Origin of the sequence: Altererythrobacter lutimaris (genome assembly GCF_013371495.1) — a bacterium.
Lineage (GTDB): Bacteria > Pseudomonadota > Alphaproteobacteria > Sphingomonadales > Sphingomonadaceae > Erythrobacter > Erythrobacter lutimaris_A.
Genome location: NZ_JABWTA010000001.1, coordinates 2,412,441 through 2,468,732 on the forward strand (window position 1 = coordinate 2,412,441; position 56,292 = coordinate 2,468,732).

54 protein-coding genes and 1 tRNA gene (2 of these 55 running past the window's edge) are annotated in these 56,292 nt (G+C 58.6%); 26 read left to right on the top strand and 29 right to left on the bottom strand.

Annotation, left to right across the window (positions count from 1 at the left end; translation table 11 throughout):
• Positions 1-494, bottom strand: the 5' portion of a protein-coding gene (locus tag HUO12_RS11745) for a DUF3598 domain-containing protein (protein ID WP_176273776.1). 16 nt of this gene lie to the left of the window's left edge; the window shows 494 of its 510 coding nt (coding positions 1-494); it begins with the start codon at positions 492-494; its stop codon lies off the left edge, out of view.
• A gap of 24 nt (positions 495-518) precedes the next feature.
• Positions 519-1,892 (bottom strand): alpha/beta fold hydrolase, encoded by a 1,374-nt coding sequence (locus tag HUO12_RS11750; protein ID WP_176273777.1) that lies wholly within the window; start codon positions 1,890-1,892, stop codon positions 519-521.
• A 174-nt stretch (positions 1,893-2,066) separates the two neighbouring features.
• Between HUO12_RS11750 and HUO12_RS11755 the strand changes: the two genes are divergently transcribed.
• Genes HUO12_RS11755 through HUO12_RS11795 form a run of 9 tightly spaced genes read left to right on the top strand, consistent with a single transcriptional unit; the run spans position 2,067 to position 9,398 of the window.
• Entirely contained in the window at positions 2,067-2,750 is a 684-nt protein-coding gene (locus HUO12_RS11755; protein ID WP_217905193.1) for an isochorismatase family protein, read from the top strand.
• On the top strand, positions 2,750-3,628 hold the full coding sequence (locus HUO12_RS11760) for a polysaccharide deacetylase family protein (RefSeq protein WP_176273778.1): 879 nt from the start codon (positions 2,750-2,752) through the stop codon (positions 3,626-3,628). The genes HUO12_RS11755 and HUO12_RS11760 overlap by 1 nt, the downstream gene beginning before the upstream one ends.
• Positions 3,625-4,542, top strand: coding sequence for a polysaccharide deacetylase family protein (locus HUO12_RS11765; RefSeq protein WP_176273779.1), 918 nt, complete (start codon positions 3,625-3,627; stop codon positions 4,540-4,542). Before HUO12_RS11760 ends, HUO12_RS11765 begins: the two co-directional genes overlap by 4 nt.
• The gene (locus HUO12_RS11770; protein WP_232367385.1) at positions 4,539-5,966 is read left to right on the top strand and encodes an aldehyde dehydrogenase family protein; all 1,428 of its coding nucleotides are present in this window, start codon (positions 4,539-4,541) and stop codon (positions 5,964-5,966) included. Before HUO12_RS11765 ends, HUO12_RS11770 begins: the two co-directional genes overlap by 4 nt.
• An 8-nt stretch (positions 5,967-5,974) precedes the next feature.
• A complete protein-coding gene (locus HUO12_RS11775; RefSeq protein WP_232367386.1) occupies positions 5,975-6,433 on the top strand; it encodes a hypothetical protein in 459 nt (152 codons plus the stop codon).
• Entirely contained in the window at positions 6,430-6,927 is a 498-nt protein-coding gene (locus HUO12_RS11780) for a DUF1330 domain-containing protein (protein ID WP_176273780.1), read from the top strand. The genes HUO12_RS11775 and HUO12_RS11780 overlap by 4 nt, the downstream gene beginning before the upstream one ends.
• Positions 6,924-8,111, top strand: a complete 1,188-nt coding sequence (locus HUO12_RS11785) for a class I SAM-dependent methyltransferase (RefSeq protein ID WP_176273781.1) — start codon at positions 6,924-6,926, stop codon at positions 8,109-8,111. The genes HUO12_RS11780 and HUO12_RS11785 overlap by 4 nt, the downstream gene beginning before the upstream one ends.
• A 1-nt stretch (position 8,112) precedes the next feature.
• Positions 8,113-8,367 (top strand): hypothetical protein, encoded by a 255-nt coding sequence (locus tag HUO12_RS11790; protein WP_176273782.1) that lies wholly within the window; start codon positions 8,113-8,115, stop codon positions 8,365-8,367.
• Between the two features lie 5 nt (positions 8,368-8,372).
• Positions 8,373-9,398 (top strand): zinc-dependent alcohol dehydrogenase family protein, encoded by a 1,026-nt coding sequence (locus HUO12_RS11795; RefSeq protein WP_176273783.1) that lies wholly within the window; start codon positions 8,373-8,375, stop codon positions 9,396-9,398.
• A gap of 39 nt (positions 9,399-9,437) precedes the next feature.
• Here HUO12_RS11795 and HUO12_RS11800 read toward each other — a convergent pair whose 3' ends face one another.
• Together HUO12_RS11800 and HUO12_RS11805 are read right to left on the bottom strand one after the other, a co-directional pair.
• Positions 9,438-9,908 carry a DM13 domain-containing protein gene (locus tag HUO12_RS11800; RefSeq protein ID WP_176273784.1) on the bottom strand — a complete coding sequence of 157 codons (471 nt, stop codon included), beginning with the start codon at positions 9,906-9,908 and terminating at the stop codon, positions 9,438-9,440.
• Positions 9,909-10,016: 108 nt separating this feature from the next.
• Positions 10,017-11,249 (bottom strand): RsmB/NOP family class I SAM-dependent RNA methyltransferase, encoded by a 1,233-nt coding sequence (locus HUO12_RS11805; RefSeq protein ID WP_176273785.1) that lies wholly within the window; start codon positions 11,247-11,249, stop codon positions 10,017-10,019.
• A gap of 56 nt (positions 11,250-11,305) precedes the next feature.
• Here HUO12_RS11805 and HUO12_RS11810 point away from each other — a divergent pair, with 56 nt between their 5' ends.
• Positions 11,306-11,476 carry a DUF1674 domain-containing protein gene (locus HUO12_RS11810; RefSeq protein WP_176273786.1) on the top strand — a complete coding sequence of 57 codons (171 nt, stop codon included), beginning with the start codon at positions 11,306-11,308 and terminating at the stop codon, positions 11,474-11,476.
• On the opposite strand, the gene HUO12_RS11815 is transcribed toward HUO12_RS11810, so the two are convergent.
• From HUO12_RS11815 to HUO12_RS11830, 4 genes are all read right to left on the bottom strand, one after another.
• Complete coding sequence (locus tag HUO12_RS11815) at positions 11,473-12,876, bottom strand: cytochrome P450 (RefSeq protein ID WP_176273787.1); 1,404 nt, start codon at positions 12,874-12,876, stop codon at positions 11,473-11,475. The genes HUO12_RS11810 and HUO12_RS11815 overlap by 4 nt on opposite strands.
• 63 nt (positions 12,877-12,939) lie before the next feature.
• Positions 12,940-13,962, bottom strand: a complete 1,023-nt coding sequence (hemH, locus tag HUO12_RS11820; protein WP_176273788.1) for a ferrochelatase — start codon at positions 13,960-13,962, stop codon at positions 12,940-12,942.
• Between the two features lie 82 nt (positions 13,963-14,044).
• Complete coding sequence (locus HUO12_RS11825; protein WP_176273789.1) at positions 14,045-16,318, bottom strand: molybdopterin cofactor-binding domain-containing protein; 2,274 nt, start codon at positions 16,316-16,318, stop codon at positions 14,045-14,047.
• Positions 16,315-17,088, bottom strand: a complete 774-nt coding sequence (locus HUO12_RS11830) for an Mrp/NBP35 family ATP-binding protein (protein WP_232367509.1) — start codon at positions 17,086-17,088, stop codon at positions 16,315-16,317. The genes HUO12_RS11825 and HUO12_RS11830 overlap by 4 nt, the downstream gene beginning before the upstream one ends.
• A gap of 269 nt (positions 17,089-17,357) precedes the next feature.
• Between HUO12_RS11830 and hflK the strand changes: the two genes are divergently transcribed.
• The 3 genes from hflK to HUO12_RS11845 all read left to right on the top strand — a co-directional run bounded on the left by hflK (position 17,358) and on the right by HUO12_RS11845 (position 21,062).
• Entirely contained in the window at positions 17,358-18,506 is a 1,149-nt protein-coding gene (hflK, locus tag HUO12_RS11835; protein WP_232367387.1) for a protease modulator HflK, read from the top strand.
• 2 nt (positions 18,507-18,508) lie between these two features.
• Positions 18,509-19,342 (top strand): protease modulator HflC, encoded by an 834-nt coding sequence (gene hflC / locus HUO12_RS11840; protein WP_176273791.1) that lies wholly within the window; start codon positions 18,509-18,511, stop codon positions 19,340-19,342.
• Positions 19,343-19,511: 169 nt separating this feature from the next.
• Positions 19,512-21,062 carry a Do family serine endopeptidase gene (locus HUO12_RS11845; RefSeq protein ID WP_176273792.1) on the top strand — a complete coding sequence of 517 codons (1,551 nt, stop codon included), beginning with the start codon at positions 19,512-19,514 and terminating at the stop codon, positions 21,060-21,062.
• A gap of 99 nt (positions 21,063-21,161) precedes the next feature.
• Here HUO12_RS11845 and HUO12_RS11850 read toward each other — a convergent pair whose 3' ends face one another.
• The 5 genes from HUO12_RS11850 to HUO12_RS11870 all read right to left on the bottom strand — a co-directional run bounded on the left by HUO12_RS11850 (position 21,162) and on the right by HUO12_RS11870 (position 25,807).
• On the bottom strand, positions 21,162-23,276 hold the full coding sequence (locus HUO12_RS11850; protein WP_232367388.1) for a transglycosylase domain-containing protein: 2,115 nt from the start codon (positions 23,274-23,276) through the stop codon (positions 21,162-21,164).
• Positions 23,277-23,543: 267 nt separating this feature from the next.
• Positions 23,544-23,954: a peptide-methionine (R)-S-oxide reductase MsrB gene (msrB, locus tag HUO12_RS11855; RefSeq protein ID WP_176273794.1), complete on the bottom strand. Its 411-nt coding sequence runs from the start codon at positions 23,952-23,954 to the stop codon at positions 23,544-23,546.
• A 162-nt stretch (positions 23,955-24,116) separates the two neighbouring features.
• Positions 24,117-24,788 carry a glutathione S-transferase family protein gene (locus HUO12_RS11860; RefSeq protein WP_176273795.1) on the bottom strand — a complete coding sequence of 224 codons (672 nt, stop codon included), beginning with the start codon at positions 24,786-24,788 and terminating at the stop codon, positions 24,117-24,119.
• 111 nt (positions 24,789-24,899) lie between these two features.
• A complete protein-coding gene (locus HUO12_RS11865) occupies positions 24,900-25,343 on the bottom strand; it encodes a hypothetical protein (RefSeq protein ID WP_176273796.1) in 444 nt (147 codons plus the stop codon).
• A gap of 77 nt (positions 25,344-25,420) precedes the next feature.
• Positions 25,421-25,807, bottom strand: a complete 387-nt coding sequence (locus tag HUO12_RS11870) for a hypothetical protein (RefSeq protein WP_176273797.1) — start codon at positions 25,805-25,807, stop codon at positions 25,421-25,423.
• 105 nt (positions 25,808-25,912) lie between these two features.
• On the opposite strand from HUO12_RS11870, the gene HUO12_RS11875 reads away from it, so the two are divergent.
• Positions 25,913-26,302, top strand: coding sequence for a VOC family protein (locus HUO12_RS11875; RefSeq protein WP_176273798.1), 390 nt, complete (start codon positions 25,913-25,915; stop codon positions 26,300-26,302).
• 133 nt (positions 26,303-26,435) lie between these two features.
• On the opposite strand, the gene metW is transcribed toward HUO12_RS11875, so the two are convergent.
• Together metW and metX are read right to left on the bottom strand one after the other, a co-directional pair.
• Entirely contained in the window at positions 26,436-27,029 is a 594-nt protein-coding gene (metW, locus tag HUO12_RS11880) for a methionine biosynthesis protein MetW (RefSeq protein WP_176273799.1), read from the bottom strand.
• Positions 27,022-28,149 carry a homoserine O-acetyltransferase MetX gene (gene metX, locus HUO12_RS11885; RefSeq protein ID WP_176273800.1) on the bottom strand — a complete coding sequence of 376 codons (1,128 nt, stop codon included), beginning with the start codon at positions 28,147-28,149 and terminating at the stop codon, positions 27,022-27,024. The genes metW and metX overlap by 8 nt, the downstream gene beginning before the upstream one ends.
• Positions 28,150-28,231: 82 nt before the next feature.
• On the opposite strand from metX, the gene hisC reads away from it, so the two are divergent.
• Together hisC and HUO12_RS11895 are read left to right on the top strand one after the other, a co-directional pair.
• Positions 28,232-29,332 carry a histidinol-phosphate transaminase gene (gene hisC, locus HUO12_RS11890; RefSeq protein WP_176273801.1) on the top strand — a complete coding sequence of 367 codons (1,101 nt, stop codon included), beginning with the start codon at positions 28,232-28,234 and terminating at the stop codon, positions 29,330-29,332.
• Positions 29,329-30,231 carry a prephenate/arogenate dehydrogenase family protein gene (locus tag HUO12_RS11895; RefSeq protein WP_176273802.1) on the top strand — a complete coding sequence of 301 codons (903 nt, stop codon included), beginning with the start codon at positions 29,329-29,331 and terminating at the stop codon, positions 30,229-30,231. The genes hisC and HUO12_RS11895 overlap by 4 nt, the downstream gene beginning before the upstream one ends.
• A gap of 146 nt (positions 30,232-30,377) precedes the next feature.
• Here the strand turns inward: HUO12_RS11895 and HUO12_RS11900 are convergent, their stop codons facing one another.
• Genes HUO12_RS11900 through ftsE form a run of 4 tightly spaced genes read right to left on the bottom strand, consistent with a single transcriptional unit; the run spans position 30,378 to position 33,285 of the window.
• A complete protein-coding gene (locus HUO12_RS11900; RefSeq protein ID WP_176274443.1) occupies positions 30,378-31,058 on the bottom strand; it encodes a lysophospholipid acyltransferase family protein in 681 nt (226 codons plus the stop codon).
• A gap of 12 nt (positions 31,059-31,070) precedes the next feature.
• Entirely contained in the window at positions 31,071-31,601 is a 531-nt protein-coding gene (locus HUO12_RS11905; RefSeq protein ID WP_176273803.1) for a YdcF family protein, read from the bottom strand.
• The gene (locus HUO12_RS11910; RefSeq protein ID WP_176273804.1) at positions 31,598-32,533 is read right to left on the bottom strand and encodes a cell division protein FtsX; all 936 of its coding nucleotides are present in this window, start codon (positions 32,531-32,533) and stop codon (positions 31,598-31,600) included. The genes HUO12_RS11905 and HUO12_RS11910 overlap by 4 nt, the downstream gene beginning before the upstream one ends.
• Positions 32,530-33,285: a cell division ATP-binding protein FtsE gene (ftsE, locus tag HUO12_RS11915; RefSeq protein WP_176273805.1), complete on the bottom strand. Its 756-nt coding sequence runs from the start codon at positions 33,283-33,285 to the stop codon at positions 32,530-32,532. The genes HUO12_RS11910 and ftsE overlap by 4 nt, the downstream gene beginning before the upstream one ends.
• A 179-nt stretch (positions 33,286-33,464) precedes the next feature.
• Here ftsE and HUO12_RS14705 point away from each other — a divergent pair, with 179 nt between their 5' ends.
• The 4 genes from HUO12_RS14705 (at position 33,465) to HUO12_RS11940 (ending at position 37,139) form a co-directional block, all read left to right on the top strand.
• Complete coding sequence (locus HUO12_RS14705; RefSeq protein WP_217905194.1) at positions 33,465-34,748, top strand: MJ0042-type zinc finger domain-containing protein; 1,284 nt, start codon at positions 33,465-33,467, stop codon at positions 34,746-34,748.
• Positions 34,749-34,920: 172 nt separating this feature from the next.
• Positions 34,921-35,007 (top strand) — tRNA-Leu (locus HUO12_RS11930).
• 43 nt (positions 35,008-35,050) lie between these two features.
• Complete coding sequence (locus HUO12_RS11935) at positions 35,051-35,725, top strand: nitroreductase family protein (protein WP_176273806.1); 675 nt, start codon at positions 35,051-35,053, stop codon at positions 35,723-35,725.
• 112 nt (positions 35,726-35,837) lie between these two features.
• Positions 35,838-37,139 (top strand): APC family permease, encoded by a 1,302-nt coding sequence (locus HUO12_RS11940; RefSeq protein WP_176273807.1) that lies wholly within the window; start codon positions 35,838-35,840, stop codon positions 37,137-37,139.
• 4 nt (positions 37,140-37,143) lie between these two features.
• Here the strand turns inward: HUO12_RS11940 and HUO12_RS11945 are convergent, their stop codons facing one another.
• Both HUO12_RS11945 and HUO12_RS11950 read right to left on the bottom strand, forming a co-directional pair.
• The gene (locus HUO12_RS11945; protein WP_176273808.1) at positions 37,144-38,430 is read right to left on the bottom strand and encodes an acyl-CoA dehydrogenase family protein; all 1,287 of its coding nucleotides are present in this window, start codon (positions 38,428-38,430) and stop codon (positions 37,144-37,146) included.
• A gap of 3 nt (positions 38,431-38,433) precedes the next feature.
• Positions 38,434-39,771 carry a phosphotransferase family protein gene (locus HUO12_RS11950; protein WP_176273809.1) on the bottom strand — a complete coding sequence of 446 codons (1,338 nt, stop codon included), beginning with the start codon at positions 39,769-39,771 and terminating at the stop codon, positions 38,434-38,436.
• Positions 39,772-39,858: 87 nt separating this feature from the next.
• On the opposite strand from HUO12_RS11950, the gene HUO12_RS11955 reads away from it, so the two are divergent.
• Positions 39,859-41,202: an alpha/beta hydrolase family protein gene (locus HUO12_RS11955; RefSeq protein ID WP_176273810.1), complete on the top strand. Its 1,344-nt coding sequence runs from the start codon at positions 39,859-39,861 to the stop codon at positions 41,200-41,202.
• 158 nt (positions 41,203-41,360) lie between these two features.
• Here the strand turns inward: HUO12_RS11955 and HUO12_RS11960 are convergent, their stop codons facing one another.
• A complete protein-coding gene (locus tag HUO12_RS11960) occupies positions 41,361-42,788 on the bottom strand; it encodes an aldehyde dehydrogenase family protein (RefSeq protein ID WP_176273811.1) in 1,428 nt (475 codons plus the stop codon).
• 246 nt (positions 42,789-43,034) lie between these two features.
• Between HUO12_RS11960 and mtnP the strand changes: the two genes are divergently transcribed.
• A complete protein-coding gene (gene mtnP, locus HUO12_RS11965) occupies positions 43,035-43,907 on the top strand; it encodes an S-methyl-5'-thioadenosine phosphorylase (protein WP_176273812.1) in 873 nt (290 codons plus the stop codon).
• Between the two features lie 10 nt (positions 43,908-43,917).
• On the opposite strand, the gene HUO12_RS11970 is transcribed toward mtnP, so the two are convergent.
• The 5 genes from HUO12_RS11970 to HUO12_RS11990 all read right to left on the bottom strand — a co-directional run bounded on the left by HUO12_RS11970 (position 43,918) and on the right by HUO12_RS11990 (position 48,869).
• Entirely contained in the window at positions 43,918-44,553 is a 636-nt protein-coding gene (locus HUO12_RS11970; RefSeq protein ID WP_176273813.1) for an isochorismatase family protein, read from the bottom strand.
• A 28-nt stretch (positions 44,554-44,581) separates the two neighbouring features.
• On the bottom strand, positions 44,582-47,113 hold the full coding sequence (locus HUO12_RS11975) for a TonB-dependent receptor (RefSeq protein WP_176273814.1): 2,532 nt from the start codon (positions 47,111-47,113) through the stop codon (positions 44,582-44,584).
• 162 nt (positions 47,114-47,275) lie between these two features.
• Complete coding sequence (locus HUO12_RS11980) at positions 47,276-47,686, bottom strand: nuclear transport factor 2 family protein (protein WP_176273815.1); 411 nt, start codon at positions 47,684-47,686, stop codon at positions 47,276-47,278.
• Positions 47,686-48,117, bottom strand: coding sequence for a nuclear transport factor 2 family protein (locus tag HUO12_RS11985; protein ID WP_176273816.1), 432 nt, complete (start codon positions 48,115-48,117; stop codon positions 47,686-47,688). Before HUO12_RS11985 ends, HUO12_RS11980 begins: the two co-directional genes overlap by 1 nt.
• Complete coding sequence (locus HUO12_RS11990; protein ID WP_176273817.1) at positions 48,114-48,869, bottom strand: aspartate/glutamate racemase family protein; 756 nt, start codon at positions 48,867-48,869, stop codon at positions 48,114-48,116. The genes HUO12_RS11985 and HUO12_RS11990 overlap by 4 nt, the downstream gene beginning before the upstream one ends.
• Positions 48,870-49,065: 196 nt before the next feature.
• Between HUO12_RS11990 and HUO12_RS11995 the strand changes: the two genes are divergently transcribed.
• The gene (locus HUO12_RS11995; RefSeq protein WP_176273818.1) at positions 49,066-49,713 is read left to right on the top strand and encodes a GntR family transcriptional regulator; all 648 of its coding nucleotides are present in this window, start codon (positions 49,066-49,068) and stop codon (positions 49,711-49,713) included.
• Between the two features lie 24 nt (positions 49,714-49,737).
• Here HUO12_RS11995 and HUO12_RS12000 read toward each other — a convergent pair whose 3' ends face one another.
• Positions 49,738-50,919 carry a CaiB/BaiF CoA transferase family protein gene (locus HUO12_RS12000; protein ID WP_176273819.1) on the bottom strand — a complete coding sequence of 394 codons (1,182 nt, stop codon included), beginning with the start codon at positions 50,917-50,919 and terminating at the stop codon, positions 49,738-49,740.
• A 222-nt stretch (positions 50,920-51,141) separates the two neighbouring features.
• Between HUO12_RS12000 and HUO12_RS12005 the strand changes: the two genes are divergently transcribed.
• The 3 genes from HUO12_RS12005 (at position 51,142) to HUO12_RS12015 (ending at position 56,093) form a co-directional block, all read left to right on the top strand.
• Positions 51,142-52,062 carry a hydroxymethylglutaryl-CoA lyase gene (locus HUO12_RS12005; RefSeq protein WP_176273820.1) on the top strand — a complete coding sequence of 307 codons (921 nt, stop codon included), beginning with the start codon at positions 51,142-51,144 and terminating at the stop codon, positions 52,060-52,062.
• A 64-nt stretch (positions 52,063-52,126) separates the two neighbouring features.
• Positions 52,127-54,187: a hydantoinase/oxoprolinase family protein gene (locus HUO12_RS12010; protein ID WP_176273821.1), complete on the top strand. Its 2,061-nt coding sequence runs from the start codon at positions 52,127-52,129 to the stop codon at positions 54,185-54,187.
• Positions 54,188-54,191: 4 nt separating this feature from the next.
• A complete protein-coding gene (locus tag HUO12_RS12015) occupies positions 54,192-56,093 on the top strand; it encodes a hydantoinase B/oxoprolinase family protein (RefSeq protein ID WP_176273822.1) in 1,902 nt (633 codons plus the stop codon).
• A 3-nt stretch (positions 56,094-56,096) separates the two neighbouring features.
• On the opposite strand, the gene HUO12_RS12020 is transcribed toward HUO12_RS12015, so the two are convergent.
• On the bottom strand, positions 56,097-56,292 hold the end of the coding sequence (locus tag HUO12_RS12020) for a hypothetical protein (RefSeq protein ID WP_176273823.1). 581 nt of this gene lie beyond the right edge of the window; only the last 196 of its 777 coding nucleotides appear in the window; the start codon falls outside the window, past its right edge; it ends in the stop codon at positions 56,097-56,099.

Consider the following 56,292-nt stretch of genomic DNA (forward strand, 5'->3'; position numbering starts at 1 on the left):
TTCATTTCCTCGTCAATCGCTGCCCAGTCGCGCGTCACCAGAGTCTCCTGGATCGATGTGCGCGTTTCCAGCATGCCGCTCCGAATCCAGTGCCAGGTGCGGCAGCGATTCTGGCCGCAGTCGGAGATTTGGATCATCTCGTAAAGATAGAGTTCTGGATCACCAGTGCGCTGCCAATACAGCATCATTGTGCGGTTATATTCGTCTAGCGGAACCGCAGCAGCCCAGCCCTGGATCAGCTCATTGTCCCACCACAGCCGACCATCGCGGAAAGTTGCCGGAAAGTCGCGGATTTCCTTCTTGCCGTCGGCCCAGGTGTAATGATTTGTCTGGTGGTAGGGATGCGGATCAGGATTGTCCGGAATGCGGCAGATCAGGCGGCTCGCATGCTTGTCCACCATGCGGTTTTCTGCGTTGAAATAGGTGTAGGTGCCGTCCCACACGCCCTCATGGCGGGCAAGCAGCGGCATGTGTTCAGCAATAGGGTTTGTCATTGGGGGCTCCGTCGTGGAAATGATTCAATTGCGGGATTGGTTCATATGGGCGAGCGCTTCGTGCCAACCGATTGCCGCTTCGCGCCCGGCCCGCAAACGTGCGAGCGCGCGGGCATGTATGGCTTCGGCAGTAATCGCAGATGGTTTCACAGGGATGGCATTTTCACCGTTCGCTTCGTTCCATGGGTCGAAGAACGCTTCAGCGCGCGCTATGCTCCATGCCTTACTCAAATGCGTGCCGAAGCGGTCTGGCGAAAGGTCAGGATAGAGCGCGCCGGGATCGCCTTTGGGTGTGGCCGGGTAGATAACCACTGAGCAACCCAGCGCTTCGCGCGCTGTTTCGATTGCCGCGCTGATGTCAGAGTGATCGTCGGACTGCCCGTGTCCGGGCAAATCAATCGCCACCTGGTCTTCGCTCGGCTCCGTCAGCTCGTGGGCTGGCGGATGCAAGACGAGCTTGGCTGCGCCTTTTTGCCCGCGCCAATGGATCAGGCTGCTATCGACCCTAAGCCAGCCTTCGTCGGCATCTTCCGGCACGTCTTTGCACTGCTCGCCGCTCGAGTGAGCGAGCAGAAAGGCAAGGCTTGCGGCCTGGTGATCCTCAGGTGTTTTGACTTTATACGCATCCCATCCCTCAGGTAGTGCGCCAAGCCGGTCGATATGTGGCTGCAGAGGATCGCCATCATAGGCTGTGATGAGGCAGGGTGGAGCGCCTGATCCACCTTCCGGAATATCGCGCGGTGCGCGCAGAACGGCGCCATAGCCGGCGCGGTAGGCATCACCCGCATCGAGCAGGTCTTCGACCCAGCCCTGTGCTTTTTCGGGATCGTCATGCGCGTTGGGGAGCCGCGCTTCATCACATGTGTGGAACCACGGGAAGAACCAGCTTTGCTCCATGATGCGGTGCCACAGCCAGGTCATGTGCTCGCCATATTCTGATGGGCGAAATGGTGGGAGATAGCGCTCGCCGAAGATGCGCATCTCCTCTTCGTTCCACACCGCATAGCCGCCCAGCGCCATCGCGCCGAACATCTGCGGATGGCGCTTGATTGCTGTCATCAGGATCACAGCGCCGGAGTGAAACCCGTATGCAAGCGGCGGCGCACAAAAATCGAGCGCTGCAACGAAATCTGCCAGCGCGTCGGCAAAGACATTGATGTCAGGCAGCTTGCCATTCTCTTCAGGCAGCGCATCAGACTGACCAAAACCCGGCGTATCAGGCGCAATACATGTGAAGTGCTCGCCCCATTGCAGCATCAGCGCTTCATATTCCTTCGAGGAACGCGGGCTTTGATGGATCATAAGCAGCGCAGGACCGTTACCACAGCGGCGGTAGTGCACTTTGCGTGGGAGGCTTCCATTCGCCTTGCGAACAGTCAGGACATGGCGCGTGATCATTGGCGTGTGCCTCCTGAAAGACAAAGGGGTCCTTGAACGAAACAATTTGCACCAGAACAATCTGCATAGACAAGTTGTCCGGACAAATTTATGTCACAAGCCTCTAAGCGGCTTTCCGGTTCCCGTCAAAGCGGAATCGCAGCCGAAACGAAGAGGCGCTGTTGGGGAAGAAATATGAGTGAGATCATTGGCACCAGGATGGTCGAAAGTGACAAGACCGCACGCCAGATCTTTGAAGAAGTCATGGCCAATCCGGCCCGCAAGAAGTTCGGCTTTGGCGAAAGACTAGCGATTGTAAATGTCGATCCGCAGCAAGCCTACACGCGGCTCGACATGTTCAAGACCTCTTACGAGACCGACCCGCGCCAGATCGAATATATCAATACGATCAGCAACTTGGCGCGCAGCAAAGGCATGCCGGTTATATGGAGCCGCGTTGCCTACAAGGATGCTGCGAGCGATGCGGGGGTGTGGGGTACGCGTACTGATACCGAAGACAGCCTTCAAAACATCAAATACGGATCGGCCCGGCACGAGTTTGATCCGCGCTGCGAGATTCATCCCGATGATCTGCAATATACAAAGCGCATGCCGAGCGCGTTCTTTGAAACGCAGCTCGCCAGCTACCTCACTTTTCACAAGGTCGACACAGTGGTTGTGACGGGTGGCTCCACCAGCGGCTGCGTGCGCGCAACCGCGGTCGATTCGCTCAGCCATGGGTACCGTACGATCGTCCCGATCGAGACCTGCGCAGACAAGCATGAGAGCTATCACTTCGCAAACCTGACGGACCTGCAGCTCAAATATGCCGATGTTGAGCCTGTCCAGACAGTGATCGACTGGCTGGAGGCGCGTTGATGCAGGAAGGCTCGGCCGATCCCGGTCTCTATGACTATCACCCATATAATGACCGCAAGAAAATCGTCTGGCCGGAAGGCAAGACCTGCGCGGTCTGGGTTGCGCCCAATCTCGAATATTACGAGATCGATCCACCGGTAAATCCGCAGCGCAAGCCTTGGCCCAAGCCGCATCCTGATGTGGTTGGCTATTCCTATCGCGACCATTCTAATCGTGTGAGCCACTGGCGCATGGCCGATGTAATGGACCGCCACGGCTTTCCCGGAAGCGTCAGCCTCTCGGTCGCTTTGTGCGATCACCACCCTGAAGTTGTCGCCGATGGCGTTGCGCGCGGGTGGGAGTTCTTTAGCCACGGGATCTACAACACGCGCTATTCCTACGGCATGTCCGAGGCTCAGGAACGCGCAATCATTGAAGACTCGCTGGAGACCGTCGAGAAAGCGACCGGACAACGCATTCGTGGCTGGCTCGCCCCGGCTCTCACGCACACGCCGCGCACGCTCGACCTGATTGCGGAATATGGTCTTGATTACACTTGCGACCTCTATCACGATGATCAGGTGCAGCAGGTCAAGACGAAGACCGGCAATCTCGCTTCGATCCCCTATAGTCTCGAAGTGAACGACCATTACGGCTTCAATGTCTATGGCATGGCGGGCCGCGAATATGCCGACAGCCTGATCAAGCAGTTTGAACGGCTTGCGGATGAAGGCGAGAAATCCGGCACTGTCATGTGCATTCCTCTCCACGCTTATCTGATCGGGCAGCCGCACCGGATTGGCCCGTTCGAAGAGGCGCTGCGCCATATCGCCGCCGATCCGCGCTGCTGGAAAGCGCGCGCTGGCGACATCATCGATAGCTGGAGGGCGCAGCGATGAGCCTTGATCCAAGCTACACGCAATATCCCAAACGGCGCGAGGGCTACGACCACGATTTATACGAGTGGTCGAACATCCACACGCGCGCTCCGGTGCGCTGGCCGGATGACAAATCCGTTGCGGTCTTTGCCAGTGTGAACCTCGAATATTATCCGATTACGCCGGAGGACGAGCCTTTCCGCGCTCCGGGACATATGGTCACGCCTTACCCTGACTATCGCCACTACACTGTGCGCGACTATGGCAACCGGGTTGCGGTGTTCCGCATGCTTGAAGCCTTTGCGAAGGCGGGCATCATAGCGAGTTTCGCAGTCAATGCGGCTGTCGCGGAACGCTATCCAGAACTGATCGACGCGGTGAAATCTGGCGGGCACGAGATCATCGCGCACTCGACGGACATGAATGGAACGATCGCTTCTTCGATGAGCGAAGAAGAAGAACGCGCGCTGATCGCAGACTCGCTTTCGCGGCTGGAAGCGGCTGCTGGCGTGAAACCTATAGGCTGGCATTCCATTGCGCGTTCGCAAAGCTGGCGCACGCTCGATATCCTCGATGAGCACGGCCTTACTTGGTGCGCGGACTGGGTGAATGACGAGCTGCCCTATCATTTCTCGAACGGCATGGTCGCCATGCCGTCGAGCGTCGACTTGTCCGACCGCCAGATCGTCGCCGTTCAACAGCACTCGGCAGAGGCTTGGGCTCAGATGATGCGCGATGCGTTTGACTGGCTGGCAGATGAGGCAGCGGCGCAAAGCTCGGCGCGTGTCCTGCCCATGCAGCTGACGCCTTACATCATGGGGCAACCCTTCCGGATCGCCGCGCTTGAGGACTTGCTGTCAGATCTCGCGAGCCGGGAACAGAGCTGGTTCGCCAGCGGTTCTGAGATTGTATCGGCTTGGGAGGCTCAACAATGACGCAAATGAAAGCGCGCAATCCCCGCACCGGCGAAGAGGACTATGAATTCGCGGTCACCTCGCGCGAGGAAATCGCCAGCGAAGCTGCACGGCTGAGAGCTGCGCAGCCCGCATGGGAAGCGATGGGACCCGAAGGCCGCGCGGCTGTGATGATGCGCTTTGCCGCTGTGATTGAAGCAGCAGCACCAAGTATCGCTGCAGCGCTATCGGTGGATACTGGGCGTCAAGCGGTTTCGCGGATCGAAGTGCAGGGCTGTGCCGGCAATATCCGGGGCTGGGCAGCGAAAGCGCCGGCGCTATTTGCTTCGCTGCCGAGCGAAGTCGAGCAATCCTTCACGCCAGGTGTCGAGATCGTCCCAGCCTACAGCGCCTATCCGCTATTCGGCGCGATTTGCCCTTGGAACTTTCCCGTGATCCTGAGCCATATCGATGCTGTCCCGGCGCTGATGGCAGGCTGTGCCGCGCTGGTGAAGCCATCGGAAATCACGCCGCGCTTTGTTGAACCGATGCGCGAGGTATTGGCCCAAGTCCCTGAGTTGCCGCTTGCCTATATTATGGGCGGGCCAGAGGTTGGTCAGGCATTGATCGAGGAAGTCGACTATGTCTGCTTTACCGGATCGACCGCGACAGGCCGCAAGGTTGCAGAGGCAGCCGCGCGTCAGCTGATCCCGGCCAATCTGGAGCTTGGCGGCAAGGACCCGATGATTATCACGGCGAGCGCTGACCCTGAATGGGCCGCTGGCGTCGCGCTGCGCTCCAGCATCGTTGCGACAGGGCAGGCCTGCCAGTCGATCGAGCGGATCTACGTAGCGCGCGATATTGCCGAACCGTTCCTCGCAAAGCTGGTCGAAAACGCGCAGGCGGTTGAGATCACTTACCCTGATCCGTCCTCGGGCCATTTGGGACCGTTTATCTTCTCCCCGCAAGGCGCAAAGGTTCAAGCGCATATCGATGATGCAAAAGCCAAAGGCGCGCGCGTTTTGTCTGGCGGTCAGATCGAGGAACTGGGCGGTGGCACTTACCTGCGCCCGACTATCCTCGCTGATGTGACGACTGAGATGGCAGTCATGCGCGAAGAGACTTTTGGCCCCGTCCTGCCTGTCACGATTTTCGATGATATCGAAGATGCCATCGCTCAGGCCAATGACACCGAGTACGGCCTGTCCGCTGCTGTGCTCGCTGGCTCGATGGAAGAGGCAGCGAGGATCGGCTCCCGCTTGGAAGCGGGCGCGATCAGCCTGCAGGATGGGGCTATGACCAGCATGGTCGGCGATGCCGCGAACGAATCGCGTAAGGCGTCGGGGCTCGGCCCGAGCCGCATGGGCAATTCCGGGCTCTTGCGCTTCCTGCGTCGTCAGTCGCTGATCCAGCAGACCGGGCAAGCGATTACGATCGACGCCTATGCAGAAGGGGCAAGGGGATAGGATCGGAGATGAGCAATCGCGCCGCCCTTAACGCTGTCATGCCCATCATGCTCGCCCATGAGGGCTGGTGGGACGGATGGTACCGCCACTATGACAGTGACGGCGCGCTGCTCGATGAGCACAAGGTCAAGACACACTGCGAGTTCCCGGACGATGGCGAATGGCATTACATCCAGCACAATTGGCTTAGCTGGGAAGATGGCCGCGAAGCGCTGTATGAGTTTGGTGGCAAGCTCGACGGGCGACGCATCCTGTGGGAGACGGATCGCTTCTCAGGCTATGGCTGGCAAACGGCAGAAGACACGTTGATGCTCAAGCTGGACCGGCTCGACGAACCTGGCGCATATTACGTCGAGATGATCAATATCGCACCGGACGGGCAAAGCCGTGCGCGGACCTGGCAATGGTTCAAGAACGGCAGACCGTGGAAGCGGACGCTATGCGATGAATGGAGGATCGAAGGATGATTGCAGCTTCAATCGCCTTGCTCACGCAAGGTATTCCTGCAGGCGAAGCACCGCCGCCATCGCAATCCACTTGTGACGCGCCGGTCTACATGGTGGTGGAAGGCCTGACTCTGGATCGCGAGCGCATGGGCGAATACGCCCGCGCGATTGCGGAAAGCGAGATCTACCAGAAGCTGGGCGGATACTACGTGACAGCGCCGCGTCCGCTGGCGGTGTTTGAAGGCGATGTTCCAGACAATTACGTCAATCTGACTGTGCGATTTCCCTGTCTCGCCAATGCAAGGGCCTTCTGGAACAGCAAGGTCTATCAGGAAGAGATCATCAAGCTGCGGCAGAACCCCAGCGCAGGCGATTACACGGTAACTGTCTACGCTGAGGCACCTTTGCGCGAAGACATGGTGGGCCGGGTTGAGACAGGCCGCTTTGTCGCCGATTTCGCCGACCACGGCGTCCCCCAAATCGAACAGGATAGTGATCAAGGAGAGGCAGAATGAGTGTCGAGCTTCAGCATCCGATGAAACCGCAGGCAACGCCTGAAGAGGTCGCCCGTGGGCGCTTTACTTCGGGCATGCGCAGCCTGATCCTGAATGATCTCGCTGGTGATATGCGCTCCGCTTACGAGCGCCGCGCGGCACCTGCTTTTAAGAAGGAACATGGCCACGAGCCGGAAACGAGCCGCGAAGCGCATCAGGCATTACGCGGTGATCCAGCCTTCAACATTTACTCGGCCATGCGCGTGCAAGCGCAGAAAATGGTTTGGGCGAGCGTTGCAGACAGCGTCGAGCGTGAAAGCGAGCGGCTGGCTGCAGAAGCGCAGGCTGTCGCGGACCTAGGGGGCGAGTTGAAGCTCAATCCCGACCTCGACGTTCCGAAGAACGTCCATGCGATTGACGTGCATCTGATGCCCGGCAGCTATACCCGCGGCGAAGACAGCCTGGAAGCCGGTGCAGTCTATGATCGCGGCCTTGCTGTGTTTTCCATGGGACTGATGGGCGCGAACTTGGACGATATCGGCTTGTCCATGAGCCAGTATATCAAGCTGCGTTTCCCCGATTTCGCGCCGAAGCGCATTCTCGATACCGGTTGTACCATCGGCCACAACACGCTGCCATGGAAGCAGGCCTATCCCGAGGCGGAAGTCATCGCGATTGATGCAGCGCCCGGTCCGCTTGCCTACGGTTCAGCGCGTGCGAAAATGCAGGGTCAGGACGTCACGTTCATGCAGATGTGCGCGGATGACCTCGCTTTTGAAGATGAAAGCTTCGACGTCGTTTGGAGTTCGATGTTCCTCCACGAGCTGTCCAAGAAGCAGCGCGCAAAAGCGTTTGCCGAAGCTTACCGCGTACTCAAGCCCGGCGGGCTTGTCGTCCATATGGAGCTGCCACCGAACGATCAGATGGGCGCGTTTGACGGCTTCTATCTCGACTGGGACAGCTATTACAACAACGAGCCATACTATAAGGGATACCGCGATGAGACGCCGCGGGATCTGACCAGCAATGCAGGCTTTGCCGAGAGCGACTACTTCGATTTCGTTGTGCCTTCTATCGGCATTTACGGCGAAGATGCGGTGCATGAAGCAGCGCAAGGCGACCGCGCGGAAGCAGTCGGTCAGGAAACCACTGGGCGCTTGGCCGAAGGCGTGATGTGGTTCGGCTTCGGTGCGTGGAAGAAGTGACATGAGCGAAGACAAACCGCTGCGTCCCGAAGACGCGCCAACATCGCTTTACGATGATCAAGGCAACCCGCGTTTTTTCGCTGATCCTGGCATGGACCGCTTCGTCGCTGTGGTGATGAACTTGGCGCAGGAAGTCTGGGTTCAGGAAGAGCGCTTGCTTGCATTTGAAGAAGCCAAGAGCGGCGAAAGCGTTGACCGTGAGGCCAAGGTCAAGGAATTCATCGACCGCGTGTTCGCACCGGTCAGAGAGGCGTGAGAACAATGAAAGCATGGCAGATTGGCCCGCGTAGCGGCATTGACGGATTGCAACCGGGCGAAATGGCAGAGCCTGAAGCGGGGCCCGGTGAATTGAAGGTGCGGGTTATCGCGGCTGGCCTCAACTACCGCGACCTGATGGTGCTTGGCGGGGTTTACGGAACCGATCTTCCTGAAACGCGCGTGCCGCTCTCTGATGGTGTGGGCGTGATCGAAGCTGTCGGTGAAGGCGTCAGTGGTTTTGCAGTCGGCGACCGTGTGGTCGCGCCGCATTTCGTCACCTGGCTGGAGCCTGAAGGCTACAATTTTGGTGTGTTTGCGCAGGATTTGGGTGTGACCGCTGATGGTTGGCTCCGCAAAAAGCTTACTCTGCCAGCGAGCGCAGCCATAAAACTGCCGGATGCCATTTCCGATGAAACCGCAGCGACGCTTGCCGTCGTTGGCGGCACGGTGTGGCATGCCATGGTCGCTTTCGGTGGGGCTGAGCCGGGCAAGCTCGTGCTCGCGCAAGGCACCGGCGGGGTCTCGATGTTCACCCTGCAACTTGCCAAGGCAATTGGTGCAGACTTCGCGATCACGTCTTCGAGCGATGAGAAACTCGCCAAAGCGCGCGATATGGGTGCGGATTTCACAGTCAATTACCGCGAGCGTGAAGATTGGGCGGCAGCGCTTCTGGAAGTAACCGGCGGTCGCGGCGCAGATGTTGTAGTCGACACGCTGGGCTTTCCGGCTCTTGGCCAGACAGTGGCCGCGACCGGCGTCAATGGCCGCATTGGAACACTTGGCGCTTTGTCAGGAACGCCTCAGGACAGCGCAACGGCAAGCCAGGGCGAGATCATCGGCAAGAACATCTTGATCAAAGGGATCGCCAGTGGTTCGCGCAGCATGCTTGCTCAGGCCATTGATGTGCTCGCCAGCAATGGCATCGCGATGACGATCGATAAGGAATTCGCATTCGATGATGCGGTTGCGGCCTACCGTCATCTGGAAAGCGGCGCGCATCAAGGGAAGATCCTGATCAGAGTGAGCTAGGCGAGGGGACGATTGCTCGCCCCCTCTTGATTCTACAGCTTAGCGATACTGCCCGGCAGTGATGAACTCACCGAAGGTTTCGCACCACACCACCACGGTAGTATATTCGCTCACATCGACGCCTTCCGGGACATCGAGCAGGAAGCCGTCAAAGCTCTTTACATCGCCGATACGAACGGCATCAGCTTTGATCGCTTCGAATTCGGCCTCGTCTTCAACGAACTCTTTGGTCAGATAGACTTTGTAGTCCGGGCCGGGGGAAAGTTCGCCCTGATGCGAGATCGCAGTCTCTGATACGCTGATCGTGCCTTCGCCCCAATGCAGGCCGTCGCTACCGCGCAAATCGCGGGTCAGCTCAGCTGAGTATTCCGCGCTTGCGGCTTGCTGTTCAAGAACGGAAGCCTCTGGCGCAGCTTCTGCGGTGAGGATGGGCAGGTAAAAAATGCCTGCTGCAAAACCGATGGCAAGAGCGCCAGCATGTGTGAGTGCGAGAAGAATTATACGTTTCATGTGCGGCCTCCCTGAGGCTGTCTGGTTGTTGTCGTTGCAACCGGTTTCGCGAGCAACAAGTGTTTGGTTACACGACCGCGCACATTTCTTGCGCGTAAAATTGTAAGCTTAGCGAGTGAAGCGCGCCACAAAGAAGCCGTCAAGCCCGCCTTCTTCAAAGATCATACCGGGGTGCGTTCGCAACCATCCCTCAGGGGTTGGTGCAAGGCCATCAGGCAAATCCGAATCGGTGATTGGCGAGGGATCGAGGTCAATCTGAGCCGCTTGCTCTTCGCCTTCCTCGCGCTCTAGCGAGCAGACCGCATAGACCAGAGTGGCGCCGGGTTTGAGCCAGCCGGAAGCGCGCTCAATCAGCCCGGCTTGCAGCTCCGCCATCTCTTCAATCTGGCGTGAACCGATGCGGTGCAACACGTCAGGATGGCGGCGGCAAGTGCCGGTCGCCGTGCAAGGCGCATCGAGCAGGATCGCATCGAACTGATGCTTGGGTTCCCAATTCAGCGCATCGGCGCGAACGGTCGAAGCCTTCAATCCGGTGCGCTTGAGATTCTCCTTGAGCAAGCCAAGCCGCCGCTTGCTGATATCAAGCGCGGTCACTTTCCAGCCATTTCGCGCGAGCGCCAGGGTTTTGCCGCCGGGCGCAGCGCACAAGTCCAGCGCATGCTTGCCTTCGCCAGAGCCTAGCAAATGCGCAGGCAATTGCGCGGCCAAATCCTGCACCCACCATGCGCCTTCGGCATAGCCTTCAAGCTTGTCGATGGCGGTGCCGCGCGGGATCCGGACATGGCCGGGCATCAGGCTGACGCCGCCTAGCCTGGCTTGCCATTGCTCGGTTGCTGCTATGTCCTTAACTGCCAGATCAACTTCAGGCGGCAGAGCGAGACCTTGTGCAATCAGTGCCGCATTCTCGTCCCAACGCGCAGCAACTTCTGCGGGAAGTGTTGGCACTTCAGGCAGAGCCACTTCGCGTCTGCTCAGCGTCGAAAATACGCCATGCGCCAAACGCCGCGGCCCGCCGGAAAGCAATGGCAGGCCGGTAGCGATAACCGCATGCGGGGGTGTCTCCAGGCGCAGCCAGCCTGCCAGCATGAGCCGCAATACCATGCGCGGTTTGGCGTCATCGGGCAGCGGTTTCTTCGTCGCGCTGTCGATCAGCGTATCCAGATCCACCATCCAGCGCAGCGCTTCGTTCGCCAGCGCGAGGGCCAGCGCCTTGTCAGCAGGTTTTCGGATATCTTTAAGCGCTGCACCTTGTGCTTGCTCGATCGTCTCCCCGCGCCGCAGCACAGCATCGAGCAGCTTGAGCGCGCCGCGCCGCGCATGAATTCCAGGAGGTTGGGCCATCACGCGCACGCCTAGCTGCGATTGAAACTAACCGCCAGTGTGCGCATTATAGGAGTATGACAAAAGAGAAGTCAGACGCAGCGAAAGCTTTCAAGAAGCCCGCGCATTGGAGCAACGATCCGCCGCCCAAACCCAGGGCCGTTGATCCCAAAAAGGACGAACCGCGCGAGCTTTCCCCCACTCGCTATGGCGACTGGGAAAAAGACGGAATCGCGATTGATTTTTAGAGGGTTTTGAACGTGACCTTCAGCCCATCTTTGGGCTTGGGGATCGGCCAGGGCTGCCAGTCCGGCTCATAACCCTCGGCAACTTCGATCCGGTATTGCTGGAGCAGCTGCGCCATCAGGATCTTCACCTGCATGTAAGCGAAATGAAGTCCAAGGCACATATGCGCGCCGCCGCCAAACGGGACCCATGCATATTTGTGTCGCGCTTTCACCTTGTCAGGCGTGAAGCGCATCGGGTCAAACTTTTCCGGCTCCGGCCAGATTTCAGGATCGCGATGAACGTAATGCGCGTTGATGCCGACTGAAGCGCCTGCCGGAATGGTGTAGCCACCAAATTCAAAGCTCTTCAATGCGCGCCGCGGTGTGGAGGGCACAGGCGGCATGATCCGCAGCGATTCCTTGAACGCCATCTCCGTCAGTTCAAGCTTGCCAAGATCGTCATACGATAGCGCACGCGGCTTGCCCGAGCCATCGGGTCCGCCTGTGACCGCGATAATTTCATCGCGCAGCTTTTCCTGCCATTCCGGGTTCTTTGCGAGCAGATAGATCAGTGATGTCGCGCTTGACGTGATCGTGTCATGCGCTGCCATCATCAGGAAGTTCATGTGGTCGACAACTTCGTCGACCGGCAGCAGCGAGCCGTCTTCGCGCGTTGCGGTCGCGAATTGGCTGAACATGTCCTGCCCCCCGCCTTCTGCACGGCGGCGATGCGTCTCCTTAGTGAAATAGTCGACCAGGAAAGCGCGGCCATCAACGCCTTTCTTGAGCTGCGTGAACGGCAGCGGCTTGCGCACCGGCGCGACGGATGCCTGCACCATGTCGATAAAGGCGGTATTGATCGCATCGGCCTCCGGACCCCAGGGGATGCCGATGAAGCTGTCTGCGGCGAGGTCCAACGTCAGTTTCTTGATCGCTGGATAAAACGTCATCGGCTTGTCCGCCCAAGTCGCGACTTCGCGCGCGATCCCGGCATTCAATGAGCCTGCATAATGCCGCATCGGCTCAGGCTTGAAAGCGATCGATAGCGCGCGGCGATCAATTCGGTGATGATCGAAATCCATCAGCATCAACCCGCGCGGGAACAGCTGATCGAGGATCGGTCCCCAGCCTTGCTCGCTTGAGAAGATCTTGTCCTTGTTGAACAGCAGCAGTTCGTTTGCATCAGGACCGATCAGCGCAACCTGCCACCCGCCAAACGCGCGGGTTTTGTAAACCCGGCCATGCTCTGCGACCATCTTGCGCACAAAGCCGTGCGGGTCTGCCAGCATGGTGAAAGTGTTGCCGACAATTGGCCATCCGGCATCGCCCGGAATGTGAGCGAGGTCCTCCCCGTCAAGGCGACCTTCTGTCCAATGCTTGGGCGCCGATTGAGCTTTTGGGGGTTCTGCAAGTGTAGCCATGGCTGTGGGTCCTAAATGAAGGTTCTTAATGACAACCTACATAGGTGTAAGCGAGGTGCGATACTAAATCCAGCCTGACAGTTCACGTCGCAAGATAGCTTCGAGCATGTGCATGCCGGCTTGAGACGTATTGAGGCAGGAGAGGACCGCGAATTGCTTGCCGCCTGCTTCCAGAAACTCATCTCGACCTTCAATAGCGAGCTCTTCCAGCGTCTCGACACAGTCGGCTGCAAAGCCGGGTGCGACAACAGCCAGACGCTTTGTGCCTTTCTCCGCTTCGGAGACAAGCGTGTCGTCTGTCGCAGGCTCAAGCCATTTGGCATTGCCAAAGCGCGACTGAAAACTCGTTTCGATCCGAAGACCGGGTTTCGCCAAGCGCTCGCCAAGCAACCGCGCGGTTTTCTGGCAGTGGCAGTGATAGGGATCGCCAAGAAGCAGTGTGCGCTCGGGCATCCCGTGGAAGCTCAGCAACAGCACTTCAGGCTCAAATTCTAGGGCTTCCAGCTGGCGTGTAATGTCGGCTTCCAACGCATCGAGATAGAGCGCGTCGTCATGATAAGGCGGCAAGGTCCGGATCGCCGGTTGCCAGCGCTGCTTCTTGAGCCAGCGGCTGGCCTTGTCGACAACCGTCGCCGTCGTCGCGCCGCAATATTGCGGGTAGAGCGGGGCAAGCAAGATCCGGTCGCACCCAGCTTCTTTCAATTTGTCGAGCTGGTCCGGGATCGAAGGATTACCGTAACGCATCGCCCAATCGACCATCACGCCATCACCGAACCTCCCTGCCATTCCCGCCGCCTGATCCTGCGTGATGACTGCCAGTGGAGAGCCGCGGTCAGTCCATACTTTCTTGTAAGCCTCAGCGCTTTTGCGTGGCCGTACGTTCAGGATGATGCCGCGCAGGATCACTTGCCAGATCGCTTGCGGTATCTCGATCACCCGCGGATCGGAAAGGAATTCAGCTAAGTATTTCTTTACTGAGGCAGGCTCAGGCGCTTCCGGCGTGCCTAGGTTGACGAGCAACACGCCGATCCGTCCGCTTTTGACAGGTGTATGGTCAGCCGGAAGGTGTTGCGCGGTCCAGGTCACGCAAGGCTAACCCGCGAGCAGTGCAAAAGGTTGCCGCTTAAGCAATTGACTGTCGAGAAAGGGCCTCGGTGTTGCGCAATTGTCATAACCCGCCGCTCAGTAGCGGCAGACGGCGCAAGCGCAACCCGGTTGCTGAATGAAGCGCATTGGCAATGGCGGGCGCTGCGACGACCGCGCCAAGCTCGCCCGGGTCTGCTGGCGTCGCTTCGCTTGCTATGAAGTCGACTATGATTTCAGGGCAATCGGCGAGCGTAGGCAGTCCGAAATCGCCAAGCGCGCGCGTTTCAGGAAGCCCCGCGCGATATTGCGTGCTTGCGCCCAGTGCCATGGCTGTCCCGAACACAAGACCGCCTTCAATCTGCTGGCGGGCAATGTCGAGATTGACGATCCGGCCTATGTCGCAAACTGCAACAAGGCGATTGACGATAAAACCATTCTCACCGCCGCGTGCGGTCGCGATGCAAGCAATGCGTCCGCCGCTTTCAACATCGCCAATGCGATGACAGGCGAGGCCCTTGCCGCTTTGGTCCGCGCCGCCATCCCATTCTGCAAGGCGTGCGGCTTGTTGGAGGCAAGCGGCTAGGCGCGGATCGCTTCCCAGCATGGTCATGCGGTAGGATAGAGGCTCGCGGGCGTTTTGCTTGGCAACTTCATCCACGAAGCTTTCCATCGCAAAACAAGTGTAGCCATGCGCATTACCACGCTGGCGCCCGGTTGAAAGGCTCACTTCGACAGGTACATGCTCGACCAGTTTGTCGGGCACTGCGTAAGGCGGCATCGCTCCTTCGCAGGCAAGCGGATCGGCTGCGCCTTCGCTTTCTGCAATCGCAGTCCAGCTGGTGCGGTTGTCGAACATGCGCTTGCCGAATTCCACGCCATGGGACGGGGCGGCGATACGAGCTTTCAAGGCTTGCAAACCGGCGCTGCCATCGCCCGCCCATTTGGCTGACATAAGGACATGGGCAGGAGCGCGTGGGCGAGTGCGCAAGATATCCTGCCAGCGCGACCAGACGAGCTGCACCGGGCGTTCAAGCTCGCGCGCGATGAGTGCGACTTCGATCGCGTGATCGTCTTCAAGTCGTGCATCGAAACTGCCCCCCGCCGGCATCGGGTAAAGGACCACATTTCGGGTCTCGATAGCGAGAGCTTTGGCGGCAGTGTAGCGCGTGCGTTCTGGCGCTTGAGTCGCGATCCACAGCTCAAGCTGATCACCATCGAAGCGTGCAGTCGCACTCGCAGTCTCAAGCGGCAAGTGCAGTGCAGGATCAATCTCGTAAAGGCGCGAGACATTGGGGGCTGCAAAGGCTCTGTCGGTTTCGCCGACGCGCGCAATTTCATGCGCTTCGCCGTCTTTCATGGCGCCTGCAAGCCGTTCTGCCATGATGTCGCTATCGACGTCATAGCCTACGTCGAAGCGCACATCCATCTGGCTGAGCGCGCGTTCGGCTGCCCACCACGTTGTCGCAGCCACTGCCAGCCAGCGCTTGCCTTTGACTGCGCCGACAGTTCCGCTCACCCCGCGCGTATTGAATGGGTTGAAATCGGTCAGCTCGGACTGGTCGAGCGGGCCGTGCCGGATCGCCGCAAACACCATATCGGGCAGTCGAACATCGCCTGCGAAGCGATACGATCCGTCAACCTTTGAAGGCAGATCAATACGCGGGAAAGCCGTCTCGCCTTCGGCTTCTCCGGGCAGGATCTCTTCTGCCGGTGCTTCCGGGCGCAAGGGCGGCGGATCAGGCGGGGATAGCTCTGCTGCGGCGTCGACCAGCTCGGCAAAGCGCAAGCGTTTGTCGCCATGTGTGACAAAGCCATCTCGCGCTTCGCATTCTTCCCAAGCGACATCCCATTGGTCAGCTGCTGCCTGCATCAGAACAGCGCGTGCGCCCGCTGCGGCATAGCGACAAGCTTCTTCATAGGCTGCGAGCGTTGTGCCTTCAGCTGTGACATTGAACCTTGCGCGATGTGCGAAACGTTTGGCGAGGATCGCATCGGGTTCATCAGCGAGGCCTGCTGCGAAGGGCATCCACAAGGCGGACCATTTCGCAGCAAGCGGAATATTCGCGTAAGCCGCGCTGACAGGTGCAGGCTCGACGGCAATCTGCCGCCAGTCCGCGCCCAATTCTGTCGCGATAATCTGTGGGAGAATGGTGGTGACGCCTTGGCCCATCTCAAGCTGCGGGACCGCGACAGTGACGACCCCGTCGCGCCCGATTTTCAGCCATGCATCAAACGCGACTTCATCCTCATCGGCGATCAGCGGATAAGGATAGCTGCGCGGGATCAGGAACCACGCAGCGACAAGCCCGCCGCCCACGGCTGCCCCTGTCAAAACGCCGCGCCGGGTCCAGGTCATGTGGACGCAGCCTCCGCTCTCAGCCAAGTGTCGATCTGGCGTGCGATAGCGCGGAATGGCTCGCCTGCAGCATCATCAAGCGCAGGCGGTTTGCCAGCATCGCTTGCTTCACGGATCGGCATGGCGAGCGGGATGCGACCAAGAAACGGCAGTTCCAATCGCTGTGCGGCGGTTTCCACTCCGCCCGAGCCAAACGGATCAGATGCTTCGCCGCAATGCGGGCAGACATAGCCTGCCATGTTCTCAACCAAGCCAATGATCGGGATTTCGCCCTGGTCGAACAGCTGGCCTGCACGCGCAGCATCAATCAGCGCGAGATCTTGCGGGGTCGAGACGAGAACAGCACCATCAGGTTTGTGTTTTTGCAGCATGGAAAGCTGCACATCGCCGGTACCCGGCGGCAAGTCGATCAACAGAAGATCGCAATCGCCCCAATCGGCCTCCACCAATTGACCCAAAGCGCCGCCGGCCATCGGTCCGCGCCAGGCCAGCGCTTTGCCTGGCTTTACCAAGTGACCCATGGAGAGGACCTTCACCCCATGCGGACTGCTAAGCGGGATCAGCTTGTTGTCCACGGCTTCTGGCCGCTCGTCTTCTTTCGCGAGCAGCCGCGGCTGCGAAGGGCCGTATATGTCCGCATCGACCACGCCGACCTTGTGACCCATCTGCGCAAGTGCGACAGCAAGGTTTGCTGTAAGCGTCGATTTGCCGACACCGCCTTTTCCTGACCCGATGGCGATCATGCGGCGCGCAGGCTTGTCCGCCATCATAGCAACGCGCACTTCCTCCACGTCATCCAGTGCGCCCAGAGCATCGGAAATGGACTGCTCAATTTCGCTGCGCTGCTTCCCGTCGAGACCGGATGCATCCGCGACCACCACTGCACGCGTATTTACCATGCGTGCAGACTTGACGCGCGCAGCAATTTCCTCTGGCAGGTGGTCAATCAATTGAACTTGGTTCATGAGAGCCGTCCACTAGCAGCAATTTCCTCGCTGCAACCCCTGTTTTTCCAACACAGGCTTCCTATAAGACAGATATGCACATGTTGAACGCAATTCGGCAATCGATTGGCCTCGCTATGGCAGGCAAGAGTCCCTGGGGTGGTTCAGGGGGTGGAAAAGGCTCTGGTGGAGACGGCGGCGGGGGCGATGCGTCTTCCGGCGGCGGCGATTCCGGAGATGGCCCGCGCAATCCCTGGCTTCCCGGCGGTGGCGGCAAAGGACGCCGCTCCGCAAGTATTGAAGACATTTTCAAGAACCGCGGTCCGGAAGGTCCGCGTCGGCGTGGCGGCGGTCCTGGCGGGCCGGGCCTCCGCTTGCCTGAGCGTCCCGGCGGCAAAAGCTGGCTGCCGCTCATTATTATTGGCGTGGTTGGACTCGCGGTTGTGGGCACCAGTACGCATCTGATCGGTCCGCAGGAACAAGCTGTGGTCAAGACGCTGGGCAATTACACCCGCACGATGGAGCCGGGGCTGAACTTTTCTGCGCCTTACCCGATTGAAGTCGTTGACGCAGAAGATGTGCGCGGTGTTCGTGTGTTGACGATCCCGGGCTCTGGCGAAGGGGTTAAGCTGATCCTGACAGGCGACCAGAACCTTGTAGACCTCAGCTATATCGTTCGCTGGAACATCAAGGATCTGGAGCAATTCAAATTCCGCCTCGCTGAGCCGGTTGATACGGTTGCGGAAGTGGCAGAGGCCGCAATGCGCGCAGCGATCGCTGAAAAGAACCTGGAAGAGACCTTCACCGGTCAAGGCCGCTCAGAGATCCAGCAGGATGTGCGCGAGCGTATGCAGGAAACGCTTGATCGCTACAATGCCGGGATCAACGTTTTGGGTGTCGAGATTGAAAAGGCTGATCCTCCCGCTGAAGTGGTCGATGCCTTCCGCGATGTGCAGGTCGCTGAGCAGAACGCAGATGCTGCGCGCAACCAAGCACGCGGTTATGCGCAACAAGTGCTCGCACAGGCCGAAGGTGAAGCGCAGGCTTTCGACAAGGTCTATGAAGAGTATCGGCTTGCTCCGCAGGTGACCCGCCAGCGCTTGTACTACGAGACAATGGAGCGCGTGCTCAGCCAAACCGACAAGACGATAATCGAGACAGATGGCGTGACACCGTACTTGCCGCTTCCTGAAATCAATCGCCGGCGCAATGCGCCACCGGTTCCTGCGCAGGAGGGTCAGTAATCATGAGCAATCTGTGGCAGAATTATCGTTTAGCGTTCCTCGCCCTGATCGGGCTTGGGGTTATCCTCTCACTCAGCGCCTATGTTGTGCCTGAAGAAGAGCAGGTTGTTATTGTCCGTACGGGTGAGCCGGTTGGCACCGTGAACACGCCGGGCGGGACAACTCAGCCCGGGCTGTACTTGCGCGTGCCGTTCATCGATTCGGTTCGGCGGATTGAGAAGCGCTTGCTCGATCTCGAAATGACTGACGAAGAAGTGCTCTCGAACGATCAGCAGCGTCTGCTGGTCAACGCCTATGCGCGGTTCCGCATTGTCGATCCGATCCGCATGGTGGAACGTGCCGGAACTACCGATGGCGTGCGTAACGCGCTGGAGCCGATCCTGAACTCTGCGGTACGTCAGGAACTCGGCCGCCGCACATTCCAGGCAATGCTGACCGCTGAGCGCGGCTCTGCGCTTGCCAATGTTCGGACCAATCTCGACCGCGAAGCGCGTCAGTATGGCGCAGAAGTTATCGATGTGAAGATCAAGCGCACGGACTTGCCTGACGCGCCGCTGCAATCGGCGTTCCGCCGGATGGAATCTGATCGTGAGCGTGAGGCGCGGACGATCCGTGCTGCAGGTCAGCGTGATGCGGTCGTGATTCGCGCAGAAGCAGATGCTGAAGCGGCTCGTACTTATGCCGACGCCTTCGGCAAGGATCCGGAGTTCTACGACTTCTACCGTGCGATGAAGAGCTATGATGCGACGTTCACGCCCGGAGAAGGACGCGGGGAGAGCTCGATCATCCTGTCACCGGATAATGAGTATCTGCGTCAGTTCCGCGGGGGCCGTTAAAAGAAGCGCGTTTAGCGCTCGACGAACGGCAGATTGAGGTCGGCTAGCGGTTTGCGCTGTTCAATTGCGGTTCAGTGGCAATCGCTTCTTGTGAGCCTACATTAAACGCCTGACGGCTGGCTCTGGCAGGCGGTAAAAACCGATTGAAGTGAAGAGGACGAAAGCTCCGATGCGTTACGTTTATGGATTGACGACAGCTCTGCTGGTGGGTGGTGCTGCAGTATCTTTGGCAACGGGCTATCCGGCCGGTGCGCAGGTCGCACAGAATGACGAAACCCAGATGGCGCGCGTTGTTCCGCGCGCTGGCGCGCCGGAAAGCTTTGCGGATCTTACCGCACAATTGCAGCCGGCGGTTGTCAATATTGCGACCCGCCAGCGTGTTGAAGTGGAAGGCAATCCGTTTGCCGGAACGCCGCTCGAAGGCATGTTCCGCGGACGTCAGGGTGATCAGCCGCAAACGCGCGAAGCGCAATCGCTTGGTTCGGGCTTTATCATTTCATCGGACGGCTATGTCGTTACGAACAATCACGTTGTCTCTCCGCCGACGAACCGGAATGGTCGTCGCGGCCCGACGATCACGCTGGAAGAGATCACAGTGACTATGCCGGACGGCACGGAATATGAGGCCGAGCTGGTGGGTGCGGATGAGCCGAGCGATCTGGCCGTACTCAAGATCAAGTCCAACAAAACTTTCCCATTCGTCAAATTTGGCGACAGCGAAGAAGCACGCGAAGGCGACTGGGTCATTGCAATCGGCAATCCGTTCGGTCTTGGCGGCACCGTCACCAGCGGTATCGTTTCGGCTGTTCTGCGCACACCGCCCAATGGTCGCGGCGGTGCCTATGAGCGCTACATCCAGACCGATGCCAGCATCAACCGGGGCAATTCGGGCGGACCACTGTTCGACATGCAAGGCAATGTGATCGGCGTGAATAATGCGATTATTTCGCCCACCGGTGGCAGCGTCGGGATCGGCTTTGCTATCCCTGCAGAGATCGCTGCACCGATTGTCGAGAAGTTGAAAGCCGGTCAGGAAATTGAACGTGGCTTCCTTGGCGTGAATATTGAGCCCGTCAATAGCGATATGGCTGATGCATTGGGCTTGCCGCGCAATCGTGGAGAGATCATCCAATACGCACAGCCTGGCATGGCAGCTGATCTGGCTGGGATCGAAGCGGGCGACATTGTCACAAAGATCAATGGCGTCGAAGTTACGCTCGAAAACACGCTTTCCTTCATTGTTGCCAATATCGAACCGGGCACGCGCGTTCCGATCGAATTGATCCGCGAGGGTCGCCGCATGACCGTTAATGCCACAATCGGCAAGCGACCAGACGAGGATGCGCTGCGCGAAATGCAGCAGACCTTCGATCCGGATGCGGAAGCGGAAGAAATGCCGGAAGATAATGGCGGCGCAATCGAAGAGAAACTCGGCATTGCCGTGCAAGAGCTAACTGCGGAAATCGCGCGCCAGCTTGGGGTACCTGCTGACACAGACGGCGTTGTCGTCAGCGCAGTCGATCGCAATGCTGATGCCGCTCGCAAAGGGCTCGACCGCGGCGATATCATCCTCGAGGTACAATACAGCAGCGTCGCTTCCGTGGCTGAACTTGAGGAAGCGATCCTCGCTGCAGAAGAAGCAGACCGTGAAAGCGTCTTGCTGACTGTGAAATCGCGCAGGATTGCTAACCCACGCTACGTGGCAGTGCGCTTGCGCTGACGCGCTACTAGCGCGCCTTAGCCCGAATAAGAAAGGCGTTGCAGAGCGATCTGCAGCGCCTTTTCTTTTGTACGCTCCCCTGTTGCTAGCCGGCAAGGCTTATTGAGGTGGCGGAGGTGGTTGTTGTTCGCGCTGCGGCTCAGAAGGCCGGATAGTGCGCGGCATGGGCGGCTGAGGTGGGTCGCTGCCGCGCCGTACATCGGGAAAGGCCTCGTTGAAGTTCTGCGGCTCTGATTGTCCGGTTGCCCGGTCGAGGAAATCGTCGGGGGCTGCTGGCTGTACGCCGTCGCGTGGGATCGGCATGCCATCAGGGCCGAGCGGAATATCGCCAGGGACAAGGCGTGGGCCACCCGGTTCGATCAGATTGCCTTGCTCGTCGATGTAGTAATATTCATCCGGATCGCCGAACAACACGTCTTCATCAGGCTCAAGCTGCCAGCCGGGCAGGTTCACTTCTGTGTCGAATTCCTCGACAGGACGGTCTGCAACAGCTTTGACCATGAAGTCCGCAAAGGCGCGTGCGGGAGCGCGTCCACCTTGCAGGCCGCGGACAGCTTTCGCATCATCGCGGCCCATCCAAACGCCGGTTGTGATCCCGCTGGAGAAACCGACAAACCAGCCATCCTTGTTGGAGTTTGTTGTGCCGGTCTTGCCGGCGACTGGGCGTCCGATTTGGGCCGCCCTCGCAGTGCCGGTATTGACGGCCGTTTGCAGCATGTCGGTCATACCGGCTGCAACATAATCCGGGATGAGCTGGCTTTGCCGCGGTGGCTCATGGCGATAGATTTCTTCGCCGCTTGCGGTCGTGACGCGTGTGATACCGTAAGGCGCGACCGATGCTCCTTTCGCCTGGATCGCTGCAAAAGCCTGCACCATCTCGATCACACGCACTTCGTTGGAGCCGAGCACCATCGACGGATATGCGGAGATCTGAGAGCTGATGCCGAACCGGCGCGCCATGCTGGCAACCGCTCCGAAACTGGTTTCTGAGCCGAGCTTTGCGGCGACTGTATTGATCGACAGCGCGAAGGCCGTACGCAGATTGGTCTCGCCGAGATTGCGGCCATTGGAATTACGCGGGCTCCACCCGTCAATTGTCACAGGCTCATCGACAATCCGGTCATCCGGCGTCCAGCCCCGCTCCAGCGCGGCCAGATAGACAAACAGTTTCCAAGACGATCCGGGTTGACGCATCGCATTGGTCGCCCGGTTGTAATTGCTTTCAACGTAATCCTTGCCGCCAACCAGCGCGAGAATTGCGCCATCTCGATCGAGGCTGACCAGCGCGCCTTGCGTATCGCCCGGCGTGTTTTTCCGGATCGCTTCAGTCGCTGCCTTTTGCATATCGACATCGATCGTCGTCCACACTTCAAGCGATTCATAGGTTTCTGGCAGCAGGATATCGAGCTGGGGCAGCGCCCAGTCCGTGAAATAGCGGACAGAATTCGTGCCTTGGCTTTTCTTCAGGTTTACGGCGTCGACATCGACGCTTGCCTCTGCCGAAGTGATATATCCTTGTTCTTCCATCAGGCCGAGAACAACACGGGCACGACCGACGGCCGCATCGATATCTGCCGTTGGCGAGTAATTGCTCGGCGATTTGACGAGGCCTGCAATGATCGCAGCCTCTGCGGTAGAAAGTGTCTCCGCTGGATGGCTGAAGAAGGTTCGGCTCGCGCTGTCGATCCCATATGCGCCGCCCCCGAAATAGACCTTGTTCAAATACAGCTCGAGGATCTGCGCTTTGGAAAACTTCCATTCCAGCGCCATCGCCAGAATGGCTTCGCGCGCCTTCCGGTCAAGTGAGCGATTGTTTGTGAGGAATAGATTCCGCGCGAGCTGCTGAGAAATGGTCGAGGTACCGCCGATGCGATCATCGCCTGTCATGCCTTCGACAATGGCACCGGTCAGACGGATCGGGTCGATCCCGAAATGCGAGTAATAGCGTTTGTCTTCAACCGCTATCATCGCGTCTTTCATCGTTTGCGGGATCTCGTCATGGTCGAGCCATTCGCCAAAGCTCGGCCCGATCTCTACGATCTCGCTGCCGTCGCGTGCGCGCACCAGAATGGTCTGCGCGTTTTGCGTCGTCTTGAGCTGGTAGAAGCTCGGCAGATTGCTGACCGCCGTCCCGACGGCGATCAGCAAAGCGACAAGGCCGACAAGAACAGCAAGCGTGCCGCCAATTGCTATGCGCTTGATCCAGGTTCCCATCACAGTCGGCTCAGACTTGGCCTTGCTTGCGCGCCGGGCAGGGCGCGAGCGCCTGGGCTTTGACGACTGATTGCGTTCAGTCGCTGCCCTGCGGCTTCCGCGTTTGCCTTTGTTGGAAATTTTGTCGCCGCGCCGTGACATCGGATTGCTGGTTGATCCACCCTATTGTGAGGCGACCAGCGCCCCGACCTTGTCTTTGCACTTGCATAGGGCAAACCTAACCCGGCGTGAACGGGAAAACAGGCGAGATTGGATCGCGCAGGTGCCTCAGTCTTCGTCTTTGCCTTCAAAATCCAGGCTCAGCGAGTTGATGCAATAGCGCATGCCACCCTGATCTTGCGGCCCATCGGGAAACACATGGCCCAGATGCCCGCCGCAATTGGCGCAGAGAACTTCTGTGCGGATCATGCCGAAGCTGACATCGCGTTTTTCTTCGATCTTGGCGTCGCTCTCCGGCTTAGTGAACGCAGGCCAACCGCAACCGGAATTGTATTTGGTGTCGCTTTCAAACAGGACCGTGCCGCAACCGGCGCAGGTGTACTCACCTTCCTCATAGTGCTTGTCATACTGGCCAGTAAACGCGCGCTCTGTGCCTGCTTCGCGCAGCACATGGTATTGTTCAGGCGTCAGGCGCTCGCGCCACTCAGCATCGGTCAGATCTTTCGGGTTATCGGTCATAGCGGAGCCTTTCAATCAGGTCCCAATATCGGTTCGCAACCAGCGAACCGCAAGGGCGACCGCCCGTCAGCTAGTGCCCCGCAGCCCAAAGCCAATTTTGGGCGAAGGGAACTGCACTGAGGACGCGCGCCCGGATGGGTGCGCGAAACACAATGACGCCCTTCAAATATCAATCTCGGCATAGTGCGCGGGCGGGCGGATCACTTCCATGCGTTCCGTCAGCAAGGGGCGGAAGCTTGGGCGGCTCTTGAAGACGGAATACCAGCCGCGCGTTTGCTCGTGACCTGACCAGTCAATCCCGCCGAGGTAATCAGCGACGGAAATTTGTGCCGCAGCGGCAAGGTCAGCCATGCTCATGGTAGGCCCTGCAAGCCAAGGCCGCGTGTCAATGAGCCAGTCCATGTAATCCAAATGCCCATGAGCCAGCCGCATGGCTTCGCGTAGCATTCGCGAGTCTGGTGGCTCTCGCAGCACAATGCGTTTCTTCATCCGCTCTGACAGCAAGGGCGCAGTCACATCTGCGTAGAAATTCTCATCGAACAGCGCGACAAGCCGCCGGATCTCCGCGCGATTGGCGGCAGGCCCGTTGATCATAGGTGCTGCATCGACGGTCTCTTCGAAATACTCGGAGATCGCCCGGCTGTCTGACAGAACCAGCTCTTGTTCGGCATGAACCATCACCGGAGTGCGACCCGCTGGGTTCAGATTGAAGAACATGTCGCTCGCCGCCCACGGGTCTTCGCGCACCAGTTCAAACGGCACGCCTTTTTCGCCCAGCAGCAAGCGGACTTTGCGACTGAAGGGGCACAGCGGAAATTGATAGAGACGCCACATGGTTAACTTCGTAATGCCGCAAGGGCTGCGCGTCGTCTAGATCAGAACAACGCAATCTGGCGCACGGGGATGGCTTTGTACCCCGTGCGCTTTCTCAAGAGTTAGCCTGGATCAGGATTCCGACGTTTCTTCGACACGCTCGCGCATCGTTTCGCCAAGCTCCATCAATGCAGGACGCATTTCATCAAGGCCTTCAACAAGCCCTGCGAGCAGCCCCATCATTTGCGGGACGCGTTCCGATATTTGGGAAGGCAATTCGTCTGCCTCTTCGCCGATCATGTCGCGAACCGTTGCATCCTCAGCAACGTCTGCGGCTTCCTCGCCGGTTGCTTCTTGCGCTGCATTTATGAACTTCCCGATCGGCAAAGCGAGCATCAATTCGCTGAGCGCGCCGACCATATCCGAAGCGCGCTCCTGCTGCTGGGGATCAGTGAGCTGCTCGACAAGTGCGCTCATCTCGGCACCTGTCTCGTCAGGGATGGCCTCTTGCGCGAGAGCGGCATGAGGAAGAGTGAAGGCGAGCGACATTGTCGCCGCCGCAGCGAACGCACGCATGGGCAGTCCTTTCGTCAGATTTTTGGCTTGGCTTGCTTTTAGTTCAGTTTAACTGAGCAAAACCTGAACGAGCCGCTTTAGACTCCTGAGCTTTCCAGCATGGCAAGGCAGGCAGGCATGACAGCATCGACCTGGTCTTCATCGAGCAGGCGCTGCGCTTCAAGCGATGCAAGCGCGGACACCTGATCGCGTGTGAGGCCTGTGTCATCCATCAGCTTCGCAAGCGAGCGCACGAAAAACTCCTGACCGCGAGGATCCAGCCTAGGCCATGCGAGAGCAGCTTCATTACCGTTTTCCTGCCCGAAACTCACCAGCGCAAATGCTGCTGAACAACGCAGAAGCGTCTGATTTTCCAGCGACAACTGGACGCTTGCCGGTTCGAACGAAGCGCCATTGTCCTGCTGAGCAGTGGCTGTTGCGGGCAGAGCTGCAAGCAGTGCGGCGGCGAGAAGAATTTTGGTCATAGGGTGCGTTATAGCGCGCAAAGATGAACCGTGCACTAGCGAGTGCTTGTCAGCTGTTCTGCGGGGGCCTAGGCATGAGTTGAGTTTCAAAGGAGAACCCAAACTATGTTCAATCACATTATGGTTGGCGCGAACGATTTTGAGAAATCGAAGGCGTTTTATTCTGCTGTCCTGTCAACGCTCGGCGCGGGCGATCCGATGTTGCACACAACCGACGAAGGTATCCATCGCGCGTTTTGGAACCACAATGGCGGGACCTTCGGCATTAGCGAGCCGATCGACGGTAACCCTGCGACCTTCGCCAATGGCGGTACAATCGGCTTCAAGTGCGACAGCATGGATCAAGTCCAAGCTTGGCACGATGCCGGTGTCGCTAATGGCGGCACTACCTGCGAAGACCCTCCTGGTCGCCGCGACAGCACGATGGGCCCGATGGATCTGGCCTATTTGCGCGATCCCGACGGTAACAAACTTTGCGCCCTTCACCGGCCATGATTTTGATGGGTTCACTGCTGTGAACCCGCGGCATCTCCCGTCCCGCCTCCCCGCCCGACCACCATATTCTAAGAGTATATTTGGTGGCCGGGCGGGGAGGCGGGGCGGGAGGTCCTCGCTTGAACAGACCCGCTCAGCGGCTCAATTCGAACACCGCAAACTCGGCGCGCCAGTTAGCTCCTGTCGCGCCGATTTGCTTTTCGTTGGCGAAATACCAGGATTGCGCGATCCGCGCGTCTTTCTCTCGCGCGAGTTCGCGGAAGTCGTCAATCGTGACATGGTGGATGTTCTGCGTGGCGTACCAGCTCACTGGCAAAGCGCGCGTAACCGGCATGCGGCCGCCGAACATCAGCGCTGAGCGCGTGCGCCAATGCGCGAAATTGGGAAAGCTGACGAAAGCTTTGCGGCCTACGCGCAGCAGTTCGTCGAGCATCCGATCGGGCCGCTCGGCCGTCTGCAGCGTCTGGCTGAGGATCGCATAGTCGAATGCCTTGTCCGGGTAATTGATCAAGTCCCGGTCCGCATCGCCTTGTACGACGGATAGTCCACGCGCGACGCAACGCTCGACCTGTTCAGGATCAATCTCAAGACCGCGCGCATCGACATCGCTCTTCGACGCAAGCTCGGCCATCAACGCGCCATCGCCGCAGCCAATGTCGAGCACGCGCGTGCCGGGCTCCACGGCTTTGGCGATCACAGCCAGATCTGGGCGGAGCGTATCAGCCATCGAGGAAGCCTTTGATCACGCGGTCCAATGCAGGCACATCGAGCAGGAAACTGTCATGCCCGAATGGCGCTGACAGCTCGACAAAGCTCACCGGAGCGCCGGCTGCATTCAGAGCGTGGACAATGTGGCGGCTTTCCGCTGTCGGGTAGAGCCAGTCGCTGTCAAAGCTGACTAAACAGAAGCGCGCGCCTTTGCCCATCGCATGGCCTGCAAATGCATCGCCAAGTCTGCCGCCATGCTCCTCGGCCAGATCAAAATAGTCCATCGCGCGGGTGATATAGAGATAGGAGTTCGCATCGAAGCGCTGCGTGAAGCCACTGCCTTGGTAGCGCAAATAGCTTTCAACCTGGAAATCTGCGTCAAAGCCAAAACTCTTTGCGCCCTTTGTTCCATCTGGGCGATCTTGCAAGCGACGTCCGAACTTCTCCGTGAGGCCCTCTTCCGAAAGGTAAGTGATATGCGCTGCCATGCGCGCCACAGCGAGACCGTTGTCGGGCCGTGCGTCTGCTGCGTAATAATTGCCGTCATGCCAAGCGGGGTCCGCCATGATCGCCTGACGACCCACTTCGTGAAAAGCGATATTTTGCGCTGAATGCCGCGCAGTTGTCGCAATTGCCAGCACGCGTGCGGCGCGCTCGGGCCAGTTGGCCGCAAGGCTCAACGCTTGCATTCCGCCCATCGAACCGCCGACGACCGCGTGGAGCTGCTCTATGCCGAGCGCATCGAGCAAGCTCACCAGCCCGCGGGTCATGTCGCGGATCGTGATGACGGGAAAGCGCATGGCGTAAGGCGCGCCATCGCTCGCGTCGCTGGCAGGTCCGGTCGAACCCATGCAGCTGCCGATCACATTGGCGCAGATTACGTGATAGCGCTCCGTATCGATCGGTAGGCTTGGTCCGACCATCTTTTCCCACCAGCCCGGCTTGCCGGTAATGGGATGCGTGCTCGCGACATATTGATCGCCAGTCAGTGCGTGGCAAATCAGGATCGCGTTGGACTTGTCTGCATTGAGATCGCCATAGGTTTCATAGGCGATTTCGACATGCGCAAGCTCTTGCCCGCTATCAAGCGCGAGCGGAGAGGGAAGCGTGACGCTTTGCGAAGGCGAAGCAGTGGCCATAGGCTGAGCCGATTGGGCGAGCGAAGCAGGCGTGTCAATTGTGCTGTTTTTCGTGTGCGAATGCGTTATGCGCCGTGCCGCTATGTCTAACGCGCCTCAGCCCAAGCCCTGGATCACATCCATTCATGCCTACGTCCCCGGCAAGGCCAAGGGTGCGAGCGGCAAACCGCTCGTCAAACTCTCAGCCAATGAGAACCCGCTCGGCTGCTCGCCAGAGGCTTTGAAAGCGCGCTCTGCAGCTGAAGAGCCTGCGCCTTATCCTGATCCGGACTCTGTCGAGCTGCGCACAGCAATCGGGCAGTTGCACGGGATCGATCCAGCAAGGATCGTGTGCGGAACCGGCTCGGACGAATTGCTCAATCTCGTTGCGCAAGGGTTTGCAGGCGAAGGCGATGAAGTGCTGTTCAGCCGCTTCAGTTTTTCCGTTTATGACATTGCTGCGCGGCGCTGCGGCGCGACGCCGGTCGAAGCACCGGACACAGATTTTGGGATCGATGTCGATGCGCTGCTCGCTGCGGTGACAGACAAAACGCGAGTCGTGTTCATCGCCAATCCCAACAATCCGACCGGCACCTATCTGCCCGCTAGTGAAGTCACACGGCTCCATAAAGGTCTTCCGAGCGATGTTTTGTTGGTCGTGGATCAAGCCTATGCGGAGTACTTGTCCGACGGTGAGGACGATGGCGGCCTCGCTTTGGCAGCAGCGCATGACAATGTTCTCGTTACGCGGACCTTCTCCAAGATTTATGGCCTTGCCGGAGAGCGTGTTGGCTGGGCGACCGGCGCGCCGGGCCTGATCGATGTGCTCAACCGCATTCGCGGACCGTTCAATGTGACCACGAGCGGCCAGGCGGCGGCATTGGCTGCAATCGGTGATCAGGGCTTTGTCACACAGTCGCGCGACCACAATGCGGCAGGGCTGGACAAGCTGACACACGCCGTCGAAGCGCTCGGCAATCACGGGCTGCGCGCTATCCCGAGCAAAGCGAACTTCTTGCTGGTGCTGTTTGAAGGCGCTGTCACAGCCGAGCAAGCGCTCGAAGCGCTGGCGGATAGTGGCTATGCGGTGCGGCATTTGCCAGGGCAAGGCCTTCCGCAGGCCTTGCGCATCACCATCGGTGATGAAGCTCACATGGAAGACGTCATCGCAACACTTCGCACGCTTTGCGGAGAGACCGGATGAGCATTCAGAAAGTGGCGATTATCGGGCTGGGCCTACTGGGCGGGTCAATCGGCTTGGCGGTCAAAGAGCGCGCATCGGACATTCAAACGACAGGCTTTGACGCTTCCGCGGACGTGCGTAAACGTGCGGCGGAGCGCGGGCTTGTTGGCGCAGTTGCGGAAAGCGCTGCCGAGGCGGTTCGCGAGGCGGATCTGGTCGTGCTCTGCGTGCCCGTTGGCGCGATGGGTGCAGCGGCGCGCTCGATCGCGGAAGCTCTGCCTGACCATGCGATCATTTCTGACGTTGGCTCGTCCAAGGAAAGCGTAGCGATAGCGCTCGCCGAAGCTTTGCCGGGCCATACTATCATCCCTGCACACCCTGTCGCAGGGACTGAGCAAAGCGGGCCGGATGCAGGCTTTGCTACGCTCTTCGCTGATCGCTGGTGCATCCTGACGCCGCCTGAAGGCGCAGACCAGCAAGGCGTCGCCGACCTCAGCGCATTCTGGGAGAAGCTTGGCTCTAAGATCGAGATTATGGATGCAGAGCACCACGATCTCGTCCTCGCAGTGACGAGCCATATCCCGCATTTAATTGCCTATACTATCGTGGGCACAGCGAGCGATCTGGAAGACGTGACGCGCAGCGAAGTCATCAAATATTCGGCCGGTGGTTTTCGCGATTTCACGCGTATTGCGGCGAGTGATCCCATCATGTGGCGGGATGTGTTCTTAAGCAATAAGACCGCTGTCTTGGAGATGCTCGGACGTTTTAGCGAAGATCTTACCGCGCTTCAGCGGGCGATCCGCTCAGGCGATGGCGAGACCTTGCATGAGCTTTTCAGCCGGACCCGCGCGATCCGCCGCTCGATTATCGAGCAAGGTCAGGATGATGCTGCGCCGGACTTCGGTCGCGAGCATTGAGTCGCAGGCACTTGCTCTCGCAGACTTGGACCAAACGGTCACGTGTGACCGCAAGGGCGACTGCCCGCCCGCAACCGCCCCGCAGCGAAGCGGAGGGAATAGCGGTGAGGACGCGCGCCCGGATGGGCGTGCGCAAACCAATAAAGCTACCTATTCAAACTATTGATCGCCTCGTGAACGCGGGCCTCGACTTCGTCTCGCGGAAGCCCTGGCGGGATCGGCTCGCCAAACTTGTATGTAATCGTGCCTGAGCGCTTCCACAGCCTGTGGTAGAGCGGGCCGCTATTCACTGCGACCGGAACGACCGGCAAGCGCAGCATCTTGTAAAGGCCAGCAAACCCCGCTTGCAGCTTAGGCGAGTTGCCATGCTTCACGCGCGTTCCTTCAGGGAAAATAACGAGCGGCCTGCCGTCTTCGACTTTGTCCTTGGCGGAAGCAATCATCCGGCGCAGTGCAGTTGCGCCTTCCTCGCGGGCGACTGGAACAAGCCCATAAAAGAGCGCCGCGCGGCCCCAGCCTGGGATATTGAATAGCTCGCGTTTCGCAAAGACGCTCGGCAAGCGAAACAAGGTCGGCGCATCGATCGCTTCGAAATAGCTTTCGTGACGCATGGCATAGAGCACCGGGCCGTCTTGCGGTTGGCCCTCCATCGTGACGGAAATGCCGAGCAGCTTCGTCACACACCAGCGATGCCAAGTGCTCCAATGCTGCACCACGCAGCGCAAGTGTCGTTTGCTAATTGACATTGCGATAACAGCCGCGACAACCAGCAGTGCACTATAGAGGTAGAACAGGAAGTAGAAAGCAAGGCTGCGCAGAACTGACATGAGCGCTGCCAATCAGAGCCCGAACAAGCCGGAAATCCAGCTCGCAATCAGCTTGTTATATTCGAGCATCAACCCGCTTAATCTCGGCTCTGTCTGCACCGCATCTCGCACTATCTCGACATCATCTGGCAGCACCAGTTCAAGCTCATGAGCGGCGCGGCGCATATGCCAGTCAGCCGTGACGAGCCGCAGCGAAGAGATCTCGCGCTCTCCGACCCAGGCAGCGATTTCCTGTGCATTGCTGCGCGTGTCTACTGCGTTGAAGCCTAGCGTGACGCAGCACTCCATCCGCGAGGACGAAACATCAAATTGTGCAGCAAATTCAGCAGGCTTCACTTCGGGATCAACACCGCTGACAAGCATTTGCTCTGCATATCCGTCCTCCAGGACCTCAAGCCCGTGAGGGATCCGCCCGGCAGAACCGGTGGGGACAATCACCGCATCGGTTTGCTCGTCTGCAGCGGGTGCGGGCAAAGCGAAGACAAACCAGATAAAGCCGAAGATCCAGCCTAGAAAGAGAAGCGAGAGGAGCCGAATGATCACAGCATCTGCCTCAGGGCATTGCCAATTGTGAGCCGTGCGGTGAGCACTGCCACACCGACGCCTGCGACCGGGATCAAAGCAATCGCCAGCCAGTCGAGCCAGCCCAGAACGCCGCCCCCGATCATGCCGGAATCGAGCGCGGAAAACTGGCTGGCAAGGATGATCACTGCGATCAGCCCAAGACCCAGCCCGGCTGCGCCACCAATGCTCGCATCGATGCCGACAGAGCGCTGAAAAATGCGCGCAATCTGGCTGTCTGTTCCACCTAGCAAGTGCACGATCTCAACCGTATCACGGTTGTTCTCCAACGCGCTGCGCGTTGCGAGCCACACGGCGGCGGTTGCTGTCAACGCCAGCAGGATGATCAAGGCGAAGGCCAGATATTGGAGCGCTGAAAGCGCGGAATAAACGGGTTGCAGCCAGCTTGACTGCGCATCGATCCGGGCCGCAGGCGCAGCATCGGCGATAAGTGTCTGCAGCCTCGCGATTTCTTCGTCGCTTGCAGGCCCTGTCAATTGCACGTCGATCAGCGCAGGGATGGGCACAGCATCGCCCGCATCGCCAGTGCCAAGCCAAGGCTCCAGCAGGGCATCGAGCTCCTCTTCAGGCACAACCCGCAGCTCCTCGACCGCTGTATCTTGGCCGAGCAATTCTGCGGCACGTTCTGTCTGGGCCCGACGCTCGCTCGCGCTCGCTTCGATGACTTGCACGGTCAATGCGCCTGACAGTTCAGCATTCGCTCTGTCAGCCAGGTTGCCCAGAGACAAAGCTCCGGCACAAGCCACGACGATCAGCGCAATCATGATTGCAAGCACCCATGGCACTGGGCCAGCCAGCTTCGCGCGGGGAACAATCTGCGCCGCACGCTGGCGACCAATCCCGGCTTCACCGCGCTTCAGTTTCTGGCGGCCTTTCAAGGGAGGCAGCTTCATGGGCCGGGCTCCGTCGATGTTTCTTTGGCGCCAGACGAGCCTTGCGGCGGCGGCGGATAGCGCAGTACGCCTGTCGGGTCGAACAGTTTTCCTTCATCGAGTCGCATGATGAGCGAGCTCGGCACTTTCTTCAGCAATTGAATATCGTGCGTTGCCACCACCACTGTTGTTCCCAGACGGTTCAATGCTTCAAACAATCGCAGCAGCTTGACCGCCATGTCCGGGTCAACGTTACCGGTTGGCTCGTCCGCCACGAGTATTTTGGGCCGTGCGATAACCGCGCGCGCGATCGCCACCCGCTGCTGCTCACCACCGGAAAGCGAGGGAGGCGGAGCGTCCGAGCGGTGGGCCAGTCCGACCCATTCCAGCATGTCGGATACCGGTTTGATAATGTCGCTCTCCTTAACCCCGGCAACGCGCAAGGGAAGCGCGACGTTGTCGAAGGCGGAGAGATGTTCGACCAGTCGAAAGTCCTGAAATACCACGCCAATCCGGCGCCGGAATGCTGGCAATTCGCCACGCGGTAGCGTGATCAAGTCTTTGCTGAACATACGGATTGCACCGCGCGAGGGGCGCTGCGCCAAATACAGCATCCGCAACAGGCTGGTTTTACCCGCGCCACTCGTCCCGGTGAGAAAGTAAAACCGCCCTGAAAACAAGGTGAAAGACAGGTCGCGCAACACTTCAGGGCCGGTGCCGTACCGCATGCCGACATTGTCAAAACTGACAATTTCTGTCTGCCCCTCGCTCATGAAGGCGGCTCTATCCTGAGCGCCAGAGCGGTGCAAACACTAACCATCGCACATTGTATTGTGCCGGGGATTGTGAGGCAGCGGAGCCGCACCTTTGTGGAAAAAGCGCGCATTTGCGCGAGGCTAAGGGGTTAATACTCTTGTTGCATGCTGGGGCGCGCCGTAAGGCTAGGGCCGGGATGATCATCGCATGTCCAGCCTGTAGCACGCGCTATGTCGTGCCTGACGAAGCCATCGGCGTCGATGGCCGCACGGTCCGCTGCGCGAAATGCAAGCATAGCTGGTACCAGGACGGACCCGAGCTGGAGCGGTCGGAGGGGCCGACTGCAGCGCCTGCTCCGGTAGAAGAAACGCCTCCACCGCCACCACCACCTCCTCCTACGGCGCCCGAGCCAGAGCCCGAGCCTGTGTCTGAAGCTGAGCCTCAGGAAAAGCCGCAGGAGCCGGAAGAAACGGTTGCAGAAGCTGAGATTTCGGAAACTCCTGCAGAGCCTGAGCCTGAGCCTGAGCCTGAGCCTGAGCCTGAGCCTGAGCCAGAGCCAGAGCCAGAGCCAGAGCCAGAGCCTGAGCCAGAGCCAGAGCCAGAGCCAGAGCCAGAGCCAGAGCCTGAGCCAGAGCCAGAGCCAGAGCCAGAGCCAGAGCCAGAGAATTCTGATAAGCCAACTCAGTTCGCGCAGCCGGCTGTAAGCCACTGGCGCTCGATAGATGAAGCACGTGCTGCGGCGGGCGTAACCTCTGTCGCGTCAGTTACGGGGTCGGTCGATGCGCCAACACCGTCCGCTGCTGAGCCGGAACCTGAGCCTGAGCCAGAAAGCACGACTGCCCGCGAAGACACGATTGATGCGCTGGCAGAGGACACCCCTCAAGCCGATCTCGCTCAGCCCGAAGACGAGGCTGCCAGCGAGGCGTCGGAAGAGCCGGCACCTGTCAAAGAATACATCCACGATCCCATTCATGGACCGCCGGATTTTGACGAGAACGCTGCGACCGATGAGGACAGCGCGTTCGATTACGAAGCGCCGTTCAAGCCGAGCCGCAATCCGCTCAAGCTCTGGACATGGGCTGGGGTCATCTTTGCTGTACTCGCTTTCGGTACGATAGCAGCGGTGAATTGGTGGGGCGGTCTGCCGGACTGGCTGCCTTTCAAGCAGCCTGAGTTCGCGCTGGAGCAGCCTGATTTACTGCTGGAATTCCCGCCGTCTGAACAGGATCTTCGCGCTCTTCCTGGAGGCGGTACCTATTTCGAGGCGAGCGGCACAGTGACCAATATCGGCCGCGAGACCGTCGATATTCCGCCGATCCGCGTGAACCTGCTCGATGCGAATGATGTGGTGGTTTACACTTGGGAAATCGTGCCCCCTCAGCCTGAACTGGCCCCAGGCGAATCGGTTGCTATCCGCGAAGCAGCTGCTGACGTGCCAGAGACATCGAAATTTGCTGAATTTGGCTGGAAGCCCAGCTGAACCCGCTTTTTCGGCGCGTTTCACTTCAGAAACATCTCTCAAAGCCTGTTACGCGAACAAGGATCGTCCACGCGCGGTGCAAAGTGCTTGCGGAGCGCCATCCCCCTTGCTAGTGGGCCGCACCTGTTCGCAACCAAGCCTGATTTACCAGCAGGCTTAGTACAGACTGTGTGCGGTCGTGGCGGAACTGGTAGACGCGCAACGTTGAGGTCGTTGTGGGCTAACGCCCGTGGAAGTTCGAGTCTTCTCGACCGCACCAAACAGTCTCTTGCGATCCCACTCATGCGGGGTTTGCTCTCAATATGCAGGATCACGATTCCGTACCGCTCTCCGATTTTGAAGAGCTTCCGCCCGAGCAAATGCTGGCTGAAGCGCGAGCCTTTCTGGAGCGTATGAAGACCCGCCATTCGATCCGGCAGTTCTCTGACAAGCCCGTTGCGCGCGAGGTTATTGAAGCCGCAATCTTGGCCGCTGGCCGTGCACCCAATGGCGCGAACCATCAGCCGTGGTTCTTCAGCGCGATTGGCAGCGCGGAGAAGAAGAAAACCTTGCGCGAAATGGCCGAGAAGGAAGAGCGCGCTTTCTACGAAGGCCGTGCGAGCGATGAATGGCTTGATGCGCTGTCAGATCTCGGGACTGACGCGGACAAGCCCTATCTCGAAACCGCACCATGGATCATCGCCGTGTTTGGTCAGCGCAAGGGTGGAATGGATGATGACGGCGAGACACAGAACTATTACGTACCTGAAAGCGTCGGGATCGCGATGGGCTTCCTGATCGCATCGCTCCACCATGCCGGGCTTGCGATGCTCACGCACACGCCCAAGCCGATGAGTTTTCTCAACGATCTTTGCGGCCGCCCGAAGAACGAGAAGCCATACTTGCTTCTGGTGGTCGGCTATCCGGCAGAGGATGCGACCGTGCCGACTCACGCTCTGAAGAAGAAGCCGCTGGATCGGATAGCGAGTTTTATTTGAACCTGGCAGGTCGCTTTCAGACGCTTGTAGCAATGCGACAATCTTGTCTGACTACATTGACTTGATCGCCGATTAGTCCACCTTCGCTTGTAGGCGTAAAAGGGGCAAGGGGTTGGACGAGACTGGCAAGCCGCCGCGCGTGATCGGATTGACTGGCGCAATTCTGATCAACTTGAATGGAGCGGTTGGCGCCGGAATCTTCGCATTGCCGGCCTTGCTCTATGCAGGGGCGGGAAGCTTCGCTCCGTATTCCATACTGATATTCGCGCTATTCTACGCTTGCCTCATCGCGATTCCGGCCAAGCTCTCCACACTCTTTGATCAATCTGGAGGACCACAACTCTACGCTCAGCATGCCTTCGGCAATTGGACCGGATTCCAGCTGGGCTGGTTCCACATGTGTGCCAATATGAGTTCCAGAGCCGCCAATCTGCACGTTCTGGCCGCATATCTCGCTGCTATCTTTCCATTCTTTGGAGGTCCGGTTGCCAAGCCTGTCCTGCTGGTCACGCTGGTCTTGTTTTACTTGGCTATTGCACTGGTTGGAATGAAGCAGTCCATCGGAGCACTCTGGATCGGTTCAGTTCTCAAGCTTTCACCAATCCTGATCCTTTGCGCCGTTGGGCTAACGATGAACGGTATTCCGACAAGCGTTTCCTTGCCAGAATTCTCAGAGTTTGAGGCGGTCGCACTGTTGATCGCCTATGCCTTTTCAGGAGCCGGTACGGCGGCGATCACAGCAGGCGAAACGAAAGAGCCGCAACGGATCATCTTTCGCTCGATCTTCACAGGTCTGGCGGTGGTCGCCGTGTTCTATGCGCTTGTTATGCTGAGCTATATCGCGATCCAACCAGACACAGCAGAAGTCGACAGCCCACTGGCAGCGGCAGGTGCAGCTGTCTTTGGAGAGCTGGGAATTCTCATTATCAGCGTCACGGCTATCTTCTCGGTAGGGACCAATCTGCTCAACGGTTTCCTTATCTATCCGCGCATCTTCTACGGCATGGGATGCAGAGGATTGCTGCCCCGCCCCTTCGCCTATGTCTCAAGACGCTTTGAAACGCCTTGGGTCGCAATCCTTGTGTATTGCGGGATTGTTGCCGGGCTCGCGCTCTCTGGCACATTCGTATTTCTGGCGATGCTGACAGTGGCCGTTGAGCAGATCATCCTGCTCGTCATTACCGCGGCTCTGGTTTTGATATGGCGGCGCAATGATGGCGGCATTGCTGATCGGATGGGATGGCGCTGGGCATTTATCATTCCGGTTGGGGTAATCATGATGCTCTGGCTCACCGCTCAAGCTAGTCTGGAATCGCTCCTTTCGACCTTTGGTCTTTTGGCCATCGGAATGGTGCTTTACTTGCTCTCCAGCAAATCCGCTCACGAAGGCGAAGACATCCGGATCGTGAGCTGAGAGCTTAGCCAAACTTCTCTTTCCTCGGGCCGAGATAGCCGAACAGATAGGCTGCAACCTTGCGCATCTGGATCTCTTCTGCGCCTTCGGTGATACGATAGCGGCGGTGGTGGCGGTAGATATGCTCGAACGGCTTTTCGCGCGAATAGCCAATCCCGCCATGCACTTGCATTGCGCGGTCAGCGGCTTCACACACCAGCCGGTTCGCCCAGTAATTGCACATGGAAACCTTGTCGGAGAGCTGCTTTTCAACCTCCGCATGTTCCATGTGGTCCATCTGCCAGGCCGTTTTGTAGATCAGCAGGCGCAGCATCTCGCATTGGGTCGCGAGCTCGACCAGCGGGAACTGGATTGCCTGATTGCGGGCGAGTTCCTGTCCGAAGGGTTTGCGCTCCCGCGCGTAACGCACGCTTTGCTCAACGCAGAAGGTGGCCGCGCCCAGGGATGAGGCAGCCTGCCGGATGCGGTTTTGGTGTACGAAGCTTTGCGCCAAAGCGAGGCCGCGACCCTCGCGGCCAAGGATAGCGCTATCCGGCACCCACACATTCTTCACGAAGAATCGCGCATGATCGGTCGGCATGTTGAAGGTCCAAACATACTCGTCGATTTCCAGCCCCGGTGACGGGTTCGGGACGAGGAAGCATGTGATCCCTTTTGCATCGCCGTCCACGCCATCGGTGCGCGCGAACAAAGCGACATGGGTCGCGACATGCATGCCGGTGATCCACATCTTGGAGCCGTTGATCAGCCAGCCATCCTGACCATCGCGAGCCTCTCGCACCGCACGCGTTTCCATATGCGTCGCGTCTGAGCCGTGCTCAGGTTCAGTCAGGCCAAAGGCGACACGGCGTTCTCGATTGAACCCGCCAAGAATGAATTCCTGCTTCTGTTCTTCCGTGCCCCATTGATCGAACATCGCGACAAAGGGGAAATTGCCGACGATGGAATGCTCGTTCTGCAGATCGTTGTGGAGACCCAGACCCTTCTGCGCGAAGTGATCGCGGATCACCGCCATCCAGAGGTTGGAGCCGTCCTTGCCGCCATATCGTTTGGGCGCGGAGAACCGCCAATGGCCTGCTGCATCTGCGCGGCGCGTGGCTTCCTTCAGCAATTCCTCCCACTCGTGACTGGGCAAGCCATCGCGGTGCCAATCGGTACGCGAATCCTCGCGGCGATGGTCAAAGAAACGGATATTGTCGTTTGCGTTCTCGAGCGGTTTGATCTCTGTCTCGATGAAGGCATCGAGCTCGTCGAGATAGGCGGCGAGGTCGGCGGGTATGGCGAAGTCCATCTCTTACTCTCCAAGCCAATTTTGTTGAGCGACTTCAAGTGCGGGGTAACGCGGAATGTCTACTTCCAGCTTCTCAAGCGCCCGTGTCCGAAGCTCTGACAGCAAACCTCCCGTTGCCAGCGTTACTTCACCATTGATGATCCGATCGCTCAACGCGAGGTCCTCATGTCGGGGCATGAAAGCATAGTCGCGCGCAATTATCCCGAGCGCATTTCGCGCCACCGCAATCTGAAAAAGGTCGTGTCCTTGCATCCTGTCCTTCACTGTAGCTAGCCATTCCGAGATTGCGGTCGCCATCTCGCCAGCATTAGCCTCACCATGCGCAATGAACGGTCGAGGGACTTCTACCGATCGCACTTTCTCCTCCTCCGGCGCATCCTCTTCCAGAAGCATAAGCAGGTCCAGCTCTTGCTCGCTGGTGCGGCGCGAGATAACCACGCGCTCCAGCATGCGGTCCTGACCTTCGCGCCACACCTGCGCTTGCTTCAAGCATCCCAGCGCCCACCACACCGTGCGATAGATGGTCCAGAAGCGAAAGCGAGCCGGGTCCACTGTGCGTCCGCTTTCAGCTTCGTAGGCCGCGAAATAGTCCTCCAATGAGCCCGATCCCAATGCAGGCCGATCGTACCGCGCAAAGCGCCACACCGCCATGCAGCCGAAAGCCAGATCCTCGTGAAAATCGCTGAAATGCGCGAGCTCCCAATCGAGCACGCCGGTAAGCCGCGAGTCTTCGGCCAGCAGATTGCCCAGGCGATAGTCGCCGTGATTGAGGACGGTATCTCCTGGCTCAAGGCAATTGTCTTCCAGCCATTTGATGCCGAGCGCGATGATCGGACGGTCGCCGCCTGCCGCTTCGAATTGCGCGCGAAAATCGGCGATGCCTTCGCGAATATCGAGCGTCGGAATTTGTGCGGGCAACCCATCCGGCGAAAGCGCATGGATCTTCGCCAAGTCTCGCGCTGCTTCGCGAAGCAATTGCTCCGGATTGTCCATTGCAAGGATTTGCTTCGGGTCAGGCGTGCCGGGCAAAGCGCGCATGATGAAGCCGCTGCCAATCCCGTCCTCAGGCTCGAGCACTGTGATGACTTCAGGCGCGCTTACCTCAGCCGCATGCGCGGCCCGTATAATCGCTGCCTCGACATCGTGACCGAACGGACGCTCTGCCATCATGCCCGCTGAAGGCGCGCGGCGCAGGACGAAGTCTTCACCATTGGCTGAGAACCGCCAGCTTTCCATCGTCGCGCCGCCGGTAAGGCGTGTGAGCCCCGAAGGCGCGCTCAGCCCCGCGCGGCCAACCGCGCGCGTCAAACCCGGCGTCAATTCATCCGCGCTCACGCTCATCTCTTCCCCTTTTGCCTCTTTGCCTGCAATGAGTGCACGTCTGCTGCGTATGCGGCAACCCATCAATCCTTGCGAGACACCGCTGCCATGAAGAAAAGATACATCGCTCTTACCGTAGTCGCCTTGCTCGGCGTTGGTGCTGCGACTGCGGCCTATGTCGCGGCGCCGACTGTGCACGAAGGCGCATCGGGCGAAGCGCCTGAACTGGGCCGTTCAGGCGAATATGCCGTGGGAACAGAGCTGCGCGAGTTTACTTTCGAAGACCGCATCACCTTCAGCAAGCTCGGCATGGCAACGGGCGGCGTCGAGCGAGCAGACCGCACGCTTGCGGTGCGGCTTTGGTATCCAGCCGACGCGAGTGCGGACTCAGAAAATGTAACGTACGAGCACACTATGTCTCCGCCAGCGATGGAGCCATACTCTCTGAGCTTTGAAGGACGTGCGGTCGAAGGCGCATCGGCCTCGGGTGGCGAAAAAGCCTATCCGCTCGTCATCATGAGCCACGGCTTCAACGGTTGGCATACGCAGTTCAGCAATCTTGGCGAGCATATTGCGTCGCATGGCTATGTCGTCGCGTCGATCGAACATGCCGACATGCCGCTCGAAGGGGTGAGCGATTTTCTCTATTCTTTCAGCAAGGTACTGGTGGATCGTTCGCTCGATCAGCGTGACGTGCTGGAGGCCTTGCTTGGCGAAGCGAGTGCAGGTGAAGACGGCGCGATACAGCTCATCGATCCGGAAAGCGTCGCTCTTCTTGGCTATTCCATGGGTGGCTATGGCGCGCTTGCGACGGCTGGCGCGGATTACAATTATGAGAGCGACACTTTCGGTACAGTGCCAGGCGAAGCGTTGGACGTATTGCGCGAAGCTTCAGCTCAGCCTGCCGATGTGGATGCGGTCATTGCTTTTGCGCCGTGGGGCGGTCAGCCAGACAACCGCGTCTGGAGCGCCGACACGCTGGCGCAGCTTTCCGTCCCAGCACTGATTGTGTCAGGCAGCGAAGACGATGTTTCCAATCATGCCGATGGCGTGCGCTGGATATTCGAGCAGCTCGTTGGAACTTCGCGCCATCTCCTCACCTTCCGCGAAGCGCGCCACAACATTGTCGGCAATGCCTTCACCATCGAAGAGGATGCGCCGTTCCGCGTCGCCGAGTTCCTGATGGAGCCCGTCTGGCGGCAGGACCGCATCAATTCGATCAACCAGCACTTTGTGACTGCCTTTCTCGACCTCCATCTGAAGGGCGATGAAACCCGCGCGAGCTATCTCGCAGTGCCTGTCAGCAATGCGAATGACAGCCGATGGGAAACGCAGTTTGGTGAGCAATTGAACGGCAAGCTCGCAGGCGATGGCGAGCCCGACCATTGGCGCGGTTTTCAGAAGCGCTGGGCTGTCGGGTTGGACTTTGAGACACTAGAGAGCGCCCAATAGTTACCAAGCCACCCGCTCCCTCCGCCCTTCCACCCGGATTGTGTCCCGGTAGGCTCCGGGTGGAAGGGCGGAGGGAGCGGGTGGCGCGGCGTTCAACAAACATAAAAAACCGCCCGGATTTGCACCCGAGCGGTTTTTTCTGAAACTGCGATTTCGCGTTAAGCGAGCACGCTGTCTTTCTTGACCGTGATGACCTGCGGATAGGTAAATTCCTTGAGGCCATCCAGGCCATATTCCGCGCCAAAGCCTGACTGCTTGTGCCCGCCAAACGGTGCGAAGGGCGACAGGTGCATATATTCGTTGATCCAGACCGTGCCTGTCTCAAGTTGCTCTGCAATCTCGACGCCCTTGTCCGTGTCGCTTGTCCAGACAGCGCCTGCGAGACCATATTCGGAATCGTTGGCACGCTGGATCACCTCATCCTCGGTTGAGAATTTGAGCAGCGGCATGACGGGTCCGAACTGTTCTTCGGCAACAATCCGCGCGTCTTCTGGCGGGTTGTCCATGATCGTGACCGGCACGTAATAGCCCGTGCCTGACGGATCGGCATCGCCGCCCAGCAGGAACTTGTAGCCATTGTCCTTCGCGTCTTCGATCAGCTCAAGCACGCGGTCATACTGCTTCTTGTTCTGGATCGGACCAATCGCTGTGCCTTGCTGCGAGCCGTCGCCGACTTTCACATTCTTTGCATATTCCACGATCGCTTCTGACAGCTCGTCATAAATGTCTTCGTGAATGTAGACACGCTTGGCAGCGACGCAGACCTGGCCTGCATTGGCAAAGCTTGACCAGAACAGTTGCTCCGCAACTTTCTTCGGATCGGCATCGGGCAGGACGATGGAAGCATCATTGCCGCCCAACTCCAGCGTGATGCGTTTAAGGTCGCCTGCGGCACCTTCCATGATTTTCTTGCCGGTCGCGGTGGAGCCGGTGAACGTGATCTTGTCGATATCCGGATGACCGGTGATGAGCGGCCCGAGGCTGTCTTCGCCGGTAATGATGTTGACCGTGCCAGCCGGAACCTTGTCTGCGATCAGCTCTGCGATGCGCAGCGTCGTCAGCGGCGTGAAAGGCGACGGCTTCAAGACAATCGTGCAGCCGCTCATCAGCGCTGGCACGATCTTCTGGATCGCCATCATGACCGGGAAGTTCCACGGCACGATGCCGCCGACAACGCCCACCGGCACACGGCGCGTGCGGCTGTTGCGCTGCTCGCTGTCCTCGTTGATGACGTCTTCGAGCTTCAGCGTGGATTGCGCCTTGGCCATGCCCGCTGCACCGAAAATCTCGCCTTGAGCTTGCTCATGCGGCTTGCCCTGTTCGCTCGTCAGCAAGCGGAACAGTTCATCAGCGTTGTCCTTGATGGCTGCCGAGATCGCCATGCATACGGCTTGGCGTTCTTCGTGCGAGGTTTTCTTCCAGCTCTTGAACGCTTCGCGTGCGGCCGCAACAGCACGATCCAGATCATCGCCAGTGCATGCTGGAACCTGGCCGATGACTTCCTCTGTTGCAGGATTGACGACATCCAGCCACTCGCCGGTCGTGACCATCTCGCCATTAATCAGGTTCTTATATTGGGTAGCCATGGGAGCCTCTCTCTCGTGTCGATTCGCTTGAATTGCGGATTGCTGACAAGATGGAGATTGCGCGCCGCCTTGGCAAATGCATTTCGCCCAGAAACCTTTCTTGAGCAGAGAAACTCATTTCCGCAAGGCAAAGTGCAAGGTTAGGCAAAAACTAACCAAATCTTTGCCAAGTGCAGGCAAATCGCTTTAAACGCGACGAAAGCTCTGATCAGAGCTGCCACTCAACTCTCTTTAGGGGCGCAATGCATGACCAGCCCGTGGACAATCGGGATTATCGGCGGATCGGGCCTCTACGCGCTGGAGGGGCTCGAAGACGAGCAATGGATCGCTATCGACACGCCTTGGGGCAAGCCTTCCGACGAGATATTGTGCGGCCGCGTGGGCGATGTGCGGGTCCGTTTCCTGCCGCGTCATGGGCGCGGACATCCCATCCCCCCTACGGAAGTCAATGCACGTGCGAATATCGACGCGCTCAAGCGGGCAGGGTGCACAGACATCATTGCCATTTCAGCAGTCGGCTCGTTGCGCGAGGAAATCGAGCCGGGCCGCTTTGCCGTCGTCGAGCAATTCATTGATCGCACCAAAGAGCGCGTGGACAGCTTTTACGGCAAAGGTTTTGTCGCGCATGTCTCCATGGCCGATCCTGTTTGCGAGCGCCTCTCGAAGAAACTGACGGATGCGATTGCTGCTGCCAAAGGGAAAATGGCGACCGGTGCGACTTACCTTGCCATGGAAGGTCCGCAATTCTCAACGCGTGCGGAAAGCCGGATGTATCGCCAATGGGGCGCGGATGTAATTGGAATGACCGCTCTGCCCGAAGCGCGGCTCGCACGCGAAGCGGAGCTGCCTTACGCGCTTGTCGGCATGGTGACTGACTATGATTGCTGGCGCGAAGGCGATGCTGTCGACGTCACCCAGGTCGTCGAGCAGATGCAGTCCAATTCAAAACTCGCGCGCGATGTGGTGACGAACTTCCTGAAGAAGCTGCCCAAGAAACGCGCAGCCTCTCCGATTGATACAGCGCTGGATGATGCGATCATCACTGCGCCGGATCAGCATGATCCGAAACTGCTAGCCAAGCTTGATGCTGTCGCCGGGCGCTTGCTGAAAGCGGAGTAGGCCGCAGAGCTTACGCTAGCGAGGCCAGATGCTCGTGGATCTCAGCCACGGGGACAACATCGCCGTACTTCGCGTTCATGTCGAACAGATTGGCCTCGTGCACCGCTTCGTGACGGTCACCGACAGCTTCTTTCGCCACAATCGGAATAAATCCATGCTGGCATGCATCCACGCAGGTCGCGCGCACGCAGCCGCTGGTTGAAAGCCCGGTGATGATCAGGCTGTCATTGCCATTGGCCGTGAGCGTTGAGGCGAGCGACGTGCCGAAAAACGCGCTCGCATATTGCTTGGAGATCACCAGCTCATCCTCGCGCGGGGCCAGCCCTTTGGGCCAAGCGCCCATCGGATGGCCTGCGACGAAATTTCGCAATGGCGCGACCTTTTGCGCAAAGCGCCCGCCATCCTTCATCGATGGATGGAAGCTTACATTGGTGTAGATGATGAGAATGCCCGCTTTGCGCGCGGCTTCGACCATTTCAATGCCGGCGGCAAGGGCGTCCTCGACGCCGGCATAGAGTTCGCAATCCTTGTCGAAATAGGCTTCGACAAAGTCGATCAGAATGAGGGCCGGCTTCTTCCCGAAGCCGACTCTCCCTTCGAAGACGCCGCTATAGTTTTGTGTTGCGTCTGCGCCTTCTTCACTCACCCGAAGAGCTCCTTTGTGCAGCTCGGCTTTAGAACTTGAAGCCCGCTTCTACACCGAAGCGCTGACGCGCACCGGGCGAAATGAACGAACCACCAAACTCGATAGCCGGGATCACTTCGTTGAGATATTTCTCATTGAAGAGGTTCTCGGCAAAAGCGGTCAGCGACCAGGTCTCTGTCTCGACACCGATACGCAGGTTCATAACACCAAAAGTATCGCGCTGTGTGAGAGCATAATTGGCATCCCCCAGCTCAGGCGGTGCCATCAGAGCAGAGCCCGGCAGCAAGCCGCTGAACAGCGTTGGCGTCGTGTTTTCCTGGAAGGTGTGGAACCAGGTCGGGCCCGTGATGCGATAGTCTGCGCGAGTCACGAAATCGAGCGTGTCCGTGATCGGCAGATCAAGCTGCGTGCCCAAGTTGATCGTGTAGTCCGCGGTGTATGGCGACTCGTTGCCGACGGTTACCGGACGCGAAGCGTTTTCCTTGATCTCGCTCTCCGTCACGTTGACCGCGCCAAAGATGTCCCAGCCCGGCAGGATTTCTGCGGTCAGGTTAAGCTCTGCACCGTAGACTTCAACTTCGTCGATGTTCGAGACCACGCGCAGCAGGCCAAAGGCGCCCACGAAGAACTCGAAGAACTGCATGTCGTCGATAGTCGTATGATAACCAGCGAGGTCAAAAGTTACGCGGCCATCGAGCAATTCGCCTTTGAAGCCAGCTTCAAATGCGCTCGACTTCTCTTTGCGGAATTGGTCTTCGATCAGGATATCCGTGCCGATGAAATCGTTGAAGGCCGACTGGACAATCGCGGCAGAGCCCTGATTGTTGAAGCCGCCGGACTTAAAGCCGATGCCCCAGTTGGCGTAGAAGTTGATGTCGTCGCTCAGCTGGTAGCGCAGCGAGATCTTCGGCTGCAGCTGCTTGAAGGTCTCTGACTGCGACGGGATCGCCTGGATCACGCCCATATCGACGACTTGGCCCGGGTTAATCGGTCCGCCTGTGAACGGATCGAAGGCCGCCGGGACGAGACTGTCAACGGAACGGTCTTCAATGTCGTAGCGTGCAGCAAGGCCAATCTCGAAGCGGTCGCTGACTTCAAAGTCGAGCGAGCCGAACACTGCGTAGACATCCGTCGAGAAGTCATCATTGTAGAGCTGTGTGGTCGGGTTGGTAGAACCTGCCGGATTGAACAGCTCCTCTGTAATGCCGAAGCCAAGGTCAGCACCCAGGCTCACACCGACCTGACGGTCGATATGCAGGTAGTATGCGCCAACCTGCCAGTCGACATAGCCATCACCGTTTGATGCAAGACGGATTTCCGTGCTGAAATCGCTCTGCTCGCGGATCTGGTACTGCGTTCCGTCACAGGTCGTTGGGCTGTAAGGTCCGAAAGTCGAACCATTCACCGGATCAAAGATGAAGGGTACCGGTGTTGCACCGATGAAAGCCGGCGGATTGAGCGGGAAGCCCGTCAAGTCAGCCGTCGTTGCGAAGCAGGAATTCGACGCGTCGATTGAGTCCTGTGTCGCGCCCGGGAATGTGAAGCGCGCGAAATCTGCCGAAGTGCCGTCTGCTGTCAGAGCCTGCTGAACATCGCTGTAAAGCGCCCATGCAGTCAGGGTGACTGCATCAAATTCATGCTCGATCTTGGCAGAGGCTTCGAAAGTCTGCTGCTCGTTGGTCGGGCGGATATTGGAATAATATCCGAACTCCGCATCATTCACGTCCTTGAAGAAGTCGCCGCCGAAATTCTCCAGCGCGAATGCCGCGTTGAAGTTGATCGAAGCGCCGGAGAGCTCTGCATAGCGAGCCTTCACATCGATCTCTGTTGCAGGACCTAAGTCTGCTACAAAGCGGCCGTCGATCGACCAAACTTCCTGATCGTCAATCGTCTTGGAATCGAGGAAGTCGTTGCGGAAGAAGCCGTCGGTCGTGAAGTAGCTGCCTGACAGTACCAGTCCGGCCCCTTCACCCACCGGAGTGGAGATGTAAGCGCTGGCAGAATAAGTGTTGTCTTCAGCTGCACTGACGCGTGCGCCGCCTTCAAAGAAACCCGATGGCTTCAACGTCTGGATGACAATCGCACCGGCCGCAGCGTTACGGCCATAGAGCGCGCCTTGCGGACCTTTGAGGATTTCGATCTGGCGCAGCGTACCCTGATCCTGGTTCAGCTGAGCCGTGTTGGTCTTGAGGATACCGTCGACAACCAGCGCGACAGAGCTTTCCGCATCGCGTGCACCGTTGATGCCGCGGATGTTGATCTGCGTATCGCCTGCCTCGGCAGTGCCGGTCACGATGGTCACACCCGGTGTGAGCTGGACGAATTCGTCAGCGCGCTCAATCCCGGTCTTCTCAAGCGTTTCCGCCGTGAAAACGGTGATCGCGGTTGGCACTTCAGCCAGCGTTTCAGACTGGCGGCGCGCGGTAACGATAATCGCATTACCTTCAGGTGCGTCTTCTGCGCTTTCCTGAGCGCCGGTGTCCTGCGCAAAGGCGGGGGTGGCTGACAAAAGCGCAGCAAAAGCAGCGCCAGAGGCAAACTTAATCTTCAAATGCTTCATCGTGAGTTCCCTCATGGTGTGCGGTCTGCGCCGCTTAGAATTGTTACGTCCCTGGCTGCTTCAACGCTGGAAACGGTGTTGTGTGCCGCCGGGCCTTCGCAATTGCCGGCATGCTGTGGCCAAAACGCTTCACACATTCCGGCCAGCGAGCATGAAAGCCAATCAAGTCAGAACGTTAGCGCCGCTCATATAAACATAAACCTCCTGGAACTTCGGACCGTCCGGACCGGGACGAAGCCGCCAGAAATTGGTGTTGTAGAGCAGTGTCTGGTTTCCATCCGCATCATGCAGCTCGGCCACAAAGCTCGCTGAAATGCGGCCATTGGCTTCATCGACTGTGCATGTGAAGTCACGGTGGATGATCGTTTCGTATGCCGAAAAGAAGTCTGTGAACATGCGTTTGATTTCGGACTTGCCGACATGACGCTCAAACGCTGTCTGGATGCAGAACAGTGCTTCATCGTGGAAGCAATCGAGTGTCGCCTCCATGTTCTTCGCATCGACATTGGCGAAGTATTTCATCGTCGCAAAGTCGATCAGCTCGTCACGGCTCAATGTGGGTTCGTACTGCATCAGGCGTCTCCTTCCTTCAGCAAGTTGTCGCCGCTCATATAGACGTAGACGCGGTGGAACAGGCGGTCTTTCAGATAGAACCGGTTGCAATTCTCATAGCGCAGCTGCTCGCCGCCATTAGGCGTGATCAGCACTGTGAACTGGCTGTTGATGGTGTTCGTCTGTGGGTCGGCCGTGTGGACGAAATTGCCGTGCCAGATCTGCTCGAAATCCTCGAACAGCTTCACAAACATCGCTTTGATCGCATCGCGCCCTTCATGGATCGTGTCGCTAGTCGCTTCATGCAGGACCGCATCGGGCGTGAAGCAGTTAAGCACCTTGTCCAAGTTCTTGTTATCGACGCCGTCGAAATACCGCTTGGTTACGATATCGACGTAGAAAGGGTAGGGCAGCGGTGTCTGGCCCGCGCCTCCTTCACTCCATTCACTCATGAATACCATCCTTTGAGAATGCCTTGAGGGTTGGGGACTTCAGGCGCGGGAAACGCCTTCTTCGAATGCGTGATGCCAAGCTCGATTTGCGTCTCCAGCATCTTGTAAGCGACTTGGCCCGGGTTCAGCACCGGGATGGGCAGTTCGCTATCGAGATAGGCAGCGCTCTGGTGCATGGTGGTTGAGCCGAGCACGATCACGTCCGCGCCGTCCTCTTCCATCGCCTTGGTCGCTTCGGCTTTCAGTTTACCGAACACGACTTCTTCCTTACCTTCGAGCAGCTCGGTGACGTCAGGCCGCGTATTGATCGAGCGCAGGGACGCGCAGCGTTTCCACCAGCCATATTCAGTGAGCGTCTTTTCATAGAGCGGGAACCATTCAGGCCACATCGTCAGCACGGTGAACTTCTTGCCGAGCATCATGGCCATTGCGAATGCGGCTTCGCCGGGGCCGACCACGGGAATGCTGAGCGCTGAGCGCAAAGGCCGCATGCCGCTATCGCTGACCGTATCGATCAGCACACCGGCATAGCCTTCTTGTTCAGCCGTGATGCCGGCCTGGAACACAGTCCAGTCCATCAGCAATGTGTCATGGTAGCTGTCACCAAGGGCCGCGCCCCACTTTACCGCTTCGAACTCGGGTTTGAAACCGGGCCTGACGAATTCGTCGGGAAGCTGCTCGGCGCGATTGGCAACACCAGCTTCGTCCATCGGAATGGGCACGATGACTTTGATCCGGGCGGGATCACTCATATCCACAATCTCCCTTGACGCGCTCACTTATTGTATACAATTTCATTGCGTCAAGCGAAAAACTGTCTTGGCTTGGTCTAGTTCCGGTCTGCGATCATTTAGCCGGCATCTCGCGAGGTTTCATGGGTATCTACGGGTCATCTAGGGGTCATCTAGGGGGTATCTCCAAGGGTCTCCAGTGCGATTTGGAGGGCTCATGAGCCGCGCTTCGGACACTGCCTACGATGCGATTCGCACGCATGTTTTGAGCGGTGCGACAGCACCCGGCGAGCAGCTCACGGAAGAACGGCTGGCAGAGATTGCAGGGGTCAGCCGGACGCCTGTTCGGGAGGCTGTGCGGCGGTTGGAAGCAGAGCTGCTGCTGGTGCGCAGCGAATCCAAGCGCATCTTTGTCGCCGACTGGAGCCGCGATGACATCGACGAGATGTTCACCCTCCGCGAGATGCTCGAAGGCCACGCAGCAGAGCGCGCGGCATTACGCATAACGCCGGATCAACTGACTGAGATGGAAGCGGTCAATTCCGAGCTGCATGCAGCAGTGGCCGGTGACGTGCCGGACGTCGAGACGTTCCTTGATGCGAACCGCAAATTTCATGAGATCATCACAGCAGCCAGCCACTCCCCGCGCCTCGCTCAAGTGCTAGCCTTGCTGGTTGAAGCGCCAGTCGTCTTGCGCACTGCGCGCAGTTATTCAGTCGAGGATTTGCGCCAGTCAGCACGCGATCATGACGAGCTGATCGCGGCCTTCCGCGCGCAGGATGCAAGCTGGGCGCGCGCTGTCATGGCGAGCCATTTGCGGCGCGCGTTTCACACTTTCGCTGATGCAACGGAAGCGGCCGAATAGTTGCCGCTGCTGGTGCGTTTCGCCTTAGATAATGCCGCGATCCTCAAGGTCCTGGCGGGTCTTGGAATCCATGCCCAAGAGCTCGCCATAGACCTCTTCATTGTGCTGGCCGAGCTCAGGACCAACCCAATCAACATGGCCCGGAGTCTCTGACAATTTCGGCGCAACGTTCTGCATTTTGAAGTTCTCATGCTTCGGATGTGGACGTTCGATAATCGCTTCACGCGCAGCAAAATGCGGGTCGGCCAGCATCTCCGGCGCGCGGTAGATATTGCCCGCGGGAACCCCATGTTCTTCACACAGATCAAGGACTTGCTGACTGGTGTGCTGCTTCGTCCATTCGCCGATCAGCTCGTCAAGTTCGGTCTGGTTCTGTCCGCGCGCAACGTGGCTATTGTAGCGCGGGTCATCGCCAAGCTCTGCCATGCCCATCATTGCGGACATGCGCTTCCACACGCTGTCCTGATTGCCTGCAACCATCACGCTCCCGTCGCTGGTCGGGTAGACATTGGACGGTGCGACTTTGGGCAGGATCGAGCCCGTCCGCTCACGAATGTGATCAGCCACGGTGTACTCAGGTATGAGCGATTCCATCATCGCGAGGACCGCTTCGTAAATGGCTGAATCTACTACCTGGCCTTTGCCTGTCTTATGGCGATAATTGAGCGCCATCATCGCACCAAGGCAAGCGTAAGTGGCAGCGAGCGAATCGCCGATCGAAATGCCTGCACGACTTGGTGGACGGTCGGGCTCACCTGCGATGTAACGCATGCCCCCCATGGCTTCGCCGATGCCGCCATAGCCGGCGCGCGGTGAGTATGGTCCGGTCTGGCCATAGCCCGATACGCGGATCATGATCAGCGCTTCATTGATGGCGTGAAGCTCGTCCCAACCAAGGTTCCAGCGCTCCAATGTGCCGGGGCGAAAATTCTCCAGCAGGAAGTCTGCTTCGGCGGCAAGCTTACGGACGATGTCCTGTCCCTCTTTCTCGCGTAGATTGAGCGTGATCGACTTCTTGTTGCGCCCGACAACGGAGAACCATAGCGGAATGCCCTGGCCCCAATTGCGCATCGCATCGCCTACTTTGGGCGGCTCGATCTTGATGACTTCCGCGCCGTGGTCGCCCATCAGCTGACCGCAGAAAGGGCCCGCAATAAGCTGACCCATTTCAATCAGGCGAAGCCCTTCAAGTGCGCCTTGTCCCATGCGAAAATCCTTTCCGTGCCGCGCTCGATTCGCTGCCTGTGTCCGGCGTGCAGGTGAGCTGAGATAACCCGTAGATGACCGTCAGATCTCGCGAGATGCGCTATACTCGACGCAAGACCCATCGGCCCAAAACCGAGACGCGCCTATAGAGACACAATTTGCATTTGTATACAATTTGCGTATTGAACCGCTCAGCGAACAACCAAGCAAGGCGATTCCCCCATGACAGCTGCCGGGCCTAACTCCGCTATCGAGCTGGTCGAAGTCGGTCCACGCGATGGCCTGCAGAACGAGCCGGACATCATCACGACCGAAGATAAGCTCGCGCTTATCAACCGGATGATCGATTACGGCGCGCGGCGGTTAGAAGTTGCAAGCTTCGTCCATCCTAAGCGAGTCCCGCAAATGGCCGACGCAGAAGACGTCATTGCTGGCCTGCCTGACCGCGAGGACGTGACGTATATCGGACTGACGCTCAACAAGCGCGGCGTGATGCGCGGCCTTGCCACGCGCGAAGGCGGGAAGCGTGGCATTGACCAGGCGGGCTGTGTGATCGTTGCGAGCGATACTTTCGGGCAGAAAAACCAGGGCCAGACCATCGCGGAGGGTATTGAAGAGAACCGTCAGATGATCCGCTTCGCCAAGGCGGAAGGCATGCGAGTGCAAGTGATGATCTCCGCCGCCTTTGGCTGTCCGTTCGAAGGCGAAGTGAAGCCTGAGACTGTCATGCAAATCGCCGAAGAAATGGCAGCGGAAGATCCGGAAGAGATCGCGCTCGCTGATACGATTGGCGTTGGCGTTCCTTCGCAAGTCACAGATCTGTTCGGGCGCTTGGGCGATTTACTCGGAGGGCGGATACCGATGCGCTGCCATTTCCACGACACGCGCGGCACCGGTATCGCCAATTCGTGGGCGGCCTATCAGGCGGGCGTGAGCGTGTTTGATGCAAGCCTTGGCGGGCTTGGCGGCTGTCCCTTTGCACCCAATGCGACAGGAAATATCGCGACGGAGGACCTAATCTACATGATGGAGCGTTCAGGCATTGAAACAGGCATCGATCTCGACGCTGCCATCACGACCAATCACTGGTTCGGCGACAAGTTGAACCGCAAACTGCCTTCGCTGGTCGCACGCGCGGCCTGAACCAAATCAAGATCTTGCGGCTGCTCCCACAGACCGCCGGCAATATGAGGAACCGGGAGACACTATGACCTACAGGCTTGGCGTTGATGTCGGTGGTACTTTCACTGACCTGCTGCTGTTCGATGAGGAAACCGGCAATTTCTGGCGACACAAGACGCCGTCGACCCCTCACGACAGCTCCGAAGGCATTCTGAACGGCGTGCAGGCGATCACCAGCGAAGCGGGTGTCGCAGCGAAAGACATTGCGTATTTCCTCCACGGAACGACGGTCGCGACCAATGCTGTCCTGGAAGGCAAGGGTTCACGCGTCGGTCTGATCGTGACCGAAGGCTACCGCGATGTCATGCAGATCGCGCGCAGCTTCGTTCCCGGCGGTCTTGCTGCATGGATTGTTTGGCCCAAGCCTCAGCCATTGGCAGCGCTTGAAGACACTGTTGAAGTACCAGGCCGGATGGATGCGGATGGAAAGGAAGTGCGTCCGCTTGATGAAGATGCGATCCGCGCGGCTCTTGAGAAACTCCAAGGCCAAGGCATCGAAGCGCTGACCGTCAGCCTGATGAATGCCTACGTCAATGGCGCGCATGAAAAGCGGATCGGAGTGATCGCAGCCGAAGTGCTGGGCGACAGCACTCCTGTCTCGTTGAGCCACGAAGTGCTGCCGGAAATGCAGGAGTATGAGCGCACGCTTTCAACGGTTGCGAACGCAGCGGTTCGTCCGGTCGTTGGCAAATATGTTTCGAATCTGCGCAACCGGCTGGAGGACGAAGGACTGGAAGGCAAGCTCTCGCTGCTGCGCTCCGATGGCGGCCTGATGAGCAGCCAGAAGGCGGAAGAGCATCCGGTAAACATCCTGATGTCCGGTCCTGCGGGCGGTGTGACCGGTGCACTCTGGGTCGGCAAAAATGCCGGGATCAAGAATATCCTCACTTTGGACGTTGGCGGGACTTCGACTGACGTTGCGCTGATCGAAGGGCTGGAGCCGCGTCGTCAGCGCACGACGGAAGTCGGCCACCTGTCGGTTCGTGCATCGGCCTTAGATGTGAAGACTGTGGGCGCTGGTGGCGGCTCGATCGCGCACGTGCCTGAACTGACCAAGGCGCTGCGCGTCGGTCCAGAAAGCGCGGGCGCGGTTCCGGGTCCGGTGGCTTACAACAAAGGCGGTGAGCTTCCGACTGTGACCGACGCGAATGTAGTGCTCGGCTATCTGCCGGAAGACCTGCTTGGCGGAACATTCAAGCTCGACCGCGAAGGCGCAAAGAAAGCCGTACAGACAATCGCAGACGCGCTTGGCATTGATCTCATGCAGGCCGCCCGCGGCATCATCGATATCGTGAATGAGAACATGTTTGGCGCGCTGCGGATGATCTCAGTTCAGCAAGGCTATGACCCGCGCGATTTTGCGGTGATGGGCTTTGGCGGAGCAGGGCCACTCCATGTGAATGCGGTGGCGAAGCTGATGAACAGCTGGCCAGCGGTCAGCCCTGTGTCACCCGGCGTGCTCTGTGCGCTTGGCGATGCGACAACGCGGATGCGGACCGAGACTGCACGCAGTTTTTCAAAGCTTGCCAGGGATACAAGCGTTGCGGATTTGAAAGCCGTGCTTGATGAAATGGCTGAGCAGACCCGCAGCGAATTGCTCAATGACGGCATTCCGGAAGGCGACATTACCAGCGAGTTTGAAGTCGATATTCGCTATGCCGGTCAAGCCTTTGAAGTACCGCTGACGATCAGTCAGGACATTCTCGATCAAGACGGGATCGAAGGTATCTTGGCACGATTCGATGACGAGCATCGCCGCCTCTTCACTTTCAACATGGACACCCCGCACGAGATCGTGAACTTGCGCGCCGTTGCTTTGGGTCAAGCGCCTGCGCTTCCTGCCGCAGAGCTTGCAAAGGGCAATGGTGATCCATCGGCTGCCAAGATCCGCGATCACACGCTGTGGATGGACGGCAAGGAGCAGGCTGCTGTGATCTATGATCGCTCTAAGCTCTTGCAGGGTGACATCATCCCAGGCCCGGCAATCATCACGGAAATGGACTCGACCACTCTTGTGGAGAGCGGTTGCACCGCGACTGTCGACCATGTCGGCAACATCCTTATCAACCCGAACGAGGAGGGCTGATCCGATGCCAGCACAAATCATCGAAACCAATGACAAGCCCTTCGACAAGATCGACATTGATCCGGTCACGCTCGACATTATCGAGAACGCGCTGCGTAATGCTCGGATTGAAATGGATGCGACGCTGGTGCGGACAGCCATGTCGCCCGGCATTCGCGAACAAGGCGATGCTTTCCCTCTGATCGCGGACCCAAAGGGCAAGATGATCGTCGGCCAGTTCGGCAGTTTCATCGACGGCTTCCTCAAAGGTTTTGACGGAACCATCGAAGATGGCGACATGATCTTCCTGTCAGACCCCTATTCCTGCGACGGCGCAGTGAGCCACTCGAACGACTGGCTGGTGTTGCTGCCGGTATTCAAAGATGGCCGCTTGATCGCCTACACAGCAATGTTCGGTCACCAGTCCGACATTGGCGGCTCAGTGCCTGGTTCCATGCCCATCGGTGCAAGTTCGATTTTCGAAGAGGGCGTGCGCATTCCGCCGGTCAAGATCTGGAAGAAGGGTGAATACAATGACGATCTGATGAAGCTCGTCATGCACCAGACCCGCAAGCCAGACTGGTGCCAGGCCGACTTGAACGCGCTGATCGCAAGCTGCCGTGTCGCCTCCAAGCGCGTCCTCGAGATGGCGGACCGGTTTGGCGACGATGTCTACGTTTCCGCAACGCAAGAGCTGCTTGCGCGCAACTATCGCGCGATGGAAGCGCTTATCAGCCAGGCAATTCCGGAAACGCCGGTCAGCTTCGAAGACTACCTGTGCGATGACGGTAAGGGCTTTGGCCCCTACAAAATGAAGTGCACGATGTGGCGCGAAGGCGGGAAGGTCATTCTCGATTTTGACGGCACTGACCCGCAGTCAGCCGCGTCGATCAACTTCCTGCTCAATGAGAACATGTTCAAGATGTTCTTCGGCATCTACATGATCATGGTCTTCGACCCGCAGATCCTGTTCAATGACGGCTTCTACGATCTCATCGAGGTCCGCATTCCTGAAGGTTCGCTGCTCAAGCCAAAATTCCCGGCAGCCCTGTCGGGTCGTACGCACGCGCTGGGTCGTATCTTCGACATCCTGGGCGGCTTGCTCGGTCAGGGTACACCTGAGTTCCTCAATGCAGCAGGCTTCAGCTCAAGCCCGCACCTGTTCTATTCAGGGTGGGACAACCGCGAGGTCAGCAAGGGCGAATGGTTCCAGCTGTTCCAGATCGGCTTTGGCGGCATTCCGGGTCGTCCCTTGGGTGACGGTCCGGACGGTCACTCGCTGTGGCCGGGCTTTACCAATGTGCCGAACGAGTTTCTGGAACGCTACTTCCCCATGCGGATCGAGCGTTACTCAACCGAGCCGGACAGCGGCGGGGCAGGGCTGCACCGCGGCGGTAATGGTATCCGGATGAGCTATCGCTTCCTCGCGGACGGCAATATCGCGATCCATGATGACCGCTGGTTCGTGCCCCCTTGGGGCGTGAATGGCGGGCATCCGGGCAAGCGCGCGAAGAAGATTCTCGAGAAGGTTGACGGGACGACGCAGATCGTCGGCAACAAGATCGAGGATGTGCCGGTTTCCGCGGGCGACGTGCTGCACTTCATCACTTGGGGCGGCGGCGGCTGGGGTGACCCGCTGGAGCGCGATCCTGAGCTTGTGGGCTTGGAAATCCGCCAGGGCCTCGTGACGCCAGAAGGTGCGAAGGATTACGGCGTAGTGGCCGATGCTGATGGCAGGATTGACGCCGATGCGACCGCTAAACTGCGTGATGAAATGAAGGCATCGCGCGGTGAGCTACCTCTGTTTGACTATGGTCCGGGTATCGAAACCTTGCGCGCCAATTGCGAGGACGAGACCGGACTTCCAGCGCCTATCCAGCCGAAATGGGCGGATCAGGACGTCGAATATGCAGAGGCCGCTGAGTAGGATTTACTCGGCTCGATCAGCTTCAAGCATTTCAGCGGGCGGGGCGAAGATCTCAGGATCAATCGCCTCGCCCACTTTCGTTTCAGACCAGAACACCGTGTTGGCTTTGATGCCATCGTAGAGCAGCGTGACCGAGCGCGCCTGCACCCAGCCATTCTCGAGCTTCACATATTCATCGTACAAACGCTCGTGCCAGCCC

Coding starts and splice junctions, on each gene's coding strand:
- HUO12_RS11750 (WP_176273777.1), bottom strand. CDS start 1,892: ATGATCACGCGCCATGTCCTGACTGTTCGCAAGGCGAATGGAAGCCTC.
- HUO12_RS11755 (WP_217905193.1), top strand. CDS start 2,067: ATGAGTGAGATCATTGGCACCAGGATGGTCGAAAGTGACAAGACCGCA.
- HUO12_RS11760 (WP_176273778.1), top strand. CDS start 2,750: ATGCAGGAAGGCTCGGCCGATCCCGGTCTCTATGACTATCACCCATAT.
- HUO12_RS11765 (WP_176273779.1), top strand. CDS start 3,625: ATGAGCCTTGATCCAAGCTACACGCAATATCCCAAACGGCGCGAGGGC.
- HUO12_RS11770 (WP_232367385.1), top strand. CDS start 4,539: ATGACGCAAATGAAAGCGCGCAATCCCCGCACCGGCGAAGAGGACTAT.
- HUO12_RS11775 (WP_232367386.1), top strand. CDS start 5,975: ATGAGCAATCGCGCCGCCCTTAACGCTGTCATGCCCATCATGCTCGCC.
- HUO12_RS11780 (WP_176273780.1), top strand. CDS start 6,430: ATGATTGCAGCTTCAATCGCCTTGCTCACGCAAGGTATTCCTGCAGGC.
- HUO12_RS11785 (WP_176273781.1), top strand. CDS start 6,924: ATGAGTGTCGAGCTTCAGCATCCGATGAAACCGCAGGCAACGCCTGAA.
- HUO12_RS11790 (WP_176273782.1), top strand. CDS start 8,113: ATGAGCGAAGACAAACCGCTGCGTCCCGAAGACGCGCCAACATCGCTT.
- HUO12_RS11795 (WP_176273783.1), top strand. CDS start 8,373: ATGAAAGCATGGCAGATTGGCCCGCGTAGCGGCATTGACGGATTGCAA.
- HUO12_RS11800 (WP_176273784.1), bottom strand. CDS start 9,908: ATGAAACGTATAATTCTTCTCGCACTCACACATGCTGGCGCTCTTGCC.
- HUO12_RS11805 (WP_176273785.1), bottom strand. CDS start 11,249: ATGGCCCAACCTCCTGGAATTCATGCGCGGCGCGGCGCGCTCAAGCTG.
- HUO12_RS11810 (WP_176273786.1), top strand. CDS start 11,306: ATGACAAAAGAGAAGTCAGACGCAGCGAAAGCTTTCAAGAAGCCCGCG.
- HUO12_RS11815 (WP_176273787.1), bottom strand. CDS start 12,876: ATGGCTACACTTGCAGAACCCCCAAAAGCTCAATCGGCGCCCAAGCAT.
- HUO12_RS11825 (WP_176273789.1), bottom strand. CDS start 16,318: ATGACCTGGACCCGGCGCGGCGTTTTGACAGGGGCAGCCGTGGGCGGC.
- HUO12_RS11830 (WP_232367509.1), bottom strand. CDS start 17,088: ATGATGGCGGACAAGCCTGCGCGCCGCATGATCGCCATCGGGTCAGGA.
- hflK (WP_232367387.1), top strand. CDS start 17,358: ATGCACATGTTGAACGCAATTCGGCAATCGATTGGCCTCGCTATGGCA.
- hflC (WP_176273791.1), top strand. CDS start 18,509: ATGAGCAATCTGTGGCAGAATTATCGTTTAGCGTTCCTCGCCCTGATC.
- HUO12_RS11845 (WP_176273792.1), top strand. CDS start 19,512: ATGCGTTACGTTTATGGATTGACGACAGCTCTGCTGGTGGGTGGTGCT.
- HUO12_RS11850 (WP_232367388.1), bottom strand. CDS start 23,276: ATGGGAACCTGGATCAAGCGCATAGCAATTGGCGGCACGCTTGCTGTT.
- msrB (WP_176273794.1), bottom strand. CDS start 23,954: ATGACCGATAACCCGAAAGATCTGACCGATGCTGAGTGGCGCGAGCGC.
- HUO12_RS11860 (WP_176273795.1), bottom strand. CDS start 24,788: ATGTGGCGTCTCTATCAATTTCCGCTGTGCCCCTTCAGTCGCAAAGTC.
- HUO12_RS11865 (WP_176273796.1), bottom strand. CDS start 25,343: ATGCGTGCGTTCGCTGCGGCGGCGACAATGTCGCTCGCCTTCACTCTT.
- HUO12_RS11870 (WP_176273797.1), bottom strand. CDS start 25,807: ATGACCAAAATTCTTCTCGCCGCCGCACTGCTTGCAGCTCTGCCCGCA.
- HUO12_RS11875 (WP_176273798.1), top strand. CDS start 25,913: ATGTTCAATCACATTATGGTTGGCGCGAACGATTTTGAGAAATCGAAG.
- metW (WP_176273799.1), bottom strand. CDS start 27,029: ATGGCTGATACGCTCCGCCCAGATCTGGCTGTGATCGCCAAAGCCGTG.
- metX (WP_176273800.1), bottom strand. CDS start 28,149: ATGGCCACTGCTTCGCCTTCGCAAAGCGTCACGCTTCCCTCTCCGCTC.
- hisC (WP_176273801.1), top strand. CDS start 28,232: ATGTCTAACGCGCCTCAGCCCAAGCCCTGGATCACATCCATTCATGCC.
- HUO12_RS11895 (WP_176273802.1), top strand. CDS start 29,329: ATGAGCATTCAGAAAGTGGCGATTATCGGGCTGGGCCTACTGGGCGGG.
- HUO12_RS11900 (WP_176274443.1), bottom strand. CDS start 31,058: ATGTCAGTTCTGCGCAGCCTTGCTTTCTACTTCCTGTTCTACCTCTAT.
- HUO12_RS11910 (WP_176273804.1), bottom strand. CDS start 32,533: ATGAAGCTGCCTCCCTTGAAAGGCCGCCAGAAACTGAAGCGCGGTGAA.
- ftsE (WP_176273805.1), bottom strand. CDS start 33,285: ATGAGCGAGGGGCAGACAGAAATTGTCAGTTTTGACAATGTCGGCATG.
- HUO12_RS14705 (WP_217905194.1), top strand. CDS start 33,465: ATGATCATCGCATGTCCAGCCTGTAGCACGCGCTATGTCGTGCCTGAC.
- HUO12_RS11935 (WP_176273806.1), top strand. CDS start 35,051: ATGCAGGATCACGATTCCGTACCGCTCTCCGATTTTGAAGAGCTTCCG.
- HUO12_RS11945 (WP_176273808.1), bottom strand. CDS start 38,430: ATGGACTTCGCCATACCCGCCGACCTCGCCGCCTATCTCGACGAGCTC.
- HUO12_RS11950 (WP_176273809.1), bottom strand. CDS start 39,771: ATGAGCGTGAGCGCGGATGAATTGACGCCGGGTTTGACGCGCGCGGTT.
- HUO12_RS11955 (WP_176273810.1), top strand. CDS start 39,859: ATGAAGAAAAGATACATCGCTCTTACCGTAGTCGCCTTGCTCGGCGTT.
- HUO12_RS11960 (WP_176273811.1), bottom strand. CDS start 42,788: ATGGCTACCCAATATAAGAACCTGATTAATGGCGAGATGGTCACGACC.
- mtnP (WP_176273812.1), top strand. CDS start 43,035: ATGACCAGCCCGTGGACAATCGGGATTATCGGCGGATCGGGCCTCTAC.
- HUO12_RS11975 (WP_176273814.1), bottom strand. CDS start 47,113: ATGAAGCATTTGAAGATTAAGTTTGCCTCTGGCGCTGCTTTTGCTGCG.
- HUO12_RS11980 (WP_176273815.1), bottom strand. CDS start 47,686: ATGCAGTACGAACCCACATTGAGCCGTGACGAGCTGATCGACTTTGCG.
- HUO12_RS11985 (WP_176273816.1), bottom strand. CDS start 48,117: ATGAGTGAATGGAGTGAAGGAGGCGCGGGCCAGACACCGCTGCCCTAC.
- HUO12_RS11990 (WP_176273817.1), bottom strand. CDS start 48,869: ATGAGTGATCCCGCCCGGATCAAAGTCATCGTGCCCATTCCGATGGAC.
- HUO12_RS11995 (WP_176273818.1), top strand. CDS start 49,066: ATGAGCCGCGCTTCGGACACTGCCTACGATGCGATTCGCACGCATGTT.
- HUO12_RS12000 (WP_176273819.1), bottom strand. CDS start 50,919: ATGGGACAAGGCGCACTTGAAGGGCTTCGCCTGATTGAAATGGGTCAG.
- HUO12_RS12005 (WP_176273820.1), top strand. CDS start 51,142: ATGACAGCTGCCGGGCCTAACTCCGCTATCGAGCTGGTCGAAGTCGGT.
- HUO12_RS12010 (WP_176273821.1), top strand. CDS start 52,127: ATGACCTACAGGCTTGGCGTTGATGTCGGTGGTACTTTCACTGACCTG.
- HUO12_RS12015 (WP_176273822.1), top strand. CDS start 54,192: ATGCCAGCACAAATCATCGAAACCAATGACAAGCCCTTCGACAAGATC.